This is a genomic window from Bradyrhizobium sp. 138, from assembly GCF_023074075.1.
Classification (GTDB): Bacteria; Pseudomonadota; Alphaproteobacteria; order Rhizobiales; family Xanthobacteraceae; genus Bradyrhizobium.
Genome location: NZ_JADPKT010000029.1, coordinates 1 through 57671, shown reverse-complemented (window position 1 = coordinate 57671; position 57671 = coordinate 1). Strand labels below are relative to the sequence as shown.

At 65.2% G+C, this 57671-nt stretch carries 48 protein-coding genes and 2 pseudogenes (1 of these 50 running past the window's edge); 26 read left to right on the top strand and 24 right to left on the bottom strand.

Going from position 1 to position 57671, the window contains the following annotated elements; all coding sequences use genetic code 11:
• A protein-coding gene (locus IVA79_RS14680) for an adenylate/guanylate cyclase domain-containing protein (RefSeq protein WP_247553859.1) crosses the window boundary here: on the bottom strand, positions 1-1546 show its 5' portion. 551 nt of this gene lie to the left of the window's left edge; 1546 of the gene's 2097 nt are visible here — the first part of the coding sequence; the start codon lies at positions 1544-1546; its stop codon lies beyond the left edge, outside the window.
• Between the two features lie 313 nt (positions 1547-1859).
• Between IVA79_RS14680 and IVA79_RS14675 the strand changes: the two genes are divergently transcribed.
• The 5 genes and pseudogenes from IVA79_RS14675 to IVA79_RS14655 all read left to right on the top strand — a co-directional run.
• Positions 1860-2165, top strand: coding sequence for a DUF2282 domain-containing protein (locus IVA79_RS14675; RefSeq protein ID WP_247553857.1), 306 nt, complete (start codon positions 1860-1862; stop codon positions 2163-2165).
• Between the two features lie 38 nt (positions 2166-2203).
• Complete coding sequence (locus IVA79_RS14670; protein ID WP_247553855.1) at positions 2204-3118, top strand: DUF692 domain-containing protein; 915 nt, start codon at positions 2204-2206, stop codon at positions 3116-3118.
• Positions 3108-3890, top strand: a complete 783-nt coding sequence (locus IVA79_RS14665) for a DNA-binding domain-containing protein (RefSeq protein WP_247553853.1) — start codon at positions 3108-3110, stop codon at positions 3888-3890. Before IVA79_RS14670 ends, IVA79_RS14665 begins: the two co-directional genes overlap by 11 nt.
• The gene (locus IVA79_RS14660; RefSeq protein ID WP_247553852.1) at positions 3887-4396 is read left to right on the top strand and encodes a DoxX family protein; all 510 of its coding nucleotides are present in this window, start codon (positions 3887-3889) and stop codon (positions 4394-4396) included. Before IVA79_RS14665 ends, IVA79_RS14660 begins: the two co-directional genes overlap by 4 nt.
• Before the next feature lie 192 nt (positions 4397-4588).
• Positions 4589-5395, top strand: a pseudogene (locus tag IVA79_RS14655) (class I SAM-dependent methyltransferase); the annotation flags it as partial.
• Positions 5396-5434: 39 nt separating this feature from the next.
• On the opposite strand, the gene IVA79_RS14650 reads toward IVA79_RS14655, so the two are convergent.
• The gene (locus tag IVA79_RS14650) at positions 5435-6994 is read right to left on the bottom strand and encodes a L,D-transpeptidase (protein ID WP_247553851.1); all 1560 of its coding nucleotides are present in this window, start codon (positions 6992-6994) and stop codon (positions 5435-5437) included.
• A gap of 238 nt (positions 6995-7232) precedes the next feature.
• Positions 7233-8669: an oligosaccharide flippase family protein gene (locus IVA79_RS14645; protein WP_247553850.1), complete on the bottom strand. Its 1437-nt coding sequence runs from the start codon at positions 8667-8669 to the stop codon at positions 7233-7235.
• Positions 8670-8970: 301 nt separating this feature from the next.
• Here IVA79_RS14645 and IVA79_RS14640 point away from each other — a divergent pair, with 301 nt between their 5' ends.
• Positions 8971-10038, top strand: a complete 1068-nt coding sequence (locus IVA79_RS14640) for an endo-1,4-beta-xylanase (RefSeq protein WP_247553849.1) — start codon at positions 8971-8973, stop codon at positions 10036-10038.
• A gap of 12 nt (positions 10039-10050) precedes the next feature.
• On the opposite strand, the gene IVA79_RS14635 is transcribed toward IVA79_RS14640, so the two are convergent.
• The 5 genes from IVA79_RS14635 to IVA79_RS14615 all read right to left on the bottom strand — a co-directional run bounded on the left by IVA79_RS14635 (position 10051) and on the right by IVA79_RS14615 (position 16242).
• Positions 10051-11001: a DUF6492 family protein gene (locus IVA79_RS14635; RefSeq protein WP_247553848.1), complete on the bottom strand. Its 951-nt coding sequence runs from the start codon at positions 10999-11001 to the stop codon at positions 10051-10053.
• A 128-nt stretch (positions 11002-11129) separates the two neighbouring features.
• Complete coding sequence (locus IVA79_RS14630; RefSeq protein WP_247553847.1) at positions 11130-11600, bottom strand: hypothetical protein; 471 nt, start codon at positions 11598-11600, stop codon at positions 11130-11132.
• A gap of 8 nt (positions 11601-11608) precedes the next feature.
• Entirely contained in the window at positions 11609-11875 is a 267-nt protein-coding gene (locus IVA79_RS36790; protein ID WP_256465622.1) for a type II toxin-antitoxin system prevent-host-death family antitoxin, read from the bottom strand.
• A gap of 106 nt (positions 11876-11981) precedes the next feature.
• Positions 11982-12776 (bottom strand): methyltransferase domain-containing protein, encoded by a 795-nt coding sequence (locus tag IVA79_RS14620; RefSeq protein WP_247553845.1) that lies wholly within the window; start codon positions 12774-12776, stop codon positions 11982-11984.
• Between the two features lies 1 nt (position 12777).
• Positions 12778-16242, bottom strand: a complete 3465-nt coding sequence (locus tag IVA79_RS14615; protein ID WP_247553844.1) for an AAA family ATPase — start codon at positions 16240-16242, stop codon at positions 12778-12780.
• Between the two features lie 143 nt (positions 16243-16385).
• Between IVA79_RS14615 and IVA79_RS14610 the strand changes: the two genes are divergently transcribed.
• The 4 genes from IVA79_RS14610 to IVA79_RS14595 all read left to right on the top strand — a co-directional run bounded on the left by IVA79_RS14610 (position 16386) and on the right by IVA79_RS14595 (position 25086).
• A complete protein-coding gene (locus IVA79_RS14610) occupies positions 16386-22838 on the top strand; it encodes a non-ribosomal peptide synthetase (RefSeq protein WP_247553843.1) in 6453 nt (2150 codons plus the stop codon).
• Between the two features lie 131 nt (positions 22839-22969).
• Complete coding sequence (locus IVA79_RS14605; RefSeq protein WP_247553842.1) at positions 22970-23143, top strand: hypothetical protein; 174 nt, start codon at positions 22970-22972, stop codon at positions 23141-23143.
• Positions 23144-23377: 234 nt separating this feature from the next.
• Complete coding sequence (locus IVA79_RS14600; protein ID WP_247553839.1) at positions 23378-24109, top strand: 4'-phosphopantetheinyl transferase superfamily protein; 732 nt, start codon at positions 23378-23380, stop codon at positions 24107-24109.
• Entirely contained in the window at positions 24106-25086 is a 981-nt protein-coding gene (locus tag IVA79_RS14595) for an LLM class flavin-dependent oxidoreductase (protein ID WP_247553837.1), read from the top strand. The genes IVA79_RS14600 and IVA79_RS14595 overlap by 4 nt, the downstream gene beginning before the upstream one ends.
• Positions 25087-25167: 81 nt before the next feature.
• Here the strand turns inward: IVA79_RS14595 and IVA79_RS14590 are convergent, their stop codons facing one another.
• The 3 genes from IVA79_RS14590 to IVA79_RS14580 all read right to left on the bottom strand — a co-directional run bounded on the left by IVA79_RS14590 (position 25168) and on the right by IVA79_RS14580 (position 29283).
• Positions 25168-26193, bottom strand: coding sequence for a histone deacetylase family protein (locus IVA79_RS14590; protein WP_247553836.1), 1026 nt, complete (start codon positions 26191-26193; stop codon positions 25168-25170).
• Between the two features lie 119 nt (positions 26194-26312).
• A complete protein-coding gene (locus IVA79_RS14585; RefSeq protein WP_247553835.1) occupies positions 26313-27254 on the bottom strand; it encodes an SMP-30/gluconolactonase/LRE family protein in 942 nt (313 codons plus the stop codon).
• Positions 27211-29283, bottom strand: a complete 2073-nt coding sequence (locus IVA79_RS14580; protein WP_247553834.1) for a PQQ-dependent sugar dehydrogenase — start codon at positions 29281-29283, stop codon at positions 27211-27213. The genes IVA79_RS14585 and IVA79_RS14580 overlap by 44 nt, the downstream gene beginning before the upstream one ends.
• Before the next feature lie 204 nt (positions 29284-29487).
• On the opposite strand from IVA79_RS14580, the gene IVA79_RS14575 reads away from it, so the two are divergent.
• From IVA79_RS14575 to IVA79_RS14560, 4 genes are all read left to right on the top strand, one after another.
• On the top strand, positions 29488-29721 hold the full coding sequence (locus tag IVA79_RS14575; RefSeq protein WP_247553833.1) for a hypothetical protein: 234 nt from the start codon (positions 29488-29490) through the stop codon (positions 29719-29721).
• 9 nt (positions 29722-29730) lie between these two features.
• Positions 29731-29907, top strand: a complete 177-nt coding sequence (locus IVA79_RS14570) for a hypothetical protein (RefSeq protein ID WP_247553832.1) — start codon at positions 29731-29733, stop codon at positions 29905-29907.
• Between the two features lie 260 nt (positions 29908-30167).
• Positions 30168-31793 (top strand): gamma-glutamyltransferase, encoded by a 1626-nt coding sequence (locus IVA79_RS14565; protein WP_247553831.1) that lies wholly within the window; start codon positions 30168-30170, stop codon positions 31791-31793.
• A gap of 60 nt (positions 31794-31853) precedes the next feature.
• The gene (locus IVA79_RS14560; protein WP_247553830.1) at positions 31854-32078 is read left to right on the top strand and encodes a hypothetical protein; all 225 of its coding nucleotides are present in this window, start codon (positions 31854-31856) and stop codon (positions 32076-32078) included.
• 54 nt (positions 32079-32132) lie between these two features.
• On the opposite strand, the gene IVA79_RS14555 is transcribed toward IVA79_RS14560, so the two are convergent.
• The 4 genes from IVA79_RS14555 to IVA79_RS14540 are packed head-to-tail and all read right to left on the bottom strand — an operon-like array spanning position 32133 to position 35595.
• Positions 32133-33419 (bottom strand): FAD-binding oxidoreductase, encoded by a 1287-nt coding sequence (locus IVA79_RS14555; protein WP_247553829.1) that lies wholly within the window; start codon positions 33417-33419, stop codon positions 32133-32135.
• Positions 33420-33431: 12 nt separating this feature from the next.
• Complete coding sequence (locus IVA79_RS14550; protein WP_247553828.1) at positions 33432-34163, bottom strand: amino acid ABC transporter ATP-binding protein; 732 nt, start codon at positions 34161-34163, stop codon at positions 33432-33434.
• On the bottom strand, positions 34160-34813 hold the full coding sequence (locus IVA79_RS14545) for an amino acid ABC transporter permease (protein ID WP_247553826.1): 654 nt from the start codon (positions 34811-34813) through the stop codon (positions 34160-34162). The genes IVA79_RS14550 and IVA79_RS14545 overlap by 4 nt, the downstream gene beginning before the upstream one ends.
• Positions 34814-34836: 23 nt before the next feature.
• Positions 34837-35595: an ABC transporter substrate-binding protein gene (locus tag IVA79_RS14540; protein ID WP_247553824.1), complete on the bottom strand. Its 759-nt coding sequence runs from the start codon at positions 35593-35595 to the stop codon at positions 34837-34839.
• A gap of 179 nt (positions 35596-35774) precedes the next feature.
• Between IVA79_RS14540 and IVA79_RS14535 the strand changes: the two genes are divergently transcribed.
• On the top strand, positions 35775-36416 hold the full coding sequence (locus tag IVA79_RS14535; protein ID WP_247553822.1) for an XRE family transcriptional regulator: 642 nt from the start codon (positions 35775-35777) through the stop codon (positions 36414-36416).
• Between the two features lie 146 nt (positions 36417-36562).
• On the opposite strand, the gene IVA79_RS14530 is transcribed toward IVA79_RS14535, so the two are convergent.
• Positions 36563-37828, bottom strand: coding sequence for a D-amino acid dehydrogenase (locus IVA79_RS14530; RefSeq protein WP_247553820.1), 1266 nt, complete (start codon positions 37826-37828; stop codon positions 36563-36565).
• A 70-nt stretch (positions 37829-37898) separates the two neighbouring features.
• Positions 37899-39227 carry an aspartate aminotransferase family protein gene (locus tag IVA79_RS14525; RefSeq protein ID WP_247553819.1) on the bottom strand — a complete coding sequence of 443 codons (1329 nt, stop codon included), beginning with the start codon at positions 39225-39227 and terminating at the stop codon, positions 37899-37901.
• 149 nt (positions 39228-39376) lie between these two features.
• On the opposite strand from IVA79_RS14525, the gene IVA79_RS14520 reads away from it, so the two are divergent.
• Positions 39377-39925 (top strand): cupin domain-containing protein, encoded by a 549-nt coding sequence (locus tag IVA79_RS14520; protein WP_247553818.1) that lies wholly within the window; start codon positions 39377-39379, stop codon positions 39923-39925.
• A 42-nt stretch (positions 39926-39967) separates the two neighbouring features.
• Here IVA79_RS14520 and IVA79_RS14515 read toward each other — a convergent pair whose 3' ends face one another.
• From IVA79_RS14515 to IVA79_RS14505, 3 genes are read right to left on the bottom strand one after another with little or no spacing between them, the layout of a single operon-like run.
• Positions 39968-42229, bottom strand: a complete 2262-nt coding sequence (locus IVA79_RS14515; RefSeq protein WP_247553817.1) for a xanthine dehydrogenase family protein molybdopterin-binding subunit — start codon at positions 42227-42229, stop codon at positions 39968-39970.
• On the bottom strand, positions 42222-43277 hold the full coding sequence (locus IVA79_RS14510; RefSeq protein WP_247553816.1) for a xanthine dehydrogenase family protein subunit M: 1056 nt from the start codon (positions 43275-43277) through the stop codon (positions 42222-42224). Before IVA79_RS14510 ends, IVA79_RS14515 begins: the two co-directional genes overlap by 8 nt.
• Positions 43274-43771 (bottom strand): 2Fe-2S iron-sulfur cluster-binding protein, encoded by a 498-nt coding sequence (locus IVA79_RS14505; RefSeq protein ID WP_247553815.1) that lies wholly within the window; start codon positions 43769-43771, stop codon positions 43274-43276. The genes IVA79_RS14510 and IVA79_RS14505 overlap by 4 nt, the downstream gene beginning before the upstream one ends.
• A gap of 252 nt (positions 43772-44023) precedes the next feature.
• Between IVA79_RS14505 and IVA79_RS14500 the strand changes: the two genes are divergently transcribed.
• Positions 44024-44677 (top strand): TetR/AcrR family transcriptional regulator, encoded by a 654-nt coding sequence (locus tag IVA79_RS14500; protein ID WP_247553814.1) that lies wholly within the window; start codon positions 44024-44026, stop codon positions 44675-44677.
• Positions 44678-44742: 65 nt separating this feature from the next.
• A complete protein-coding gene (locus IVA79_RS14495; RefSeq protein ID WP_247553813.1) occupies positions 44743-45150 on the top strand; it encodes a DUF4864 domain-containing protein in 408 nt (135 codons plus the stop codon).
• Here the strand turns inward: IVA79_RS14495 and IVA79_RS14490 are convergent.
• Positions 45147-46334, bottom strand: coding sequence for an MFS transporter (locus IVA79_RS14490; RefSeq protein ID WP_247553812.1), 1188 nt, complete (start codon positions 46332-46334; stop codon positions 45147-45149). The genes IVA79_RS14495 and IVA79_RS14490 overlap by 4 nt on opposite strands.
• 249 nt (positions 46335-46583) lie before the next feature.
• Here IVA79_RS14490 and IVA79_RS14485 point away from each other — a divergent pair, with 249 nt between their 5' ends.
• The 8 genes from IVA79_RS14485 (at position 46584) to IVA79_RS14450 (ending at position 53918) form a co-directional block, all read left to right on the top strand.
• Positions 46584-47000 (top strand): hypothetical protein, encoded by a 417-nt coding sequence (locus IVA79_RS14485; RefSeq protein ID WP_247553811.1) that lies wholly within the window; start codon positions 46584-46586, stop codon positions 46998-47000.
• 76 nt (positions 47001-47076) lie between these two features.
• Positions 47077-47361, top strand: a complete 285-nt coding sequence (locus IVA79_RS14480; RefSeq protein WP_247553810.1) for a hypothetical protein — start codon at positions 47077-47079, stop codon at positions 47359-47361.
• A 9-nt stretch (positions 47362-47370) separates the two neighbouring features.
• Positions 47371-48798, top strand: a complete 1428-nt coding sequence (locus IVA79_RS14475; protein ID WP_247553809.1) for a TolC family protein — start codon at positions 47371-47373, stop codon at positions 48796-48798.
• Between the two features lie 13 nt (positions 48799-48811).
• Entirely contained in the window at positions 48812-50146 is a 1335-nt protein-coding gene (locus IVA79_RS14470) for a copper oxidase (protein WP_247553808.1), read from the top strand.
• A gap of 32 nt (positions 50147-50178) precedes the next feature.
• Complete coding sequence (locus IVA79_RS14465; RefSeq protein ID WP_247554032.1) at positions 50179-50634, top strand: cupredoxin family protein; 456 nt, start codon at positions 50179-50181, stop codon at positions 50632-50634.
• 17 nt (positions 50635-50651) lie between these two features.
• The gene (locus IVA79_RS14460) at positions 50652-50951 is read left to right on the top strand and encodes a copper-binding protein (RefSeq protein WP_247553806.1); all 300 of its coding nucleotides are present in this window, start codon (positions 50652-50654) and stop codon (positions 50949-50951) included.
• A 330-nt stretch (positions 50952-51281) separates the two neighbouring features.
• Positions 51282-53423 carry a flagellar biosynthesis protein FlhA gene (gene flhA, locus IVA79_RS14455; RefSeq protein ID WP_247553805.1) on the top strand — a complete coding sequence of 714 codons (2142 nt, stop codon included), beginning with the start codon at positions 51282-51284 and terminating at the stop codon, positions 53421-53423.
• 294 nt (positions 53424-53717) lie between these two features.
• The gene (locus tag IVA79_RS14450) at positions 53718-53918 is read left to right on the top strand and encodes a hypothetical protein (RefSeq protein WP_028142198.1); all 201 of its coding nucleotides are present in this window, start codon (positions 53718-53720) and stop codon (positions 53916-53918) included.
• Between the two features lie 241 nt (positions 53919-54159).
• On the opposite strand, the gene IVA79_RS14445 is transcribed toward IVA79_RS14450, so the two are convergent.
• The 3 genes and pseudogenes from IVA79_RS14445 to IVA79_RS14435 all read right to left on the bottom strand — a co-directional run.
• Positions 54160-54705, bottom strand: coding sequence for a transposase (locus IVA79_RS14445; protein WP_247554027.1), 546 nt, complete (start codon positions 54703-54705; stop codon positions 54160-54162).
• Positions 54706-55647: 942 nt separating this feature from the next.
• A complete protein-coding gene (locus tag IVA79_RS14440) occupies positions 55648-56127 on the bottom strand; it encodes a toxin-activating lysine-acyltransferase (RefSeq protein WP_247553804.1) in 480 nt (159 codons plus the stop codon).
• 1287 nt (positions 56128-57414) lie between these two features.
• A pseudogene (locus IVA79_RS14435) lies at positions 57415-57671 on the bottom strand (hypothetical protein); the annotation flags it as partial.

The window sequence follows — 57671 nt, the reverse complement described above, 5'->3', positions numbered from 1 at the left end:
CGAGCGCCGCGCGGCAGCATCGCGCGGCGTGATCGTCTTGCGGCTGCGGCGCACCCCAGAACGCCATCACGGCATCCCCAATGAACTTGTCGATGGTCCCGCCATTGGCGACGATGATCTCCGAGGTGACGTCGAGATAGCGCGACAGCAGCGGCACCACGCGATCGCCCAGCCGCTCGGACAGCCCGGTGAAGCCGGCAATGTCGATGAACATCACGCTGAGCTCCTGGACATGGCCGCCGGGCTTCGCCTCGACGCCCTGGCGCAGCAAGTCACGAACGAGATCGGCCGGGATGAATTTTCGGAATGCGGACAACCCGGCCGCCATCTCGGCGATCGCGCCCGACAGGCTCGCAATCTCCTTCAGCCGCGACGGATGGCGACGGACCTGCTCCAGCGCAAAGGCCTCGACATGCCGAAGCTCGCCGACGACGCGCGACAGCGGCGCGGCAATGACGGAACGCGCCAGCATCGCCGAGACGAGTGCCGCGAACACGGCACCGATGGCCAGCCCAAGGATCAGGCGCCGCAGCGTCGTCTCGACCGGCCCGAGAAATTCGGCCTCGGGGATCACCGTGGCGAGCGACCAGCCGGGAAACGGCAGCGGCGTCAACGCAACCTCGTAGGCTGCGCCGCCCGCCGTGAGCCGGCTCCGCCAAGCCTCCTTGCGGCCGGCCTCACCCGCCTTGTCGAGCGCCACGCGCGCGAGCGGCAGCAGCTTCATGTCGCCGCGCGCCGGATGGAGCTCGTCAGCCTCCTTGTCAGGCGCCGCGACGAGCTCGCCGTTACCATCGACGATGAAGGCGGTCCCCGTGCGCCCGACCTCGAGTTGCGACAGGAAGCGCGCAAGCCTCGTGTATTCGATGATGACGGCCAGAACGCCTTGCCGCTCCTGATAGACGTCGATCGGCCCCGCGAAGGCGATCGACGGCCGCTCGCCGGTCGCATGGTCCATCACCCTGAACCATTGCGGATCGTCCGCGCTCAGCCCGGCCTTGAACCAGGCCTGATCGGCGACACGGAATGAGGTCGGCTCGAAGCGGCGATTGGCGAATTCGATGTCGCCGGGCACCACATCATATTCATCGACGCGGCGCTGGCCTGGATGGTCGGTCAGCGAGATCTCCATCATTTCGAGGCGGCGATCGCCGAGCTTGTGCGCGGCGAAGAAGGAGCCATCGGGCCAACCGAAAGCAACCCAGGAAATCGTCGCCTGCGACTGCAATTGCGACAGAAACACGAACTCGCGCTTGTCGGCCTCGCGGGTGTCGAGCACGTTCTGCAGGAACAGGGTGCGGATCGCGGTGTGCGCGGCGCGCGCCTCGTCGACGATGGCCGACACCTCCTTGCGCACCGCCGCCACGATCTGCTCGTTGATGGTCGAGGCGAGCTGCCGGCTGGTGGCCTCCGCCGTGCGCCACCAGAGCAGGCTGGAGAGCGCGGCGGTCAGCAGGATCGCAGCCAGGACCAGGGCTGACACCGCGAGGCGGATGCTGACCGTCAACCTTGCGATCGCAGGAATCCGTCGTTCGGGATCAACCGTCATTGCTGTCTTCGCCCTGCCGGTCCACGCCAGCCACTGACATTGCTCTACGTTGCCGCCGCCCGCCCGTTACGTCTGGCAGGAACGGGCGAGCGCCGCCAATGCCCGGAGGCTACCGTCTCGATAGACCCTGGGCATTGGCGTTCAGCGGACGCTTGCCCGCTAATGCCGACCCAAGCGCACCGGCGGGTGCGCCCGATCCATCGGTCTCACGGTTTCGTGAGCAGCCCGCCCAGTAACGCGGGCGGGGCGCGGAACGAAGGAGATCATGCGCCGTCGCCTGCCAGGCGATGCCATTTCGAACAGGAGAATCTCGATGTCTGCCAAACATGCTGTCACCTCGCTCGTCCTCGCCGGCGCCGTATCGACCGCGCTCGCGACCCTGGCTGCCGCCGGCCCGCTGACCAAGGCCGAGGCCGATGCTGCGGTCGCCGCCAAGAAGGAGAAGTGCTTCGGCGTCGCGCTGAAGGGCCAGAACGACTGCGCCGCAGGACCGGGCACGACCTGTCAGGGTACCTCGACCGTCGATTACCAGGGCAACGCCTGGAAGTTCGTGCAGGGCGGCACCTGCACCAGCATCGATCTGCCGGGCGGCAAGAAGGGTTCGCTGAAGCCGGTTTAACGGCCGACGTCGCCAGGAAGCAGCAACGGAGCAGCAGGATGAGCACGGTGATCAAGCCGACCCCAGCAGCCAAGCCGCTCCGCTTCGCAACGCCCATCGGCGGCGTTGCCGGGACCAGCTTCAAGCCCGAGCATCTGCCTGCAATCCTCGAGGCAGGACCTCGGCGTGGCTTCTTCGAAGTCCACGCCGAGAATTACATGGGCGACGGAGGCCCGCCGCATCGCGCGCTGGAGGCGATCCGCCGCGATCATCCCCTGTCCCTGCATGGCGTCTGCATGTCGATCGGCGGACCTCGGCCGCTCGACAAGGCGCATCTGGCGCGCTTCCGCGGACTGCTCGCACGCTATCAGCCGGCGCTGGTGTCCGAGCATCTGGCCTGGTCGACCCATGAGACCAGCTTTTTCAACGATCTGTTGCCGTTGCCCTATACCGAAGCGACGCTGGCTTGTGTCTGCGACCACATCGACCAGGTGCAGGAGGCGATCCGCCGCCCGCTTCTGCTGGAGAATCCGTCGACCTATGTCGCCTTCCGCGAATCGTCGATGCGCGAGACCGAGTTCATCCGCGCTATTGCCGAGCGCACCGGCTGCGGGCTGCTGCTCGACGTCAACAATGTGTTCGTCTCCGCAAACAATCAGGGATACTCCGCGCTCGACTATCTCGCGGACTTCCCACTGTCGCTCGTCCAGGAAATTCATCTTGCGGGCCATGCCGCGCAGGCCGACGACGAAGGCGACCTGCTGTTGATCGACAGCCATGATGGCCCGGTCGCGGACGCCGTCTGGAAGCTCTATGAGATCGTGATCCGGCGCCGTGGCGCGGTGCCGACGCTGATCGAATGGGACAGCAACATTCCGGACTGGCCGGTCTTGCGAGCGGAGGCCGCTGCCGCCCAGGCGATCCTCGACCGTCACCAGTCTGCCGCGCCGAAAGGAGAGCGTCATGCTGCCTGATTCCGGCTCGTCCTTTGCCGCTTCGTTCGCGCAGGCATTGCTGGATCCGGCGCGCAGCACGCCCGCGAGCGTGATCGGCCCGAATGGCAAGGCCGCCGGCCGGCGCTACGACGTCTACCGCAACAACGTCACCGTCAGCCTGATCGACGCGCTCGCCGCGGTCTATCCGGCGGTGCAGCGCATCACCGGGACCGAGTACTTCCGTGCCATGGCGCGCTTCCATGTTCGTAGCAATCCGCCGACATCGCCGCTGCTGTTCGAGTATGGCCGCGGCTTTCCGGAGTTCATCGAAGCTTACGAGCATGCGCAAGATATGCCCTGGCTCGCCGACGTCGCGCGCATCGAGCGGGCCTGGCTCGACTGCTACCATGCGCGCGACGCCGCCCCGCTGTCGCCGGTCCCGCTCGCCTCGATTGCCCCGGATCGGCTGGCTGAAGTCGTGTTCACGCCGCATCCGGCGATGCGGATCGTCCGCTCGCCGTTTGCTGCCGTGACGATCTTCGCGGCCAACCGCGATGGCGCACCCAGCGCCCGCATCGACGCATCCATAGCCGAGGACGCGCTGATCACACGGCCTGATGTCGAGGTCGTGGTGCGGCATCTTCCGCCCGGCGGCGCCGTCTTTGCCCTCAGTCTGGCGTCCGGCCAACCGCTGGGCGAAGCCGCGAGCGCGGCGCTCGAGGCGGCCGCAGACTTCGACATCGCCACGAACATCGCCGGCCTGATCGCGGCCGGCGCATTCACCTCGCATGCTCTCGGAGATGCACGATGATCACGGACCAACGCATGACGACTGGCGGCAGTCTGCCCTCACTCGGGCTGCTCATGGACAAGGCCAATCAGCTCGTGCGGACGATCGCTGCTCCATCGCTCGTCCAGCTCGTGCTGCGCCTGGCGCTGGCGGTGCCGTTCTGGCGCTCGGGCATGCTCAAATGGGGCGGCTTCCTCAAGCTCAACGACACCGCCGTGACGTTGTTCAGCGACGAGTTCATGCTGCATCTGCCCGGTGGGCCCTATCACTTTCCGGCACCAGCCGTGATGGCCTTCCTGTCCGGTTGCGGCGAGATCATGTTTCCGATCCTGCTGGTGGTGGGCCTCGGCACCCGGTTTGCCGCGCTCGGACTTTTGTTCATGACTGTCATCGTCGAGCTCACCGTGCCCGACGGCTGGCCGATCCACCTCACCTGGGCGGCGATGGCACTTGCCCTCATGGCTTACGGACCCGGGCACATCTCGCTCGACCATCTCGTCTGTCGCGCGCGATCGCAGGCGCGATAGGTCCAAGGTTTTGCGTATCCACATACACCGCCGTCATCTTGAGGTGCGCGCCCTTGCGCGCCTCGAAGGATGGGCCGCAAGTGCCCGTTGCCCATCCTTCGAAGCTCACCTTGCGATGCGCGGTGAGGCCGGCATGTGCGCGAAAATGTGTGGTAACATGCATCCTGCATTTGAACCTGCAGCGAGGCAAACATGTCCGACACTGACAAGGTTTTCGCCGGCTCGATTCCGAAAATCTACGACGAGTATCTCGTTCCGATGATCTTCTCCGTCTATGCGGAGGACATCGCACGACGCGTCGCCGCCCGCGCTCCCGCCGTGCTGCTCGAGATCGCCGCGGGCACCGGCGCCGTGACGCGCGCCGTGGCGGCGGCGCTGCCGCGCCGCGTCCGTTATGTCGCGACCGATCTCAACGAGCCGATGCTCGCGGTCGCCGCGCAGCGCCAAGCGGATGACGATCGCATCACCTGGCGCCAGGCCGACGCAATGGCTCTGCCCTTCGGCGACGCCGAGTTCGACGTGGTCTGCTGCCAGTTCGGCGCCATGTTCTTTCCGGATCGCGTCAAGGCTTACGAAGAGGTGAAACGCGTCCTGAAGCGAGACGGCACGTTCGTGTTCAACGTCTGGGATCGGATCGAGGACAATGTGCTGACGCATGAAGCCACGATCGCGCTGGAAAAACTGTTTCCCGACGACCCGCCGCGATTCATGGTCCGCACGCCGCACGGCTACTACGACAAGACCGTCATCAGAACCGACCTCGAACGTGCCGGCTTTCGCGACATCTCGATCGAGACGCGATCTGAGATCAGTCGTGCACCGTCGGCCGATTACGTCGCGCGCGCCCTCTGCCAGGGCACGCCGCTGCGCAGCGAGATCGAGGCAAGGGATGCCAGCAAGCTTCAGGCTGCGACCGACATCGTCGCCGAGACGATCCGGACGCGTCATGGCGGCGGACCGGTGGAAGGCAAGATTCAGGCTGTGGTCATCGAAGCGCGCCGTAGTTGCAGGGCGCCGCGCGAGGCACCGTCCTGCGTGCTACCACCAGCTTCGCTGCATCGGCTGCGTCGACTGATAGTATTGGTACTGACCACGCTGGCGGCGCGGATTGGCCGGCTGCACGTAGGGATCGCGCTGCTGGAAGAAGAAGCCGAAGCCGTTGCCACCATTGTCCCAGCCGTCATCGCTCGCGATCATGGCAGGCGCGGTCGGCTTGCGCGTGATGAAGCCGCCCTGCGGCTGGTTGCTGAGCACCGCGACGAATTCGGTCCGATAATTGGTCTCGCTGCTCAGCGGCTCGTCGGAGATGATGATCGAGGAGCGCGGCAGCGCGGTCGGCCCGATGCGATCCCACACCTCCTGCGGGATGGTGATGCGGTCGAGCGCATTCCTGGCCTCGTCGCTGTTCTCGATCGTGACCGCGCTCCAGCGCAGGCCCGTATCGGTCTTTGCCATCGCGGTGAAGATATGCGTGCCGATCGGCTGGTCGGGATTATGGATGGTAACGGGAACCTCGATGCTGGTGTCGAACACCTCGCCGCCGCCGTCGGGCGCCGGCTTGTGCGTGTTGCGCCGGACGTAGAGCTTCTGTGTCGCGCGGCTGATGTAGACCGAGACCGGCTCGAGCGCGAGCTTGGCGTCGGTCGCGGCCTTCACGGCCTCGGCCTTCCTGGCTGCGGCGGCCTTCGCCGCCTCCTTCGTGGCGGCGACGGCATCGCGCTTCGGCTGCGCGGCGGCCTTGGCGGCATCGAGCTGCGTCGCGGCGTCGGCCGCCTTGGTCGCGGCCTTCTGCTTCAGCTCCTCGGCCTTGGCGCGGGCCTGATCGTTCTTGGCGTTCGCGAGCGTCTTGTCGGCGAAGGCGAGCTCGGCGTCTGCGCGGGCCTTCTGCTGTTCGAGCTTGCGCAGCGATGCGGGGAGCGAGGCAGCTTCCTTCGCGGCCGCTGATGCGGCCTTCTTGGTCTCGTCGGCGACCCGAATCGCCTCGTCGGCCTCGACGGAGAGCTTGTCGATGCGGCCCGGCGCCGCCGCGATGGATTCGCGCTTCGGCGTGAACAGCAGGGGATGAGCGATATCGATCGGGGCCGCGTCCTCGGGCGAGATGATCACCCGCATCCCGATGTTCGTCTTGTCGAACAGGTTCTCGGCAAAGCCGAAGGGCATGCGCACGCAGCCATGCGAAGCGGCATAGCCGGGCAGCGGTCCGCCATGCAGCGCGATGCCGTTCCAGGTGATGCGCTGCATGTTCGGCATCCAGGCATCGTCATACATGGTCGAGCGGTGGTCCTTGTCCTTCTCGATGATGGCGAAGATGCCGGCCGGCGTCTCGCGCCCCGAGGTGCCGGTCGAGACCGGCGCGCGCAGGATCCAACCCTCGGCATCGTAGAAGGTGACCTGCTGGCTCTTGATCGATACGATCGCCATGATCGGCTCGCCGGCCTGGCGCGGGGCCACCGCCTCGACCGGCTGGCGCGCCTGCTTGGCCGCGCTCGCCGGCGCGAGCGCCGCCAGGACCGCCATTGCCGCTAATGTCACCAGTCCGGGAGGCCCCCGACGCCGCATCGCCTTGGTGGGTTGCGCCGTCGTCAGTCGGTTTTTCATGCCATCCTCGGTCGAAATGCCGGCCCGCTCGTGCCGATCATGTATCAGATTGCGATCATTCAATTAAGAAATCGCAGCCGCCTTACGTTCCGTCTGTGGCGAGATTCGGCACGCCCGGGCGACAAATCCTCATATATGACGGCCCGAACCGGCGGAAGGTCGGTTGCCGCCGAGGCTGGTCCGAAGTTGGTGGCATTCACTGCGGCAGAATGTCCACCTCTGCCGACGAGGACGCCCGTTAGACGCCCAGGGCCTTGCGGTTGAAGGACCGCAGGAAACGCAGCGACAGCGTCCGGACATTGGCGACATTGAGGAGCCAGGCGGTCGCGGCATAAGCAAGGCCGCCGGCAAGGCTGACGATGACGACCGCCACGAGGCCGGTGCCGCCCACTTGCGACCGCGTCAACAGGATCGCAGCCGCCATCACGGCTGCGGAGACCCCAACGCCGGCGAGACGGCCGAGGTCGAACGGGACCGGATGGGCGCGATGCATCAGGACGACGGCAACGAGGAAGCCGATCGCCTCGGTCGCCAGCGTCGCCAGCGCCGCGCCGTAGATGTCGTAGCCGGCGACCAGGGCGAACATCAGGATCACGCTGACCACCAGCGTAAGAAAGGATTGCGCCGCCAGCATGAAGGGCCGCTCGGCGAGCTGGAAGCTGATCTGGACGTAGAACTGGTTGGCGATGCCGAAGAAGCGGGCAAGCACCAAAGTCGGCAGCAGCGCCGACACGCCGGCGCGGAAATCGACGCCGACGAGCGTGCCGGCGACCTGATCCGCGGCCAGCGCGAGCCAGACCGCAACGGGCGTGACGACGACGAGCAGGAGTTCGAGGCTCTCGGTCAGCCGCTCCCGCGTCGTCTCCTTGTTGTTCTCGGACAAGGACCTGAACACCAGCGGCACCGTGGCGGCAGCGACGCTGGAGGCAATCATGACCATGAACTGGCGGGGCAGGTCGGCGGCGACGCCGAAGATGCCGGCGGCGTCCTTGCCGAGCAGATAAGCGACGATGAGCCGGTCGCAGGCCGAATAGACCGCAACGGACAGTCCAGCCAGCGTCAGCGGCAGGCCGTAGCGGGCCAGCTGCATGAACTGACTGCGCTGGAAGCGCGCGATCTTGGTGCGATCGCCGACGAGGTTCAGGATGATTCCCGTGAGCGAGCCCAGGCCGAACGCGGCAAGCAAGCCCAATCCACCCCAGCCGAGCCAAATGCCGAGCAGACCGAAGCCGACACTTGAGACGCTGCGCACGATCGAGATCGCGGCAAACCGGTAGGGACGCAATTTGGCGCGCTCGAACTCCTGACCGACATCGACCGCATTGGCCATGATCGCGACGAACATGCTGGCGAGCAGCAGCTCGACACTGACGTCGCTGCGGAACAGGAACACCAGCGGGGTCGTGGCGCAGAGCACCGCGACGGTGAGGGCGAACGCGACCATCGCCGTGCCACGAAAATCCACCTCCGCCGACATCGCCTGATAGCGGGACACCGACAGCTTGATCCAGGCGAAGAAGATCGCGCCCAGAATGCCGGCCAAGCTAATGCCGACGACATAAACGCCGTATTCCGCCGGCGTCAGCAGCCGCGTATAGGCCGTGACAGCAAAGAAGCCCACCGCCGCAGGCAGGATGTAGGCGACGAGATAAATCGAGAAATGGCGGTTCAGCATGCGAGCACGGGACCGGCGGTCTTGCGAGTGTGACGGCCGTTCATCAATGGGACCATGGTGGGGCGGACGAACTGCGCCGCAGCATCGCGCAAGAGTGTCACATAAGTCTGCAGATCGGGCGGCGAATGAAGCATTGAAGTCGCTTTCGCGCGTTAGCGTTAAATTTGCCCTTCCGCGAAGGGCAAGGTGATCGGAAGGAACCGTGATTGGCAAACGGCAGAGGTTAACCGAACAAGGCAAAACCCCGGCTTCGCAAGGCGCCGCTTGGTACGATGGTGCGTTGGTTCGAAGAGGACTTGCCGTGACCAGGCTCGACAGACGCGAATTTCTTCTTGGCGGCGCCGCAGCACTCGCGGCGGGCGCATCCGCATCGGCGGTACCGGCCTCGAAGCTCGCGCAACGCCGTCAGGGTTTTGGCGCGGCCGCCACGCTCTGGGACCTGCAGGCCGATCCCCGGCTCGGCGAGGCCATCAGCACCTATTGCACGCAGGTTGTGCCGGTGCTCGAGCTGAAATGGCCGATGCTGCGGCCGAATGCGCACAGTTTCAATTTCGAGCGCGCGGACGCGATCCTTGATTTTGCGCAGGACAACGATCTGACGATGCGGGGCCACGCGCTGGCCTGGTATCACGACATTCCGGACTGGACCAAACAGATCAAGACGACCCGCGGGGTCGAGCGCGCCTATCTCGACCACATCGGCACCGTCGTCTCCTACTACAAGGACAAGCTGACGTCGTGGGACGTCGTCAACGAGCCGATCCCGGACAATCCCCGCAATCCAAAGGACCGGCGCGACACGTTCTGGACGCAGCATCTGGGTCCAAGCTGGATCCCACTGGCCTTCCGCACCGCGGCCGCGGCCGATCCCTTCGTCAAGCTCGCGATCAACGAATACGACATCGAGTCGGCCAAGGACTCGTTCATTGCCAAGCGCGCGGCCTACCGCAATTTGATCGTGGATCTGCTCGACCAGGGCGTCCCGCTGCACGCCGTCGGGTTGCAATCGCACCTGCATGCCGAGCTCGAGATCGACACGCATGGCCTCGCTGAATTCGTCACCGAGCTGCGCTCCTGGGGGTTAGATGTGCTCGTCACCGAGCTCGACGTCGATGACCAGAAGCTGACCGGCAATCCGGCGCAGCGCGATGCCATCGTCGCCAAGCGCGTGGATGATCTGCTGACGGCGATCTCGACCAGCGGACCGGTACGCTCGATCCTGACCTGGGGCCTCTCGGATCGCTACAGCTGGATCAACGGCACCTTCGCCCGCGCGGACAAGCAGCCCAACCGCCCCCTGCCGCTCGACGGTGAGTTCAAGCCGAAGCCGTTCATGGACGTGATCAGAAAGTTTACGAAAGACGCCTGAAGGCGCTGGATCTCAGCGCGTCTTCGGCACGACGAATTCGGCCGCGTCGTCCATGTGGTCCGGTGCAAGGCTCGGAGCCCGGCGGTCGCGCGAACTGAGACGGAACACGTCACGGATGTCGTCGACCGAGGTCGAGGAATAGGATTGGATGCAGAGCGCGACCTGCTCGGGCGAAGCGACGCGCATCAGCGCCTCGATGGCCGGGCGGTCGAGAGGCGTGTCGTCCCAATGCGAGACTGCGATGCTGTCCTCCGTGACCCGATGGGTCGCCAGATGCTTCGGCGAGTTCGCGACGAAGTTGCCGTAAAGCAGATATTCGGAGAATTTCTTCTTGCGGCACAATGCCAGCGTCCAGCTCAGGCCCGTCGCCGACTTGATCGCGTCGGTCATCGCACGCGCAGTGTCCTTGTCCCAGACCAGCGCGTTGCCGACATAGTCGTCGGCAGGGAACGAGCGGTCCTTGATGCCGAGGAGCTGGTCGACCGTCCGCAGCCACAGGCCATGCAACGGGTGGTCAGCGCCGATGTCCTTCGGAGTGACGAACAGCGGCGTCTGCTCTCCGCCGGCATATTGGCCGACGTCGAACTCGCGGAAGAACAGATTGTCCGAGTCCAGAATACAGACGCGCTGCTCGGGCGCATTGAGGACGCCGGCGATCTTCAGGATCTGCTGGATGTGCCAGCCGTGCACCGGCGACGACAGCAGCGACAGCCAGACGCGCCGCTTGCTGATGAATTGAAGCGCCGGCGGCAGCGCGAAGAGCCATTTCGGCAAATAGCGCGAGGCTGGAACGATGACGCGCTTGTCGGATGCGAAGCGCTCGAACAGCGGCACATCCTCATCGTTAACGAGAACATAATGCCGCGTATACCCCGTCAGCCAGGTGTCGATGCTTTCGCTGAGCAGCGAAAAGCGTTCGATATCCTTGGCATAGCTGGCAGTCAGCAGGGCAACGGAATGCATGATGCGTGCTCAAATGGCGATCAGGCTGCACTCATAGCCGCACTGCGAGATACAGGAAACTCACAAAACGGAATCAAGGTAAAATGGAACGAATTGTTAGCCGTCGGAGGTAGCTCCTGCGCCGGCAGCTACGACCTCATACGTGGCGGCAGATAACGCACATTCTCCATCTTCAAGCGCTGGTTCTTCAGCTCTTCGACGAGCCGGTCGCGAACACTGCGGAAGAAGCCTGGCGGCAGAAATCCGTACAGCCACTTTCTGGATCCCGGCACGCGTGACAAATCGTTCGGCCAGAACTGAACATTGCACTCCGAGATGACGATCCACGACTCGCCGGAGAGATCGAGGTGCCGACAAACCTGATCCGGAATCTTTACAGCAGTTTGGTCCGCACGGGGCGGCTTGGTGCTGACCGGTAGATAGATGACTTCCTCGAGAAGGGCCGATTCATCCGCTTCCCGTTGCGACCGGGGATCCGGCCGGACCTTGACGAGAACGACGCAGACCGGACGGTCCTTCCGAGGCTGCTTGCGATCAGCCCACTGATAATCGAAGCGAACAACCATGCCCGGTTCCGGCGCCGGAAGTTGCTCGCTCAAGCAGCCACCTAATCCAGCAGCTTGTCGAGATGGTCATGCCGTGAATCCATCTCGACGTTGGATAGATCCTCAGCCAGATCGGCCGGTAAATCACCGATCCTGTAAGCCCTCGCGCTGGCAGCTCGTTCGAGGCGCTTGAACTCGTCGATCGACATCATAACGTGCCGCCGCCGCCCCCGATGCGTGATTGCAATCGGAGCAACGAGAGCCGCGTCTTGAACCTCCCCTAGCCGTCTTTGGAGGTCCTGCGCGCTGAACTCCTTTATATCCCGCATAAGTCACCGAATACATCAATGCCGTGAATTATGTAATTCACGTCGCATACGTATTCAACTGTGAAACACGAGAGAGTAAAACGTATTAAATATCAATAACTTATATCTATGGATCCGACGGCAGCCCCTGCGCGATCCCACGAAACCGCAGCGGCTCCAGCGCCGAGGCGCGTTGCCACCAGTCGGCGACGCGGTCATCGAGCGCGGTGATGCCGCGTCCCTGGCCGGGATAGATCCTGATCTGCTGCACCGCCTCGGCTTCGAACCCCTTGCCCTTGCGCGTGATCTTGATGACCGCGCCTTCGCGGTCCCGCTGCGTCAGCGGCACCAGCAGGCGGCCGCGCGGGCGCAGCGCCTCGAGCCAGAGCGGATGCGGATACGAGAAGCCGGCGTGTATGATGATCACGTCGGCGGGTTCGCGGATTTCCTCACATCCATCGCCATGAAACACGACGACGTTGCGATAGGGGCGAAGATAGCCCGCAGCGCGGAACGCCAGACGCTCGTCGCAATCGACCGCCATCACGCGCCCTTTCGGGCCGACCATCTTCGCCAGGATCGCAGTGAAATAGCCGAGCCCGCAGCCGATCTGGACCACACGATCCTTCTCCTTGACGTCGAGCACGTCGATCAGATGCGCCCACAGGCTCGGCAGCCCCGTGTCGAGCTTGCGGCGGGCGTCGATCGCGACCAGCACGTTGTCATAGAGATGGACGGGATCGGCATCTGGCGTCAGCCGGTAGCCGCGGTCCGTCTCGCTCTTGATACGCCAACGCCCTCTGGGCAGAAAATCCTCGCGCGGAACGGCAGCAAGCGCTTCGAGCAGGCGTGGCGAGGCAATGCCCTCGCGCCTCGCAATCAACGCGACGTAACGCGCGCGCGCGGCGGCAAGATCGCTCATGTCACGGATCGGCCCGTTCGCGGACCAGCGCGTCCGCGCCGAGCTCGTTGACGAGCTGCATCGCCTGCTTCAGGTCCGGCGTGTAAAAACCCTCGCTGAACTTGGCGACAATAGGCGCGAGCAGGAGACGCGCGTGCTCACGCTTGCCGGCGTCGAGCGACAGCCGCGCCAGGCTGACGGTGGTGCGAAGCTCCCAGGACAGCGCGCCCTGCTTGCGCGCGAGCTCCAGCGACAGGGCGAACAGATCCGCAGCCTCCTGCACTGAGGCCGGATCATCGTCCGACATCGTGATCTCGCCCTGCAGGCGATAGACTTCGGCAAGATAGGAGTGATCGCCGGTGCGTCTGGCAGTCGCGAGCGCACCGTCAAGCGCGCGCAAGGCCGCCTCGCGCATCCCGACCTTGGCATAGGCTTCCGCGAGCAGACAGCGGAACCAGCAGCCGGCGAGCCAGGAATCCATCGCCTCGTACTCGTCGAGGCCGAAGCGCATCTGGCTGAGGCCTTCATCCGCCTCGCCGAGTTGAGTCAGCGCCCAGCCGCGCAGGATCGCAGCCTGCTGCTTCCAATGCAGGAAATTGTGTTCGGTGGCGATGATCATGGCGCGGTTGGCGTGGTCGCGCGTGCCTTCGACATCGCGCAAATGCTGGCAGAGATAGGCGCCGAACACGAGCGCGAAGGCGAGCGTGAAGGGATGGCGGATCTTCTCGGCATTCGCGATCGCCTGCTCGCTGTGCTGGCGCGCCGCGTCGGGCTGGCCGAGGAACCACAGGAGGTAGCCGAGATAGGACAGCGAGACGACGCCGGGATCGGTGCCGTGCCGCTCCATCAGATCGGAGTGCAGATCGGGGCTGTAGAGATTGATGCAGCGGTGCAAATGATGTTGGGAAGCGGCAAAGCGCCCGCGATAGAGCATGGTCATCGCGATCGAGCGGTGCGCCTCCATCAGATAGCCGGTCTGCTGCGCCGGCTGCGCCCGCTCGTTCAGCCGCTCGCGCTTGGCGAATTTCAACAGCTCGACGCTGAGATCGTGCGCGCGGCTGAGATCGGCGCGGATGAAATGGCAGACCCACAGGCCGCGGGTGGCGGCAAAGGCCTTTTCGTCGTCGTCGAGCTGCTGACCGAGCTCGAGCGCGCGGATGTAGTTCTCCTCGACCTCCTGCACCGCATAGCCCTTGGCGGAGATCAGCGCATTGCCGAGCGCGATGCGCAGCTCGAGCTCCATCTCGTCCGCGCCCTGCATGCGCGCATTGGCTTGCACGACGCTCAAGCCCCGGCGCAGGTGGCCGATCGCCTCCAGATTGGCGCCGCTCCTGGCCGCCTGCTTGCCGGCCTTGAGCCAGAAGCTGGCGGCGCCCTCGCTCTGGCCGGACTCGGTCAGGTGATGAGCGAGCAGCTCCGGTTCGCGCTCGGTCTTCTCCGGATACATCTCGGCGAGCACCTGGGCGATCCGCGAATGCAGCTTGCGCCGCTCGCTGTGCAAGAGGCTGTCATGCGCGGCGTTCTGGATCATCACGTGCTTGAAGGAATAGAGCGCGTCCGGCGGATGGCCGCGGCGCATGATCAGCCCTGCCTGCTCCAGATGATTGAGCGCGGCCTCGATCTGCTCGGCCGGTGTGTTGGCGACGGCATGCAGCGTCTCGTAGGAGAACTCACGGCCGATGGTGGCACCGATTTGGGCAATGCGCTTGAACGGGCCCATGCGGTCCAGCCGCGCCATCAGCGAGTCGGTCAGGGTTGCCGGGATCGCAAGCTGCCGCCACGGGCCCGACAGGACGTAGCGCCCGTTCCGCTCGGTCAAGAGGTTGGATTCGAGGACGGTTTTCGTGAGCTCTTCCAGGAACAGCGGCACACCGTCGGTCTTGACGATGATCTCCTCGACGACCTCCTTGGGAAGCTCGCGTCCCGCGACGCGCTCCACCAGCGTGGTACGCAACTGCCGGCTCAGGCGGTTGAGCACCAGCGTCGTGATGTGCGAATGCGCGTTCCAGCTCGGCTGGAATTCGGAACGCGCGGTGATGATGGCCAGGATCGGCCGGTTCTGCACCCGATCGACCAGGAGGTCGATCACCTCGCGCGAGGTCGGATCGATCCAATGCAGATCCTCGAACGCGATCACGAGCGGCATCTCGCGCGCAAGGCCCAGGAAGTGATTGACCAGCGCCGCGACGGTCGCATCCTTCTGCTGCTGCGGCGACAGCTCGAGCGGCGGGTAGCGGTCTGCCGTCGGTATCGACAGCAGCGCGGCAAACAGCGGCGTTACCTGCTCGATGTCGCCATGGGCGGCGGCAATCGCGGTCTCCAGGCTCGCCAGCGACAGCGCGGACGCATCCTCGCGGTCGAGGCCGAGGGAAAATTTGAGCTGCTCGGCGAACGGATAGAACGCCGTCGACGTGTGATAGGGCGAGCACTGGAACGAGACCTGGCCGTGGCGGTCGCCCGAGATCCGCTCGAAGATCTCCTGGATGATGCGCGACTTGCCGATGCCGGGCTCGCCGAACTTGACGACGACCTGGCCGTCGCCGTCCTTGGCTTGCTGCCAGCGGCCCAGCAGCAGCGCGATCTCTTCCTCGCGGTTGACGAGCGGCGTCAGCCGCGTGCCCATGGCGGCGGCGAAGCGGGTCTCCACCCGCGAAGCGCGCATCACGTGCCAGGCCTGCGCCTTCTCGGAGATGCCCTTCAGATCATGGACGCCGAGATTGCGAAACTCGAACTTCCCCTTCAGCAGCGACTGGGTCGAAGCGGAGATCACGACGCCATTCGGCGGCGCCAGCCCTTGCAGGCGCGCGGCGAGATTGACGGTCTCGCCGACGGCGGAGTCGCGCTCTTCGGTGCCCTGCCCGACGAGATCGCCGACCACGACGAGGCCGGTCGCGATCCCGATACGGACGGCGGGCGAGTGGCTGAGCGCGCCACGCGGCTCGACGGCGCGCGCGGTCGACAGCACCCGCACGATCTCGAGCCCGGCGCGCACCGCGCGCTCGGCATCGTCCTCATGTGCGGTCGGATAGCCGAAATAGACCAAAATGCCGTCGCCGACGAAACGGGCGGCAAAACCCTCGTAATGCTTGACCACGCGGACGCAGGTTTCGCGGAAGCTCGCGATCATGTCGCGGACGTCTTCCGGATCGAACTGCACGGAGAGCGAGGTGGAATCGACCATGTCGCAGAACATGGTGGTGAGCTGACGCCGTTCGGCACCGACCTCGGTGCGGGCTTGCGGTCGCTCTGTCGTCGCGGGCGCCTGCGCCGTTTCCGCCTCGAACAGCGCCGCCATCGCCCGTTGCAGCCGCTTGCGATCGCCGAGCGGCAATCCGAGCTCGACCAGATCCGATTCGGTCAGGTCGCCCATGACGTCGAGATCGAGGCGGTGCTGTGCGAAGAGATCGGAGTAATGGCCGAGGCCAATGCCCTCGAGCCAGCGCTTCAGCCCGCCTTCCGTTCCCGTGTCCGGCTCATTCTCCAGCATGGTGATTTCTGCCCGACCCTAATTCCGTCGAAGGGCTGCGGGGCCCCTCAACCACAGATTTTGGGCCCAAAACTTCACCTCAGACTGGACGCGTTCCCCAACTTCTTGGAAGAATAGCTCAATCGCATCAAAAGGGAACGGAATTGTCGGACGTCATACTCCCGGCCCCGGAGGAATCAGGCGGCACGGCGGCCGAAACGAAGATATTCGCCGATATCGGCGGCCTTCTCGATTTCTACGCCCGCAAGACGCCGATGGCGCCCGCCCTGCTCGCCCCGGGTCGGCCGATCCTCAACTACGGCGCGCTTGGCGAGGTGACGCAGGATCTTGTCCGTACGCTGCGCCGGCTCGGCATGACCCCTGCCGACCGGATCGCCGTTGCGCTGCCGCGCGGCGCCGACAGCGCGCTGGCGCTGATCGCGGTCGCATCGAGCTGCGCCTGCGTTCCCGTCAATCCCGATCTGACGACTGACGAGCTGCATCGCTATTTCAGCGAATTGAAGCTGACGGCGCTCGTGACGCGGGCCGATATGAACTCGTCGAGCCGCGAGGCCGCCAAGGCACTCGATCTCGCGGTGATCGATTTCGTTCCGGGGCCGCAAGACAATCTCGGCGGCTGCAAATTCATCGGTCCGACGATCGGGCCGGCAGCTACCGGCAGCACCTCGCGCGGCGACGACGATGCGTTCATCCTGTTGACGTCGGGCACGGCGGCGCGGCCGAAAATGGTGCCGCTGACGCATCGCAATGTGTGCCTGTCCGCCACCAACGCCGGCCGCGTGCTGTCGCTCACATCGCATGATCGTCTGCTCAACGTGCTGCCGCTGTTTCACGCCCATGGCTTGATCTCCGGCCTGCTGACGGCGCTGGCCGCCGGCTCCAGCGTGATCTGCACCGACGGCTTCGATGCAGCGTCTTTCTTCGGCTGGATGCGGGAGCTGCAGCCGACCTGGTACACGGCCGTACCGACCATTCATCGCGCGCTGCTGACGGCGGCGGAATCCGACCCGGACCGCGCCCGGTCGTCGTCGCTGCGCGTGATTCGCTCGGCCTCGGCCTCGCTCGCGCCGACGATCCTCCACGGGCTGGAGGCGATTTTCGGCGTTCCCGTGCTCGAAACCTATGGCATGACCGAAGCGGCCTCGCAGATCGCGGCCAATCCGTTCGAGCTGCGCAAGATCGGATCGGTCGGCCGCGCCGCCGGCCCGGAGATCGCGATCATGGACGAGACCGGCCGCGCGCTTGCGAGCGGCGCGCATGGTGAGATCATGCTGCGCGGACCGAACATGACCCGCGGCTATTGTAATGACGAGGCGGCGACAGAGGCCGCGTTCCGCGACGGCTGGTTCCGGACCGGCGACCTCGGCTATCTCGATAGCGACGGCTATCTTTTCATCGTCGGGCGCATCAAGGACGTCATCAACCGCGGCGGGCAGAAGATCTCACCTATCGAAGTGGAAGAGGTCCTGCTCAGCCATCCGGCGGTGCTGGAGGCCGGCGTGTTCGCCGTCCCGCACGAGAAGCTCGGCGAGAACGTTGCTGCCGTCGTGGTGCTGCGGCCGGATGCCGAGGCGAGTTCGGACCAGTTGCGCCAGTTCGCGCGAAAGCGGCTGGCAGCCTACAAGGTGCCGAGCCTGATCCGCAGCGTGGCAGCCCTGCCGAAGGGCGGCAGCGGCAAGGTCAAGCGCAACGCGCTGGCCGAGCTGATCGTCAAGGCCGAGGATAGCGACGAAGCGCGGCTGCCGCGCAACGCGCTGGAGACGCAGCTCGCCGCGATCTGGGCCGGTCTCTTGGAGCTGCCGCAGGTCGGCGTCGATCAAGACGTCTTCGCGCTCGGCGCGGATTCGCTCGCGGTGACGCAGATGCGCTCGCGCCTGCGCGAACGCTTCAACGTCGACTTCTCGTTCGAGGACATTTTCGATTGCGCCACCGTTGCCGCGCTTGCGGCGCGGCTCGAGAGCGCTGCGAGCCGCCGGGAGGCGACACTGCCGGCCTGGCGGCGAGCGGCGGAGGCAGAGGCGCCGCTCTCGTTCCAGCAGCAGCGGATGTACGTGCTCTCGCGGCTCGATCCGACCCGCTACAATTACAATGTCGTCGAAGTCGCAGTGCTCAAAGGCCTGATCGACGTCGCCGCGCTTCAGGCCGGTCTTGCCGCGATCTGCGCGCGCCACGAGGCGCTGCGCTCGGTCATCGTCGAGCGTCAGGGCGAGCCGGTGCAACTCGTGCTGCAATCGCCGCCGCTGTTCGAGCGGGTCAAGCTGAAGCCCTGTGCTGCGGACGAGCGGGCCGCAATGATCAGGCGCGAGGCGCTCAAGCTCGCGCAATATCCGTTCGACCTGGCGCGTGAGCCGCTGCTGAAGGTCACGCTGCTGTCATTCGACGAGACCAGCCATGCGCTGGTGGTCAACGTCCATCACCTCGTCACCGACGGCTGGTCGCAACGCCTGTTCTGGGAGGAGCTCGCCGCCCATTACGCCGCCGCACATGGGAAAAACGTGGGGGCACAGCCTTCGCCCACTTTCCAATATCGCGACTTTGCGCTCTGGCAGCAGGGCTGGGCGCAGACGCCGGCGGCCAAGGACCAGCTCGATTACTGGAAGACCCAGCTCAACGGCGTCACCACGCTGCCGCTGCGGACCGACCGGCCGAGGCCGGAGGTCTGGAGCGGTCACGGCGCCCGCCATTATCTCGAATTCTCCAGGACACAGTCGGCCGATCTGCGCGCACTGAGCCAGAACCAGGGCGTCACCCCCTTCATGACGCTGCTCGCCGCCTTCCAATGCCTATTGTTCCGCCACACCGCGCATGAGGACGTCGCGACGGGCTCGCTGATCGCCAACCGCAATCAGATCGAGAGCGAGCGCCTGATCGGACTGTTCGCCAACACGCTGATCCTGCGCAACGATTTTGGTGGCGACCCGAGCTTCGGCGAGATGTTGCGGCGGGTCCGGCAAGTCACGCTCGATGCCTACCGCAACCAGGACCTTGCGATCGAGGAGGTGCTGCGCGCGCTGCAGATCGCGCGGCGGAGCGACGGCAATCCGCTGTTCCGGATCATGTTCATCCTCCAGAACGCGTCGATCGAGGCGGCCCGCTTCCCGGGCCTGTCGACGCGGCGGCTGGAAGTCGATCCCAAGGTGGCGCGCTTCGACATCACGCTCGAGCTGGTCGAGGCCGACGGCCGCTTCACCGGCTTCTTCGAATACGCCACCGATCTGTTCGACGCCGCGACGATCGAGGCCATGGCGGGGCAATTCAAGTCCCTGCTGAAGGCCGTCATCGCCAATCCGGAGCAGCGCATCTCGCGCCTGCCGCTGCTCAACCAGGCCGAACGCCGACAATTGCTGGCGGCAGGCCGCGGCGTGCCGGTTAGTTTCTCCACCCGCGGCAATTTGAGCGAGCGCTTTGATCGCCAAGCCAGGAAGACGCCAAACGCGATTGCGGTGTCGGACGGGCGCACATCCCTGAGCTATCGCGAACTGGCCCGCCGCAGCCAGGCCATCGCGCGCTGGTTGGCGCGCGATGGCATCGGTGCCGAGAGCGTGGTGGCCTTGCTTGCGGATCGCGGGCCCGACCTGCTCGCCGCGATGATCGGCGTGCAGCGCGCAGGCGCGGCCTTCCTCAATCTCGATCCCGATCAGCCACCGGCGCGGCTCACGACCATTCTCGGATCGAGCTGCGCCCGCATGCTGCTGACCGGACGGGCCCAGTCCGCCATGGTCGAGGCGCTGCTCGATCCGCTGGTCGAGCGCATTCCGGTGGCTGAACTCGAAGACGCGATCGCGTCGGGATCGACCAAGCCAGCCCGCAGCCCGCGGCGCGCGGCTTCCAGCCTTGCCTATCTCATCTATACGTCCGGCTCCTCCGGCGCGCCGAAGGGTGTCATGATCGAGCAGCGCGGCCTGTCGAACCATCTGGCCTCGCTCATCTCCGAGCTCGGCCTCTCAGCCAGGGACGTGATCGCGCAGGCCGCGCCGCAGAGCTTTGTCATCTCGGTCTGGCAGTTTCTGGCGGGGCCGATGGTCGGCGCGCGCGTGCATGTCTGTGACAACGCGATCGTGCAGGACCCGATGCTGCTGGCACGGGAGATCGAGCGCGAAGGCATCACGGTGCTCGAGATCGTCCCGTCGCTTTTGCGCGTCATCGTCGAACGGATGAATGAGGCACAGGTCCGGCGCGCCTTCGCCGGATTGCGGCTGCTGATCTCGACCGGCGAGCCGTTGCCGGTCGACCTCTGCCGGGCCTGGTTCGCCCATTGCCCGAAAGTGCCGCTGATCAACGCCTATGGCGCCTCGGAATGTTCCGACGATGTCTCCTTGCATCGCCTCACCAAGGCGCCGGCGATCACGACCGGCAACGTTTCAGTCGGCGCGCCGCTGCCGAACACCCAGCTCTACGTGCTCGATGCTAGTCTGCAGCCGCAGCCGCTCGGCGTGGCCGGCGAGCTCTGCATCGGCGGCGCCGGTGTCGGCCGCGGCTATATCAACGATCCCGCGCAGAGCCGTCAGCGCTTCCTGCCCGATCCGTTCTCGCGCCGGGCAGGCAGCCGGCTTTACCGCACCGGCGACCTCGCCCGCCGCCGCGCCGACGGCTCGATCGAATGCCTCGGCCGCGCCGACCATCAGGTCAAGGTCCGCGGCTACCGTATCGAGCTCAAGGAGATCGAGAACGCGCTAGCCGATCATCCGGGCGTGCGGGCCGGCATCGTCGAGCCGCGCCGCGAGGCGAGCGGCGACGTCAGGCTGATCGCCCATATCGTCGCAAGGCCCGACAGCCGAAGCAGCGCCAGCGAGCTGCGCGAATTCCTGAAGAGCCGGCTGCCTGGTCACGCCATCCCGTCCGCATTCCTGTTCCTGGATCACGTTCCGCTCAATGCCCATGGCAAGGTCGACCGGTCCGCGCTGCTGGCGCCAATGCAGCAGGAGGCGCCCGGACCGGATGCAGCCGTGCCGGCGCGGCGCTTCACCGAAAAGGTGCTGTCCGACATCTGGATCGACCTGCTTAGGGTGGACAGCCTCGGCGTCACCGACAATTTCTTCGACCTCGGCGGCCATTCGCTGCTGGCAGGCCAGACGATGGCGCGTGTCGCCCGGGCGCTCGGCGTGTCGCTGCCGATCAAGACCATCTTCGAGGCGCCGACGATCGAAAGTCTTGCCCGGCGGGTCGACCAGGCCATCGCGGAGACGCCGCGCAAGCCTGCCGCAAGCGTGCCGGGCCTGGCCGATGCGGGGCCGGCCGACAGCGGCGGGCCGACGCTCTCGATTGCGCAGGACCAGATGCTGCGGATCGAGCAGAACCTTCCGGGTTTGCCATTGTTCAACCTGCCCTTCGCCTTCCGTCTCCAGGGCCCGCTCGATGCGACCGCCCTGGCGCGGGCGATCGATGATGTCGTGGGCCGCCACGAGTCGCTGCGGACCGCGTTCGGCTGGAACGGCGAGGAGCCCGTCCGTCACCTCGCCGCACCCGGCACGCTCGGCGGGGTCCTGACCATCGAGACGATTGGCGACGGCCGCCCGCACAACAACAAGCGGCGCAGAGCCCTGGAGCAGAGAAAGATCAATCTCCTGATCGAGCAGGAAACCTATGTCCCGATCGCCCCCACGCGCGCGCCGCTGCTGCGCGCGCGGCTGTTGCGGCTCCACGACGACGACCATGTCCTGCTGCTGACGCTGCATCACGCCGTTGTCGACGGCTGGTCGATCGGCCTGCTGTTCGAGGAGGTGTCGCGCCGCTATGCGGCGCTGGCCGGACATCCGTCGGAGCCGCCACCAAAGCCGCCCCCGGCCTTCTCGGACGTCGCACGCTGGCAGCGCTGGTGGTGCGGCACCGACGCCGCCCGCCGCCAGGCGGCCGACTGGACCGAGAATTTGCGCGGCGCGGTCCCCGTCTTCGACGGCACATCAGCCCCGGGCGCGTCCAGCGGGCACCATCCGGTCAGCCTCGAGCGTGAGCTGATCGGGCGGCTCAAGATTTTCGCCGGCCAGCACAACAGCACGCTGTTCATGTGCCTGCTCACCGGTCTGAAGGCGCTGCTGCTGGCGCGAACGGGCCGCACCGACATCGCGGTCGCCACCGCCATGGCCAATCGCGCCCAGCCGGACACCGACCGAATCATCGGCCCGTTCGAGAATACGGTGATCGTGCGCACCAAAATCACGCCCGAGCTGTCGTTCGCGCAAGCCTTGGCGCGGGTGCGCCAGAGCGTGCTCGACGCCCATACGCGGCAAGAGCTGCCGTTCAACCTCCTGGCCGACCACCTGGAGCGGGAAGGCATCGATCCTGCCTCGCTGCTCCAGGTCTATTTCACGCTGCAAAATCCGCTGCGCCAGCCGCTCGATCTGCCGGATCTTTCGACCGAATCGATCGGCAACATCGCACGCGAAGGCCAGCCGGTGCTGCCGATCGACCAGACGTGGCTGTCGCTGATGCTCAAGGAACGCCCGACAGGCATCACCGGCTCGTGCAATTACAAGCGCGAATTGCTGGACGGCCGTATGGTCGGCGCGTGGATGAAGGATCTCGTCGCGCTCTTGGTGGCTGCCGTCGCCCAACCCAACTTGCCGCTCGGCCGATTGCTCGCTCGCAAGGCGGCATGAGCGGCCGCGCCACTACGAGTTCACTCGCCAAAGCTGTGAATGAGTAAGTTGCAGCTTGATTATTTGGCGCCACCGCGCAAGATTGTTCCTGAGTTTTGATTTGGACGAATATTTTCAACCGGGGGAGTGTTATGGGTTTCATCAAATTTACCAAGGGTACCTCGTTGAGCGACAAGGACCGCAAGGCCCTCCAGAAACTGCTGGGTGCCGAGAAGAAAAAGCTCCAGTCCGCCCTGAAGGACGTCGATGCCAGCCTTTCGGTGCTGGGCGGCGCGAAGAAAGCCAAGAAGAAGAAGAAGACGTAAGATTCGTCGGCCGGGACGCCGTACGAATCTTCAGGCTTCACTTTTCGGACATGGGCCGCTCGCGTGTCGAGCTGGGGTCTCGCACAAGCTTGCGCCTGTAAAACCGGCCTGCAAATCGACAAGAATTCGCCCGGGTGGACCGCTAGAAGCGGTCTGCTTGGATGATTCTTGCTCAGTTGTTTCTTCCGTCGGGACCGGAGAATTTCCCTCTGCCTGACGCAAAAGGCCCAATTGATGGCTAACGACAGAATTGAACTCTTTGTCGGACTGATCGAGTCCATTGACGCGCCGGGCGCGATCGAGACGTGCCGGCGGTTGCTCTCGGTCGACGAACGGGTCCGGGCCGATCGCTTCATGTTCGAGCGGCATCGACGGCAGTATATTTTCGCGCACGCCATGCTGCGCCTGGCGCTGTCGCAGGTCGCCTCCAACGTCGCGCCGTCCGACTGGTCCTTTGGAGCCGGCCGCTACGGGCGGCCGTTTGTCGCAGCGCCCACGACCTCGACCGCGCTGCATTTCAGCCTGTCTCACGCCGACGGTTGCGTCGCCTGCGTGGTGTCGCGGCATGAGACCATCGGCATCGACGTCGAAACCGTGTCGCGGCGGGTGGCGCCGCTGTCCACCGCGCTTCGCTTCTTTGCGCCGGAGGAGGTCGAAACGCTGCGCGGACTGCCGGAGCCGGCCGCGATCGAACGCTTCTTCGACTACTGGACGCTCAAGGAGGCCTATCTGAAGGCCAGGGGTTTTGGGCTCAATCTGCCGCTCGACGCTTTTGCCATGCAGGTGTCACGCGAAGCGATCGAGATCAGCTTCAAGCCCGATATCGCCGACGATCCCGACGGTTGGCGCTTCTCGCTGTGCTCACCGTCGCCATCGCATCGGCTCGCGATCGCCGACGGCTCTCGCGCGAACGGTGGCCTCCCCATCAGCCGCAATGCCTGGCCACTCCAGGAAGCGGCTGAATGACGCCGCGGCGGCTGCGCGTCTTTCCAGCGATTTCGCGCAACCGTGACCCCGGGACATATGTCGGCGAGCTGATGCGGGTGGCGCAGTTCGCCGACGGCAACGCCTTCGAAGGCATCCTGCTGTTCGAAGGCAACGATGTGTTCGTCGAGCCCTGGGCGATGGCCCAGCACATCATGGCTGCGACGACGCGATCGTCGCCGCTGATTGCCGTCAATCCGGTCTACATGCACCCGTTCACGGCGGCGAAATTCGTCTCGTCCCTTGCGCAGCTCCACGGCCGCAAGATTTATCTCAACATGATCACGGGGACGGCGGTCAGCGACTTGCAGGGCCTCGGCGACGACCAGTCGCATGCCGACCGCTATATCAGGCTCGGCGAATTCGTGGAGCTGATGCGCCAGCTGCTCTCGAGCCCGCGACCGGTGAATTTCGAGGGGCGTTTCTACCGCGCGCACCATCTGCAACTTCGCCCGCGCCTGCCGCCGGAGCTGATGCCGGAATTCCTGATCGCAGGCCAGTCCGAGGCGGCCCAGCGCGTGGCCAAGGAGACCGGCTGCATCAAGATGCAAATGCTGCCGCCCGATCTCGATCGCGGGCTCGACTCGCCCGGCATGAATTTCGGCATCTTTGCCCGCGAGGGACGCGAGGAGGCACGGCGGGCCGCGAAGCTACGTTTCCGCGACAATTCTGATGATCGCGAGCTGCTCGTGTTCACCATGGAGAACACCGATTCGGTGTGGAAGCGGCACCTCTATGCCGGACAGAACGCCGAGCTTCGGGACAATGGCTACTGGCTGCTGCCGTTCCTGACCTTCCAGGCCGATTGCCCCTATCTCGTCGGCAGCTACGAGGAGATCGGCGCGAAGCTGAAGGCGTTCGCGGCGAAGGGCCTGACCACTGTTATGCTCGACATGGTCGCCGACGAGGCCGAGATGCAGCACGTCTGCAAAGCGCTGGCAGCGAGCGGGATGTTTTGAAGGGGGCGTACTTCTCCCTCTTCCCGCACCCGCCTTCGCCAAGGCTTCGGCGGGACAAGCGCGGGGAGAAGCGAAGGAGACTCACCTTGCCTCTTCGAATCCGGCCAGCACCGAGGTCAGGTTCGCACCCAGAATATCCGAGAGATAACCGCCCTCCTGCACGAACACGGTCGGAAGGCCCATTTTGGCGATGGCCTGGCCGATACGGCGGAAGCCCGGCGTGGTGACGGCCAGGCCCTTCAGCGGATCGTGCTCGGAGGCGTCGAGGCCGAGCGCGATGACGAGCGCGCCCGGCGCAAACGATTCGATCACCTTGCGCGCGACGTCCATCGCCCCGATGTAGCCGTCATCACCGGTGCCGATGGCCAGCGGGATGTTGAGATTGGTGCCGAGACCCGGTCCCTCCCCGCGCTCATGGGCATAGCCCCACACGAACGGATAATAGGCGGTCGGATCGGCATGGATCGAGATCGTGTAGACGTCGGGCCGGGCGTAGAAGATGCCTTGCGTGCCGTTGCCGTGATGGACGTCGACGTCGAGGATCACGACGCGCTCGTGCTTTTGCCGCAGATGCGCCGCGGCAATCGCGCTGTTGTTGAGGAAGCAGAAGCCGCCGGCCATATCGCGATAGGCGTGGTGACCGGGCGGACGGCAGAGCGCATAGGTCGCGTCCTCGCCGTCCATCACCATCTGCGCGGCGGTGACCGCAACGTCGGTCGCGGCACAAGCGGCCGCCCAAGTGCCCGGACCGATCGGCGCCGCGGTGTCGGCGGTGTGCCAGCCGAGCTTGCCGACGATGTGGGTCGGATAGGTCGCCGCATGCCGCACCGGGTGGATGTTGCCGATCATCTCCGGGCCGGAATCGCCGAGCGCGGTCCAGGCCTCCCAGGCTTCGCTCAGGAACGACAGATATTCCGGGCTGTGAATGCGCGCGCGAGGCCCCTGCCCGAACTTGGTCGGCTCGACCAGCTGGTGCTTGCCGTCCTTCAACCCCTTGAGCAGGCGGTCGGCGCGCTCCGGCTGCTCGGTGGTGCGCTTGACGACGCCGCGAACCAGGAAGAATTGCGGATCATGGCTGCGATGCAGTTCGGTATGGACGGCCTTCACTCAAACACTCCGTGGTCGCGTGCTCACAGCTGTCTTGATCGCTGCGGCGGACAGATGCAAGCAAGAAGAATGCCGTCTCGACTGCCCTGCGCCGGAAGCAGACTGTCTCCGGCGGCGGCTCAGCAGCGCCCGCGCTGGAGGCAGTGCTCGCGGCCCTGCTGATCGGTGCGGAAGGACTCGATGAAGCCACCCTGGCGCTGGGTGACGAAGACGGTCTTGCCGTCGCTGCCGCCGAAGGCGAGGTTGGTCGGCTCCTTGGCCTTGAGTGCGATCTCCCGCTCGACCGCGCCATTGGGCTTCATCAGCGCAACCGTCCCCTTGAGGATACGCGCGACATAGAGGCGGCCGGCAACATCGGTGCGCAAGCCATCGACGGTGTCGGGCTGAAATGCCTTGACCAGCTTTGCCGCCGTCAGCTCGGTGCCGTTGATCGCGTAGGACCAGATCTGGCCGCTGCTGGATTCCCCGACATAGAGCGTCTTTCCGTCGGGGCTGAGATCAATACCGTTGGTGGTGCCCATCGCGCGCGGCGCCGACATCACTTGTCCCTGCACGCTCCCGTCGGCGGCTTTCGCAATGCGCCAGATGTGGCCTTCCCTGCCCTTCCAGTTCGGATCGCTGGCATAAATCGTGCCGTCGCGGGCGATCGTGATGTCGTTGGGCTGGTTCATCTCGTCGGAGTGAAACCAGACGCCCGGCTCGGTCGCCCCCTTCGCAATCGCAAAGATGTTGTGCTTCTTGTAGTCGGCGATGAACATGGTGCCGCTCCCATCGAAGCGGATGGCGTTGCCGACACTGCCCTCAGGCAGCGCCGTGAAGGGCTCCGACGCCGCAGCGCCCGCAGGTAGCCTGCCGATGGTGCCGGGCTTGCCGAGATTGACCACGAACAGATTGCCGTCGAGGTCGGCTGCGGGCCCTTCGATGCCGAAGGTGTATTCGCCGGCGGGCGTCACCTGCGCGCTTTCGTACAGCTTCGTCTCCGCTCGCGCGGACGCCGTCGCAACGACCAGGAGGACGCTACTGCACAGGCACCAGAAATTCCTGCCGGATGTAATAGCCATCGCCGTCGCTGCACTCGCCATTCAGATAGGGGTCGGCCGGCCGGAAGAATCGGCTGAAACCGGGTTTGTCTACAGCGCTCCTTTGTGTCACGACCACGACCTTCCCAGCCGGTATTTCGCCGCATTCCTTGTTCGTCTTTCCAAAGAACTTGCGCTGCGGCGGGCCGGGCTTGATCCGCATCCGCGTCCCCGGAACCATTTTCGCGACGAGCAGGTCCATTGCGTCGAGCAGGCGCGTGTAGCCAGCCTCGGTCTTCGGCAGGCTCTCGCCGCCCGGCGGCATCAGCTTCTCCGCACCGATGCCGCGCAGGCGCGTGCGCAGCTTGCCGGCAGAGGGATCGCCCGGATAGATCCAGCCGTCCTGCGCAAGCATGAAGCGGAGCACGGCTCCGTCCTTCTCTGCGTCCGACTGACCCGGCTTCAGATCGAAATCGGAGTGACAGCCGAAACAATGCTTCTCGACCAGCCCTTTGCGCAGCGTGGTCAGCCGGGCGCTGTTCTGCGCATCCCTGGCGACAAAGGCCGCGAGCTGGTCGATCATCGCCTGGCTGCGCATGTCGCAGGGCAGCGGCGCCGGCGGATTACCCGCGGCGCGATCGATGCGGATCACGGTCTGGTTCTTGTCCTCGACCAGCCAGATCGCGCCGTCCTCCGCGACCGTCATGCCGACCGGCGCGCCTTGCGGCCGCGCGCCGTTGACGCGGTGCCAGCCGGCGATCAGCTCGTCGAACGGTGCGGCAGCCACCTCGCCGGCATCGGTCTGAAAGCTGCGCGTCGGCTCGGCCGCGCAACTGACGTGATAGCGCACCGGCGCCGGTGCAGGCTTGGGGAAGCCGTGGTCATCGACATCGTAGACCAGCAGGCGGCTGCCGGTCGGACGATAGCCATGCAGGCCGACCAGCAGCTTGCCCTCCAGCTCCGGGAATTTCGTGCCGTGATAATACAGCATCGCGAGCGGCGCACCGTGCGGCGGCAGCAGCGAGAGCGGCGGCTTGTAGAGCGCGCTGGCCGTGCAGAACGACTTGTAGACCCCGCCTTGCAGCACATTCCTGAATTCGGGGCTCGGCGTCGACACATCGTAGCAATAGGGCCAGCCATAATGTTTGCCCTGCTCGATCGCGTTGATCTCCTCGTTCGGCTTGAAAGTATCAGGCAAGTCGCGGGCGTTCTCGGCCTGCAGGAAGGCGTAGCCGGCATCGGGAAAATTCGGATGCAGCACCAGCGCCATCGAGTTGCGCAAGCCGCGCGCATAGACGGTGTGCGGCGGATCGGTATCGCCAGGCTTCAGCGCCGGGAACACGCCGCCCGCAGGCGGGGTGAACAGCCAGATCGAGGCCATGGCGGATGCGCCCTCGGCCGCCGCGCAGGGCCTTGTGATCGGCGCCGGCGTGATGCAATCGTCGCTGTGCGAGCCGACATTGACGAATAGCCGCCCGTTCCTGTCGAAGACAAACTGCTTGAGCGGATGCGCGCTCTCCTCGATCCGGGTGCCGTCGGGCAGCGTGATCCGGCGCCCGGGCATGTGACGGATGATGGTCTCGACCGTGCCGCGCGGATTTTCGGCGAGCGGATCGAACCGGAAGATCGTCTCGGCGGTCGAGGCGTAGAGCCTCTTGTCCGGACCGACCACAAGGCCGAACGGATATTCCAGTCCTGCCAGAATCTCCCTGAACCGTCCGCCCTCGGGCGCGCGCGGATCGAGCAGCAGCAGCCGTCCGTCGGTGTGGCCCCAGCCGCCCATATCGGCCACCACGAACAGGTCGCGGCCCGGCACCTGGACGATCGCGCGTGGAAATTTGAGGCGATCCGCTTCGCTGGCGACGAGCCCGGCGCAAAATCCAGCCTTCATGTCGATCCGGATCCTGGGAAAAGCGAGATCATTGTTGCCGCAGGTGTCCGCGCCGATCGCATAGTCGCTGCGGCGGAGCGGCTCCGATGACGCCACCGGGCTGAGCCCAAGCAGGGCCGCCAAAACCCCCGCACATGCGCGCAGCCTTCGCCGTTCGCGCTTCGATGTGAAATGGCTCACGGCAGCCTCCCAGACGTCCCGTGAAAGGTGTTTCACGCCGGGAAAACGCCGTCCAGCTGAACATCACCCGCCTGTGATTAAACCTGTAACGACCTTGGGGCCGACCAATACCCGTAAATTCCCTTACCGGGTTCGACCCGAATGTTTCGCGAAGGCTTCGGGTGGTATCGGTTTGCCATCAGTTGCTCCCACCAGGAGGCGCATATGGTCCAGGTCTATTTTCACTGCTCCAACACCGAGGGCACGCTGATCGACCGCTACGGCGCCGCCGTGTCCAATCTCACCGAGGCGCGCGACCGTGCCTCGCAGATCATGCGGTCGATGATCCAGACGCCGAGCAACGAGGACTGGCGCGACTGGGTGATCCATGTCAGCGACGATGCCGGCGAAGAGATTTTCGATCTGCCCTTCACCGCCATGCTCGGCAAGCCGCATTGAGGTGATGCCATGCTGATCGCTTCACTGAGCCTGTTCCGCCAGCCCCTGAACTTCGTCGCCACCAAATGGCAGACGCTGGTCAGGGTCGCGGGCGACCCTTACCGTCCCGAGCTCCATTATATGCGCGGGCCTGGCCCAAAATGGCGCGCCAAATATCAGGCCAGCCGGCTGAACCGCTCGCTCTGAGCGCGGCCTCGGCGCATTCCCACTGATCTCCGTCGTCATGGCCGGGCTTTGTCCCGGCCATCTGCGTTTTTGGGCTGGGCGACAATACGTGGATGCCTGGACAAGCCCCGGGCGAGTTTGGCAGGCGGTCGACCTCGCCCCATCCCGCGTCTGTCTCACACCAGCCATGTCGCTCCTTGCTTTCGATGTTCTCGTTGGCGGCAGTGTGCCATGGTCCACGCGCTTAGCCAGCAAGACAACCGAGCACACAAGACGACATCATGCCTCATCAGTTCAGCCTCAACCAAACCGTCCGCAAACCCGCCGTCACGTCCAAGGGCGGCATCGTCGCTTCGCAATCGCGGCGCGCGGCCGAGATCGGGGCGCAGGTGCTGGCGGCGGGCGGTGACTGCGTCGACGCGATCGTGGCAACGACGATGGCGCTGAACGTGCTGGAGCCCTGGAACAGCGGCATCGGTGGCGGCGGCGCGATGGTGCTCTACCGCGCCAAGGAAAATCGCTACGAGGTGATCGATTACGGCATGTGCGCGCCCCAAAGCCTGCGCGTCGCCGACTATCCACTCAGCGGCGAACGCGCCGCCGCTTCCGATCTCTTTCCCTGGCCGCGCGTGAAGGACGATCGCAACGTCCATGGCCCCGGTTCGATCGCCGTGCCCGGTGTCGTCGCAGGGATGGAAGAGGCGCATCGCCGTTACGCCAAAATGCCGTGGAAAGATCTGGTCGCGCCAGCAGCTCAGCTCGCCGGCGAAGGCCTGCTGGTCGATTGGTGGGCCACGGTGACGATCTCGGGCTCGGCCGCCGATCTCAGGCGCTATCCCGCCAGCGCGGCGGCGTTCCTGAAGGACGGGCTGCCACCGAGCGCGCCATGGGGCATCAAGGCCGAGACGCGGCTGCCGCAGGACACGCTGAAAGCGACGCTGTCGCATCTCGCCGAGGCTGGCCCGCGCGATTTCTACCAGGGCGATCTCGCCAGGAGCATCGCCTCCGACATCAAAGCGGACGGCGGCTCGCTGTCGGTCGAGGACCTCGCGGCCTTCCGCGCGCATTTGCGCGAGCCGCTGGCGATCCCGTATCGCGACGGCAAGGTGTATGCGACGCCCGAGCTCACGGCAGGGCCAACCATGGCGCACGCGCTGCGCCTGCTGCAGCAGAGTCTCAAGCCGGGAAGTACGCCGGACGCGGCCGCCTATGTCGAATATGCACTCGCTCTGCAGGCCGCCTTCCGCGAGCGGCTCAAGGACATGGGCGATGCCGACGGCAAACGCTCGCTCGGTGCCGAATATCTGGCGCCGGCCTGCACCACGCATTTCTCCGTGGTCGACCGGCACGGCAACATGGCGGCGGTGACGCAGACGCTGCTCTCGTCCTTTGGCTCGCGGTATGTGACGCCGCACACCGGGATCGCCATGAACAACGGCATCATGTGGTTCGACCCGACGCCCGGCACGACCAACTCGCTCGCACCCGGCAAGCGCTGTCTTTGCAACTACACGCCCGTCATCGCCGAGACCAAGGACGGCAAGCGCCTCGCCGTCGGCGCCTCCGGCGGCCGCCGCATTCTGCCGTCGGTGATGCAGCTGGTGTCATTCGCGATGGACTACGGCATGGACCTCGATGCCGCCATTCACCAGCCGCGCATCGACGCCAGCGAAGGCGCGGTGGTGATCGGCGATGCCCGTTTGCCGGAGGATGTGCGCAAGACGCTGGGCTCGCGCTTCGACTATGAAGAGACCCGCGTGCAGGCCGTGCCGCAAAAATTCGCCTGCCCGAGCGTGGTGATGCGCGATGTCGATACGAATTCGGGTGCAGTCGAGATCTTTCAACCCTGGGCCGAAGCGGTGGCCGAAGAGAGCGTCACGACTCCTCCACATTCGCAGGGAACTTAGCTTGGCAATGTCCGTTTCATCGTGCGGACAAATGCGTTCGCTCACGAGGAGGGACATCCCATGAAGAAACTCGCGCTCGCCGTGTCGCTGATCGTAGCGGCCGGATTTGCCAATGTGGCCTATGCCAAAGGCGGACATGGTCATGGCCACGGTCGCGGCCATCACTCATTCGCAATGTCGCATGGACACCATTACGCCTCACCGCCCGGATGGTCGCATGGGCGCAAGGTCGGCTGGCGCGGTCGTGGGTGCCCGCCCGGCCTGTGGAAGCAAGGCCGCTGCTGAAGCCCGATATCTGCCGATGAGCAAGGCGTCGCCTGAAACCGGGCGGCGCCTTTCTCAAATGCCGAGCCGATCGCGCACGCGGCCCGCGATCACGGCGGTCGTCACCCCGACCGGCCAGAACGGGTGCATCGGGATCGGCTTGATGCCGGTGATGGGCATGTCGATCTCGGCTGTGGCGCCGCCGATCAGCCGTCGGGCGAGCTGCGCGCCCATCGTGGTCGAGAGCGCAACACCGCGGCCGTTGCAGCCGAGCGAGATCAGGACACCCTCGGCCGGCTCATGCACATGGGGATAGTGGTCTTTGGTGATGGCGAGCCGGCTGTTCCAGCCATGGGTCCAAGCCACGCCTTTCAGCTGCGGCCATAGCCGCTCGGCATAGCGCATGAGATAGGCGACGTCATGCGGCGAGCTGATCCAGCGCATCGGGCCGCGGCCGCCCATCAACAGACGATTGTGCTGGTCGATGCGATAATAGACCGTGATGTGGCCGCTCTCGTAGAGCACGGGCCGCGTCGGCATGATCGAGCGCGCCACCGCATCCGAGAGCGGCGCGGTGGCGGCGATCGAGGAAAACACCGGCACGATGGTGCGGCGGAGCGCCGGCCAGAGATCGTCGGTGAAGCCGTTGGTGGCGAGCAGGACCTTGTCGGCATGAACCACCGCGCGCGGCGTCTCGATGCGCCAGCGCGCGCCGTCGCGGCGCAGGGACAATGCCGGCGTCTCGCCAAACACCTTCGCACCCGCCGAGATCGCGGCACGCGCGAGGCCACGGGCGTAGCTGAGGGGATGCAGATCGCCGCCGCGCGTGTCCAACATGGCGCCGATGTAGCGGTCGGTGCCGGTCATCTCGCGCAGCTGCTCGCGGTTCAGATATGTCACCGGCATGCCGCGGCGGATGCATTGCTGCGCGGTCTTTTCGATCGCGGCGGCGCTGGCTTCGTGATAGGCCGCGCGCAACGTGCCGTTCTGCCGTGCCTCGCAGGGAATCTGGTAGCGGCGGATCAGATCATGCGTGAAGTCAGTGGTGCCGTAGGAGAACGCGATCATGCGGCGGCCGAGCTCCGCGCCGAAGTCCGCCTCGATCTGATCAGGGTCGTGCTTCAGCCCGGGATTGGTGTGGCCGCCATTGTTGCCTGATGCGCCCCAGCCGGGCTCCTGCGCCTCCAGCACCAAAGCCTCGACACCCTGCTCCGCCAGATGCAATGCCGTGGAGAGGCCGGTGTAGCCGCCGCCGACGATCGCGACGGAGACATTCTTGTCGACATCGAGCGGCGGCGTCGCGACCGGCGCGACGGCGGTGTCGGCATAGACCGAGGGCGGCAAAGGCAGGCGCGTCGTCATGGCGAAGACCGTTCAGAGCGGATGCAGCACGCGGCGCAAGAAGTCCTGCGTGCGCGGATGCTGCGGCTGGTTGAGCAGCGCCTTGGCCGGTCCCTGCTCGACGATGACACCGCCGTCGATGAACAGCACACGGTCGGCGACGTCGCGGGCAAAGCCCATCTCGTGGGTGACGACGACCATGGTCATGCCATCGTCGGCGAGCTTGCGCATGACGCCGAGCACGTCGCCGACCAGTTCAGGATCGAGTGCCGAGGTCGGCTCGTCGAACAGGATGGCCTTGGGCTGCATCGCGAGCGCCCGCGCGATCGCAACGCGCTGCTGTTGGCCACCGGAAAGCTGCGGCGGATGCGCATCGGCCTTCTCGGCGAGGCCGACCTGGGCAAGCAGCGCGCGGCCGCGCTCCAGCGCAGCGGCTCGCGACTCCTTCTTCACATAGAGCGGCCCCTCGATCACGTTCTCCAGTGCGTTGCGATGCGGGAACAGGTTGAAGCGCTGGAACACCATCGAGACCTGGGTGCGGATGTTCACGATCGACGTCGCGTCGCGATCGACCTTCAATCCCTCCACGCTGATCTCGCCGCGATCGTAGCTTTCGAGGCCGTTGATGCAGCGCAGGATGGTGGACTTGCCGGAGCCGGAGGGACCGACGATGCAGACCACCTCGCCCTTTGCGACTGAAGCCGTGATGCCCTTGAGCACCTCGACCTTGCCAAAGCTCTTGTGGACGTCGTTCAGCTCGATCATCGCTTGCCGGCCCGCTTCTCGAAGTGACGGACCAGCAGGATCAATGGAATGCTCATGGTGAGATACATCAGCGCCACAAGCGTGAACACGCTGGTGTTCTTGAAGGTCGATGACGCGATCAGCTTGCCCTGCAGCGCGAGCTCGGCGACCGTGATGGTGGAGGCTTGCGAAGAGTCCTTCAGCATCATGATCATGACGTTGCCGTAGGGCGGCAGCACGATGCGCACGGCCTGCGGCAGCACCACGCGGCGCATGGTGAGCCACCAGCCCATGCCGATGGACTGTGCCGCCTCGATCTGCCCCTTGTCGATCGCCTCGATGCCGGCGCGGAAATTTTCCGCCTGGTAGGCCGAGTAGGCGATGCCGAGCCCGAGGATCGCGGCCTGCAAGGCCGACAGCGTGACGCCGAGATCGGGCATCACGAAATAGAGATAGAACAACAGCACGATGATCGGGATGCCGCGGATCACGTTGATCAGGCTGGCGCTGAGCATCGACAGCGCCTTGATGCCGGAGACCCGCATCATCGCCCAGAGGAGGCCCAGCACCGTCGAGAGCAGCAGCGAGCCGACCGTGACGATGATCGTCAGCGCGACACCGTTCAGCAGAATCGGGAAGAACTCGACGGCGTCGCGCCAGAAGCCTTTCATCGGGCAGCCTTCAGTCGTTTCGATCAGCCCTGTGCCTTCAGGCCCCATTTGTCGAGGATCTTGTCGATGGTGCCGTTGGCCTTCAGCTTGGCGAGCGAGGCGTTGATCTTGCCGAGCAGCGCGGTCTCGCCCTTGCGCACGCCGATGCCGACCGAGCCAACGGTGACGGGCTTGTAGCCGTCGACGAGGCGTACCTCGGGGAAGCCTCCCTGCTTCAGATTGTAGGCGAGGATCGGATAATCGGCGTAGCCGGCCTTGAGGCGACCGGTGTTCACGTCGCGCAGGATGTCCGGGATGGTGTCGTAAGCCTTCACGTCGGCGAACAGGCCGGTTTTCTTCAGCGCATCGACGAAGGCGGTGCCGACTTGCGCGCCGACGGTCTCGCCCTTCAGGTCCTCCTGCGTCGCGTAAGCCTTGGTGTCGCTCTTCGGCACCACCAGGCCTTCACCATAGCTGTAGATCGGGTCTGAGAAGTCGATGACCTCCTTGCGCGGCGCCGTGATGAACATCGCAGCAGCAATGATGTCGATCTTGCTCGAGGTCAGCGACGGGATCAGCGCCGAGAACGCCATCGGCTCGATCTGCACGTTGAAGCCGGCATCCTTGCCGATCTCGGTGATGAGATCGACCATGATGCCCTGGATGGTGTTGGTCTTGGTGTCGAGGAACGTGAAGGGAATGCCTGTCGGCGTCGAGCCGACCTTCAGCACCTGTTGCGCCGAAGCCGGCACGGCTGTGGCAATGGCGAGCGCCGCGATTGCGGCCTGAACAAAACGCTTCATCGCATCCCCCTTTGGGCCTGGCCGGCGGCGGCGTTCGCGCGTGTCGCGATCAGACGTTGCGGGCCAGGCCGTTTCGGCTTATTTTCACCAATATGAAAATTTGGTCACACTTTCGCGGACGATGCAAGCGGTTTTCATGCACATGAAGGAAGCGGTTTGACGTGAGCGGTGGCAAAAGAATGCGCAAACCGGCCGCCGCAAAGCCGGCGAAGCGGGCGAAGACCAAAGCCGTTGCCAAGCCGGCCGAGCCTGCGATGGACGTCGCGGTCGGCCGCCGCATCCGGGATCTCCGGCGCGTCAGGCAATTCTCGCTGGAGACGGTCGCGGCACGCACGGAGCTATCGATCGGCTTCCTCAGCCAGATCGAGCGCGGCCTGTCCTCGCCCTCGCTGCGCGTGCTGGCAACGCTCGCCGACGTGTTCGGCGTCGGCATCGCCGCGCTGTTCGGCGCGAGCCCGAACGCCGACGGCGGATCCGATCAGGTGGTGACGCGCGGGCTGCAAAGGCCCGAGCTGAAGCTCTGGCGAACCGGCGTGTCCAAGCAGCTGCTCAGCCCCGCGAGCAGCGACAACAAGCTCAATCTGTTCCTGGTGCATCTGGAGCCCGGCGGCTCCACCGGCGACGAGCTCTACACCCATGACGGCGAAGAGGCCGGCCTCGTGCTCGAAGGCGAGATGCTGCTGACGGTGGACAGCGACACCTGGTCGCTGAAGACGGGCGACAGCTTTCGGTTCGCCAGCCGCAGGCCGCACCGGTTTTCGAATCCGGCGCAGGATGCGAAGGCCGTGGTGCTGTGGGTGAATTGTGTGACGGGGACGTGAGCTTGCCTCCGTCACATCGATAGACGAAGGGCGCACTGACTCCGCAACGTCATTGCGAGGAGCCCTTGCGACGAAGCAATCCAGACTGCCTCCGCGGAAAGACTCTGGATTGCTTCGCTGCGCTCGCAATGACGGGCTGAGAGAGTCTACCCAAACCGGTGCTTGTACCGCTCCACCGTCAGCGCACTCACATCGATGTCCGGCTTCTTGCCGGACAGCATGTCGGCGAGCACGCGGCCCGAGCCGCAGGACATGGTCCAGCCCAGCGTGCCGTGGCCGGTGTTGAGGTGGAGATTGGCGTAGTGGGTCGGGCCGATCACGGGCGGGCCGTCCGGCGTCATCGGGCGCAGGCCGCTCCAGAACGTCGCCTTGGACAGATCGCCGCCGCGCGGGAACAGGTCGGTCAGCGAGTGATCCAGCGTGGCGCGGCGCGCATCGTAGAGCTTGTCCGAATAGCCGGAGATTTCGGCGGTGCCGCCGACGCGGATGCGATTGCCGAGCCGCGTGATCGCGACCTTGTAGCTCTCGTCCATCACGGTCGATTCCGGCGCGCCCGATGCGTCCTTGATCGGCACCGTGATCGAATAGCCCTTCACCGGATAGACCGGCAGCGAGATGCCGAGGGGCCCGACGAGGCGCGACGACCAGCTGCCGAGCGCGAGCACGTAAGCGTCTGCCTGCAACGTGCCGGCACCCGTCACGACGCCGCTGACGCGCGCCCCGTCGGTGACGATGCGATCGATCGAGGTGTTGAACATGAAGCGCACGCCGAGCGCTTGGGCATGCTTGGCCAGCGCCTGCGTGAACATGTGGCAGTCGCCGGTCTCGTCCTGCGGCAGGCGAAGCCCGCCGACGAATTTTTCCTTCACGCCTGATAGCGCCGGCTCCACCGCGATGCAGCCCTCGCGGCTCAGCACCTCGAAGGGCACGCCATACTGCTTGAGCACGGCGATGTCCTCGGCGGTGCCATCGAGCTGGGCCTGGTAGCGGAACAGCTGCAGCGTACCTTGCGACCGCTCGTCATACTGAATGCCGATGTCGCGGCGCAGATCGCGCAGGGAATCGCGGCTGTATTCCGCGATCGGGATCATCCGGCTCTTGTTGACCGCGTAGCGCGCGCTGGTGCAGTTGCGCAGCATCTTGAGCAACCAGACCCACATCACGGGATCGAGCTTCGGCCGGATCACCAGCGGACCGTGCTTCATCAACAGCCACTTGACCGCCTTCACCGGCACGCCGGGGCCGGCCCAGGGCGAGGAATAGCCGGGCGAGACCTCGCCGGCATTGGCGAAGGAGGTCTCAAGTGCCGGCTCCGGCTGACGGTCGACGACCGTCACCTCGTGACCTGCACGTGCGAGGTAGTAGGCAGAGGTGACACCGATGACACCGCTGCCGAGGATCAGAACTTTCACGCTTGGTCAAACTCCCGCGGCATCACGCTCGCCGCTGCAAGGACACAACTCGCAACGGCGAGAGCAATTATCAGGCCACCCGCTTGATGGCGTCGCCAAGAATCGAGACGATATCGTCGATGTGGCTCTTCTCGACGATCAGCGGCGGCGACAGCGCGAAGCTATCGCCGCTCATGCGGAAATACAGCCCGCGATTGAAGCAGTCGACCATGACGTCGTAGCCGCGCGCACCGACCGCACCGTCACGCGGCGACAGCTCGACCGCGCCCATCAGGCCGCAATTGCGGATGTCGACGACGTTCGGCAGGCCCTGCAGCGAATGCAGCGCATCGCGCCAGTACTCGGCGATCGAGGCACCGCGCGTCAGCAGGCCCTCGTCCTTGTAGATGTCGAGCGTCGCGATGCCGGCCGCGCAAGCGGTCGGATGCGCGGAATAAGTGTAGCCATGGAACAGCTCCATGACGTTTTCCGGGCCGATCATCATGGCGTCGTGCACCTTGCGGTGCGCGAACACCGCGCCGCAGGGAATGGTGCCGTTGGTGATGCCCTTGGCCGTCGTCATCATATCCGGCGTGACGCCGAAGAAATCGGCGGCGAACGGCGTGCCGAGGCGGCCAAAGCCGGTGATGACCTCGTCGAAGATCAGCAGGATGCCGTGCTTGTCGCAGATCTCGCGCAGGCGCTGCAGATAGCCCTTCGGCGGCGGCAGCACCGCGGTCGAACCCGGCACCGGCTCGACGATGACGGCGGCGATGGTCTCGGCACCGTGCAAGGCGACCAGCCGCTCGAGATCGTCGGCGAGCTCGGCGCCATGCTCGGGCTGATCCTTGGCGAAGGCGTTGCGGCTGAGATCATGGGTGTGGCGGATGTGGTCGACGCCCGGCAGCAGGGTCGCGAAGGCGCGGCGGTTGGCGACCATGCCGCCGACCGAGGTGCCGCCGAAGCCGACACCGTGATAACCGCGCTCGCGGCCGATCAGGCGGGTGCGGCTCGCCTGGCCGTTGGCCCGGTGATAGGCGAGCGCGATCTTCAGCGCGGTGTCGACCGACTCGGAGCCCGAGTTGGTGAAGAAGATGCGGTCGAGGCCCTTCGGCGCGATCTCGGCGAGACGCTCGGCGAAGTCGAACGCCAGCGGATGGCCCATCTGGAACGACGGCGCGAAGTCCAGCGTCATGAGCTGACGCTCGACCGCAGCCGCAATCTGCTTGCGGCCATGGCCGGCATTGACGCACCAGAGACCGGCGGAGCCGTCGATCACCTTGCGGCCGTCGACGGTGGTGTAGTGCATGCCCTCGGCCGAGGAGAACAGGCGCGGCGCCTTCTTGAACTGCCGGTTGGCCGTGAACGGCATCCAGAACGAGTCGGTCTTGATAGTGTTCGGAATCTGATGAAGGGTCACGGCCGCGCTCCTTTGCTGACCTGCTAGCAGAGCCACGGCTTGCAAAGCGCAACAAGTCCTTTTCTGCTCTGCCGCAACCCATTGATTTGCTTGGGGCAGCCGGTCCATATTTGCGCGATCCGCAACACTTGCAACACGGGACCTGGGCTATGAGCGTCGACATCGGTGGACGGCTGCGATTCATCCGGGCGCGCCACAAGCTGTCGCAGCGCGAGCTGGCCAAGCGCGCCGGGGTCACCAATTCGACGATCTCGCTGATCGAATCCAACCAGATGAACCCGTCGGTCGGCGCGCTCAAGCGCATCCTCGACGGCATCCCGATGGGGCTTGCCGAGTTCTTCGCGCTGGAGCCGGAGTCCAGGCGCAAGATCTTCTACCGCTCCGACGAGCTGACGGAAGTCGGCAAGAAGCCGATCTCGTACCGCCAGGTCGGCGACAATCTGTTCGGCCGCAGCCTGCAGATATTGAAAGAGCGCTACGAGCCCGGCAGCGACACCGGCCGCGTGCATCTCGTCCATGAGGGCGAGGAAGGCGGCATCGTGATCTCGGGCAAGCTCGAGGTCACTGTCGAGGACGAGCGCCGCATCCTCAATCCGGGCGACGCCTATTATTTCGAGAGCCGCCGTCCGCACCGCTTCCGCTGCGTCGGCGGCAAGGCGTGCGAAGTGATCTCGGCCTGCACGCCGCCGACGTTCTAGACTAACGCAGCGGAGCGAGAATATCTCGCCCCGCCCGCCGTCTCAACGCTGCGTCAACAATTCCTCGATCCGGATCGGAAACTTGCGAACACGCACGCCGGTCGCATGCCACACCGCGTTGGCGACAGCGCCGGCGCTGCCGGTGATACCGATCTCGCCGACGCCCTTGATGCCGAGCGCATTCACATGCGGATCGTGCTCCTCGACCGTGATCACGTCGAGCGGCGGCACGTCGGCATTCACGGGGACGTGGTACTCGCCGAGATTGGCGTTCATGATCCGGCCGGTACGGCGGTCGGTGATGGCCTCCTCATGCAGCGCAAAGGACAGCCCCCAGATCATGCCGCCGAACAGCTGGCTCTGCACCATAAGCGGATTGACGATGCGTCCCGCCGCGAAGGCGCCGACCATGCGGCTGACGCGGACCTGGCCGAGCTCGGGATCGACCTTCACCTCCGCGAACACCGCGCCATGAGCATGCATGGCATATTCCTCCATCGCCGCGGGATTCGGCGCACCGGTGCCGCGGGCCTCGATCTCGGCGAGACCGGCCCGCGCGAGGATCTCGGCGTAGCTCTCGCTGCGGCTCTCGTCGTCACGCCGGATCAGCCTTCCCTCGCGCGCGATCACGCCGGCATTGCCGGCGCCGAACAGCGGCGAGCGCTCGTCGTTGGTGGCGAGATCGGCGAGCTTTGCGATCACGGCCGCGCCGGCGCTGTGGATCGCAGCCCCCGCGGTTGCCGTGTGCGCGGAGCCGCCCGCGATGCCGGCATCGGGCAAATCGGACGTACCGGCCTTGAACGCGACACGGTCGATATCGAGACCGACGGCATCGGCCGCGATCTGCGCCAGCGCCGTCCAAGCGCCCTGCCCCATGTCGTGCGCACCGATCTCCATCACGCCGGAACCGTCGCGCCGGATCGCTGCGCGTGCGTCCGCCTGGAACATCAGCGCCGGAAAGGTCGCCGTGCCCAGGCCCCAGCCGACCAGAAGGCCGTCATCGTCGCGCATCCGCCGCGGTTGCAGCGAACGCTTGGCCCAGCCGAAGCGCGCCGCGCCCTGCTCATAACAGGCCCGCAGCGCTTTTGAAGAGAACGGCTTGCCGCTGATCGGCTCGCGCTCGGCATAGTTCTTGAGGCGGAAGGCCAGCGGATCCATGCCGCAGGCCCAGGCCATCTCGTCGATCGCGCTCTCCAGCGCGATCGAGCCGGTCGCCTCGCCGGGAGCCCGCATGAACAGTGGCGTTCCCGTGTTGACGCGCACAGCGTCGTGCGAGGTGCGGATCGCAGGCGCTGCATACAGCGTGTGCGAGGCATCGGCCGCAGGCTCGTAAAAATCGTCGAACGTGCTCGACACGGTCCGCGCATGGTGATCGAGCGCGGTCAGACGTCCCGCGCCGTCGGCGCCGATGCGCAGGCGCTGCCGCGTCGGCGCGCGATGGCCGACCGGCCCATACATCTGCTCACGGCGCAGCACCAGCTTGACCGGCCTGCCGACCAGCTTCGCCGCCATGATGCCGAGGACCGGCGGACCGCCCATGAGACCCTTCGAGCCGAAGCCGCCGCCGAGGAAAGGACTGCGGATGTGGATCTTGTCGTGCGCGATGCCGAACAGCTCGGCGATGCGCGCGAGCGACAGCTTCAGGCCCTGGGTCGGCATGTCCACCGAGAGGCTGTCGCCATCCCATTGCACCACGATCGCATGCGGCTCCATCGCGTTGTGATATTGCGGCGGCGTCTCGTAAGTCGCGTCGATCCGCTTCTCGGCCGAGGCGAGGCCCGCCTCGACATCGCCGCGGTGATGCTCGGAGGGATTGCCGACGCCGACAACGGGCGGCACGAAGCTCTCGCCGGCGTCGAGCCCGACAAGCGGAGGCAGCGTCTCGTAGCGCGGCGCCAGCAGCACCGCGCCTTCCGTCGCCGCCTCCAGCGTTTCCGCGATCACGACCGCGATGGGCTGGTTGGCGTAGCGGACCTCGTTGCTCTGCAACGCTTCCATCCGGAACACGAAGGGATTGGTCTTGATCTCCGGATCGATCGCGAGCTGCGGCTTGTGGTCCGGCGTCATGACGTCGACGACGCCGGGATGGCGCTTGGCGGCGGCGACATCGAGCGAGGTCACGCGGCCATGCGCGATTCTGGACACGGCGATCACCGCAAACAGCATGCCGGGTGGATGATTGTCGGCGGCATAGGTCGCGTGCCCCGTGACCTTGAGGATTCCGTCACGGCGGGTCAGCGGCTGGCCGATATTCGAGCCGTGGCGCAGATGGGCGGGTGCGCTGGTGAGATTGAGCTCAGGCATGGATGGCTCCGGACGTCGAGGCAAAGAGAGAGGCCGGCAGCGCCGGCAGCCGCGCCGGCGTGCCGGCGGCGGCGAGGCTCAGTGCGCGCGCGACAATGCGGCGCGCCAGCTCGATCTTGAAGGCGTTGTCGCCGGATGGTTTTGCGTCGGTGAGCGCACGCCAGGCGGCTTCCTGGAAGGCGTCGGCGGTGGGCGCAACGCCCCTCAGCACGTCTTCCGCGGCGCGGGCGCGCCAGGGTTTTGCGGCGACACCGCCCAGCGCGAGTCGCGCTTCCGCGATCCTGCCGCCCTCGATCCGCAACGCAGCGGCGGCGGACACTATTGCGAAGGCATAGGAGGTACGCTCACGAACCTTGAGGTAGCGCGCATGCGCGGCGAAGCCGCTCGCCGCCGGCGGCAGGCGCACCGCAACGATGAGATCGCCGGGTTCGAGCGCGGACTCGCGCTCGGGCGCATCGCCCGGCAAGCGATGCAATGCCTCCAGCGCGATCTCGCGCCGGCCGTTCCTGCCCTCGATCTCGACGACGGCATCGAGCGCGACCAGCGGCACGCAGAAATCCGAGGGATGCGTCGCGATGCAGTTTTCGCTCCAGCCGAGCACAGCATGGCCACGGTTCTCGTCGTCGCGGGCGTCGCAGCCGCTGCCGGCCTCACGCTTGTTGCAGCGGCTGGCGGTGTCGTAGAAATACGCACAGCGCGTCCGTTGCAGGAGATTGCCGCCGACGGTCGCGGCGTTGCGCAATTGCGCGGATGCACCGGAGAGCAGCGCTTCGGCGACCGCCGGATAGGACCGCGCGAAATCCGCGTCGTGCGCGAGATCGGCGTTGCTGACGAGCGCGCCGATGCGCAAGCCGCCGTCTGCGAGGCGCTCGATGCCGTCGAGCCCTTCGAGATGGGTGACATCGACGAGACGATCCGGACGGCTGATATTGCCCTTCATCAGATCGAGCAGATTGGTACCGGCGGCAAGATAGACAGCGCCCGGCTGGGCCGCGGCAGCAACGGCTTCGGTGACCGTGGCGGGCCTGACATAATCGAACTGTTTCATGCGGAGCGCCTCTGGTTGGTCTCGTCCATCTTTCCTTGCGCGTCGAGCACGGCATCGACGATGCCGGCATAGGCGCCGCAGCGGCAGAGATTGCCGCTCATGCATTCGCGGATGCGCTCGGGATCGTTGCCGGCCTGCGCCTCGCTCATCATGCCGATCGCGCTCATGATCTGGCCGGGGGTGCAGAAGCCGCACTGGAAGCCGTCATGGGCAATGAAGGCGGCCTGCATCGGGTGCAGCTGGTCGCCGCGCGCCACGCCCTCGATGGTGAGGATGTCGGCGCCGTCATGGCTGATGGCGAGCGCGAGGCAGGAGTTGATGCGCTTGCCGTCGACCAGAATGGTGCAGGCGCCGCACTGGCCGCGGTCGCATCCCTTCTTGGTTCCGGTGAGATGGAGGCGCTCACGCAGGAGATCAAGCAGCGTGACGCGTGGATCGTCGAGGACGAAGTCGCGCCGCGCACCGTTCACGGTGAGGCTGATGGAGTGGTTCATACAAGGCTCCGATCAGATAGGGACATGAGTCATCGCGCAGCGCGCCACCGCCGTGGCCGCTGTCGATATCGCGTCGGCCGGACGGAAGCCGGCCAACGTCAAGGCGAAGATACGGAGGCACCCTCCGCTTAACAAGGGCCACCGGAAAATATTTGGAATTGGTCAAAAGCCCATGCGCGTACAACGCGATGCAGCCAGCCAAGGACTCAACGAGGGTTCAATCTAACCAATTCGTGATCTACATTGCCTGACATGGACGATCACACCGACCCAATTCGAAAGCCCCGCGCCGACGCCGTGCGCAATCGCGAGCGCGTGCTCGAAGCGGCAAAGGCCGTGTTCAACGCGGGCGGCCCGGAGGCGAGCCTGGAGGCCGTGGCCAAGCGCGCCGGCGTCGGCATCGGCACGCTGTACCGGCATTTTCCGACGCGCGAGGCATTGTTCGAGGCGGTGTATCGGCGCGAGGTCGAGCAGCTCAGCGAGCTCGCCGAGCATCTGCGAACTGCCAAGGATCCGGTCGACGCGCTGCGCCGCTGGCTGCGCTCCGCGGTCGAATTCGTCGCCACGAAAAAAGGCATGTCGGCCGCGCTGGCGCTGACCTATCAGAGTTCGTCCGAGCTCGCCGCCTTCTCGATGGATCGGCTGACCAAGGCGATCGGCTCACTGCTCGCCCGCGCGGTGGAAGCCGGCCAGATGCGGGGCGATATCAGCCCGGAGGACCTGCTCAGGGCCCTGATCGGCATGTGCTACATGCACGATCAGCCCGGCTGGCAAGCCTCGGTGCTGCGCATGCTCGACGTGTTCGTGGATGGCCTGCGCGTGCAGCCGTCCGGCAAGGCCAAGCCAGGCGCCACCAAGGCGCCCGCCACAAGGCGCTCGAACCCCGCGGTGAAACGGAAGCGATAGCGCCCCGTATTTCGCTCTGGTCATGCTAGGATCGGCATCGCCGGGATTTCAACGCGGAGCCTGTCATGCGCATTGCCGCCTTGCTCGTCGCTATCAGCCTTGTCTTCAGCTCCGCCGCGGCTCTCGCCAACGATGTCGCCGCGGCGCAAGGCGTCATCCGCGCCCAGGAGCAGGCCTTCGTCCGGGATGATGCGAGCGCCGCCTATTCCCATGCCGCGCCGGCGATCAAGGAGATTTTCCCCGCGCCCGACATCTTCATGTCGATGGTACGAAACGGTTACGCGCCGGTCTATCGGCACAAGAGCTTCGAGTTCGGCGAGAGCAAGAGCGAGGGTGGCTGGATCGCGCAGCGCGTCCACATCATCGACGCTAATGGCGAGGCGTGGGAAGCCCTCTACACGCTCGAGCAGCAGCCGGACGGCAGCTACAAGATCACCGGCTGTTCGCTGCTGAAGGCAGGACAGTCGGTTTAGGTCGCAAAGCCCGGCCCGGTCTTGACCGAGCCCATCCGCGAGCGGATCAACAGCAACACGACGATGCCGATATTGAGCGCGTTCCAGGCGACGCCGTTGGCGAACGCCGCGGCATACGAGCCGGTGGCATCGAAGATGAGGCCCGACACCCAGCCGCCGAAGGACATGCCGAACACCGAGGCGAAGATCACGATGCCGACGCGGGTCGCGGCCTCGCTCGCCGGCATCGCCTCGCGCACGATGATGGCGTAGCTCGGCACGATGCCGCCCTGGAACAGGCCGAACATCGCGGAGATCAGATAGAGCGAGGCGAGGCTGTCGAAGAACAGATAGAACACCAGCGCAAAGCCCTGCGCCAGCGATCCCACCAGCAGCGTCCAGATGCCGCCGATCTTGTCGGCGAGATAGCCGGAGCCGATCCGGCTGACGATGCCGCAGCCCATCATCAGGGAGAGCATCTCGGCGCCGCGTGCCACGCCATAACCGAGATCGCCGCAATAGGCGACGATATGCACCTGCGGCATCGCCATGGCGACGCAGCAGGAGATGCTGGCGATCGACAGCAGCACGGTCAGCGCGTTGGTCGAGAGCTTGAGATCGACCCGCGGCGGCGCCGCATTGGCGTGATTGCGGATATTGTCGTCGCCCATCTGCGCGCGCAGGACGAGGACCAGAAGCGCCATCGTGCTGGCGCAGACGAGGCCGATGCCGATATGGGTGTAGCGCCAGCCGATCTCCTGCGTGCCCCAGCTCACGATCGGCGGCCACATCGTGCCGGCGACATAATTGCCGCTCGCGACGATGGTCACGGCCAATCCGCGATAGCGCTCGAACCAGTGTGAGGCCTCCGCCATCAGCGGCGCGAAGGTCGCGGACGTGCCGAGCCCGATCAGGAAATAGGCCGCCACGAACTGCCAGAGCTGGGTCGACAGCCCCGCGAGCACATTGGCGACACCGAGGAAGGCGATGCTGATCGCCATCGCCGGCACGATACCGAACCGGTCGGTGATCTTGCCGGCGATCACGCCGCCGAGCCCGAAGCCGAACATCATCAGCGTGAAGGCCAGCGACACCGCCCCGCGCGTGGCACCGAATTCCGTCTGCACCACGGGAATCACGACCACGACCGCCCACATGCCGACGGCGCCGATCGAGCCGATCACAAGCGCAATGAGCAGCCGCATCCAGGCCCGACGGGAATCAGGGCTAAATGAATCAGGGCTTTGTCCTGGATGAGTGGGGGCGTGCACGCGCGGAACATGTTCGCGGATCGCCTTGCGGTCAAGCATCGTGGCGCGATATTGGGCATGCGCGGTGCACAGCGGTAAGAAGCAGCTTGGCGAATGCGCGATTTGCCATTAGTTTGCAATCCGCGTGAGCAAATTGCCGCGCGGAACACATGTCGGCGGATGTTGCTGCGATTGACACGATCGATGCGGATCAAGGTGGGGCGGATCATCGCCCTCGCCTATCTGTTCTGCGTGCTCGCGCCGGCCGCAAGCCTGGCGTGGGGCAGCGGTCCGGCGCCGTGCCTCGATGAAGCCCTGCTGGCAGATGCCGCACCGGCCCATCATCAGATGGCGGCGGGTCATGCGCACCACGGCGCCTCACATGACCACGCGGCGCCACACGCGCATCACCAAGCCACGCAGGACGCGCCCACGTCGCATGATTATGGCGGCAAGGGAACTGTCGGCCCCTGCTGTGCAATGATGTGCGTCAGCGCGTTGCCGGCCGATCTGCCGGTCGTGGTGACGCCGGTCCAGCCGATGTCCATCTGCGCGATCGAGCTCGTGGCCAGCCTGCACAGCGCGGCACCGCCCCAGCACTACCGTCCCCCCATCACCTGATCTGACGCGACGATTTCGGGCCGAGCGCGCTTTTCCGCGCGCGCGAACCTGTGGTCTTTCAGATCAGGGATGATTCATGCTTACGCTTTCCGGAGCGAAATCCGCCGCCGCATCTGCGGTGGGTGGACCACACTTTCGATTCAATTGGCCGCTGTTCGCCCTTACTGCGCTGGCGCTGTCCGGCTGCATGCCGGCGACGACAGAGATCGCCAGCGCCGATCCTGCCGATCCCGCGGCGAAGGTGGCGCCCGTCAGCTATCGCTCGACCATCGCGCCCTATACCAGCCTGCGGCCTGCGGCGCCGGCACCATGGCGCGACCGCAACGACGCAGTCGCGCCGCGGCCGAAGCAAGACCGGTAGGAGCGCGCCATGACACGCCATTTTGCGCGGGGCCTGCTCGTCCTCGCTGCGCTCAGCGTCTCCGGCTGTGCCGCATTCTCGCCCGACGCCGGCATGAGCGCGGTCTCCGAGCTGACAAGCCAGACCATCAACAAGGACGTCGCCTTCGTGCGAACAGCCGACGGCGCCGCCGCGGTCGACGCCCGCGTTCACCAATTGCTGGCGCGCGCCCTGAGCGCCGAGAGCGCCGTGCAGATCGCGCTGCTCAACAACAAGGGACTGCAAGCCGCCTATAACGAGCTGGCGCTGGCCGAGACCGATCTGGTCGAGCAGAGCCTGCCGTCCAATCCGGTGTTCTCGATCTCGCGAATCACGGGGAACGGCGCCAGCGAGATCGAGCGCCAGGTGGTCGGCGACATCCTTGCACTCGCCACCCTGCCGTTCCGCTCCGACATCGCCCGCGACCGTTTTCGCGGAGCGCAGTTGCGCGCCGCACTGGCGACGTTGCGGCTCGCCGCCGAGGTGCGCCGCGCCTATGTCGGTGCCGTCGCCGGCAACGAGATGGTAGCGCTGCTGACGAATGCGAAGGCGACGGCGGAATCGACCGCGCAGCTCGCGGTCAAGCTCGGCGAGACCGGCTCGATCAACAAGCTCGATCAGGCCCGCGAGCAGGTGTTTTACGCCGAAACCACCGCCGACCTCGCCACCGCACGGCAGATCGCCGCGAGCGCCCGCGAAAGGCTCGCGCGCCTGATGGGATTGTGGGATGGCGGCCTCGACTTCCGTCTGCCCAACCAGTTGCCGCCGCTGCCGCGGCGACCGCAGGCACTGCCATCGATCGAAGCCGATGCCGTGGCCCATCGCATCGATTTGCAGATTGCGCGGCTGGAGCTGAATGCGCTGGCCAAGGCCTTGAACCTCACCGAGGCGACACGTTTCGTGACCCTGCTCGATCTCGCCGGCATCTCCCGCCGCACCCGGGATCCGGAAGGCCCACCGTTCCGCGAGCGCGGCTTCGACGTCCAGTTCCAGATCCCGATCTTCGACGGCGGCGAGGTTCGCGTGCGGCAGGCGGTGGAGACTTACAATTTCGCCTTCAACCGCCTCACCGAGCGCGCCGTCAACGTGCGCTCGGAGGCACGTGATGCTTATCGCGTCTACCGCTCGAGCTACGACATCGCCAGCCACTACCAGCGCGAGATCCTGCCCTTGCGCAAGATCATCACCGAGGAGATGCAGCTGCGCTTCTCCAGCATGCAGGTCGACATCTTTGCGCTGCTCACCGAAGCGCGGCAGCGCCTCGCATCGCTGCGCGGCGCGATCGATGCCAGGCAGAGATTCTTCCTCGCCCAGGCCGACTTGCAGACCGCCGTCAATGGCGGAGGCGCGCCTTCCGCCGGCGGCGACACGTCAACCACCATCGCCGCGGCAGCTCCTGCCGATAGCGGCGGCCACTGACATGGAGGCCGAGATGTTTTCCCGCCGAGGATTTTTAGGGACCGCCGCGCTCGTCGGCGCATCCGCGGTTCAAGGCCGCGTGCAGGCCGCGTCGATTCCGGAAGCTGCGCATATGGACAAGGTGGTGATGCAGCCGCCGCTGCATCCGATCAGCGGGCCTGATTATCACCCCGTGGTCACGCTGAACGGCTGGTCGCTGCCGTTCCGCATGAACGGCGACTGGAAGGAATTCCATCTCGTCGCCGAGCCCGTGGTGCGCGAATTCGCCGAAGGGATGAAGGTGAATCTGTGGGGCTATAACGGCCAGTCGCCGGGCCCGACCATCGAAGCGGTCGAGGGCGACAAGGTCCGCATCTTCGTCACCAACCGCCTGCCCGAATACACCACCGTGCACTGGCACGGCATGATCATCCCGAGTGGCATGGACGGCGTCGGCGGGCTGACCCAGCCGCACATCCAGCCGGGCAAGACCTTCGTCTACGAGTTCGAGATGAGGAAGAGCGGGACCTTCATGTACCACCCGCATTCCGATGAGATGGTGCAGATGGCGATGGGCATGATGGGCATGGTCGTCGTGCATCCGCGCGATCAAAGCTTCCGGCCGGTCGACCGCGACTTCGTGTTCGTGATGAGCACTTATCGCGTCGATCCCGGCACCTATCTGCCGCACGTCAACGAGATGACCGATTTCAACATGTGGACCTGGAATGCGCGGGTGTTTCCCGGCATCGATTCCCTCCCGGTCCGGCTCGGCGACAAGGTGCGCGTGCGCATCGGCAATCTCAGCATGACCAACCATCCGATCCATCTGCACGGCCACGCCTTTGCGGTGACCTGCACCGACGGCGGCTGGGTTCCGGAGAGCGCGCAATATCCGGAGACGACGACCGACGTGCCGGTCGGCGCTGTCAGGGTGTTCGACGTGCTCGCCGACAATCCCGGCGACTGGGCGTTCCATTGCCACAAGTCGCACCACACCATGAACGCGATGGGCCACGACGTGCGCAACCTGATCGGCGTGTCGCGCAAGGATCTCGCCAAGGCCGTCGGCAAGCTCGCGCCTGACGGCATGGCCATGGGCTCGACCGGCATGGCGATGGGCAACATGGAGATGCCGACGCCGGACAACACGCTGCCGATGATGACCGGCACCGGCCAGTTCGGGCCGATCGAGATGGGCGGCATGTTCACGGTGATGAAGATCCGCGAGGACCTCGCGCGCGACGATTACCGTGATCCCGGACCGTACAAATTCCCGCAAGGCACCGTCGCCTACGAGGTCGCGGCGCCGGCCGCAGAGCCGGCCCGGCAAACGCCCGGCAGCCCGCCGATGAAGCACAAGATGTGAGCGTTTCGATGAACCAGCAACTGGAGATGACGATGAAGACTACGATCAAGCTCGGCCTCGCGCTGGCCGCACTTTTGGCCGCGCCGGCCTTTGCGCACGACAAGCATGGGCACGGCAAGTTTTCGGCCGGCGAGCCCGGCGATCCCAACAAGCCGGCACGCACGATCGAGATCCTGCTGAACGAGATGGACTACACACCCGCCCGGATCGAGGTCAAGCGCGGCGAGCAGATCCGCTTCGTGCTGCGCAATGTCGGCAAGGAGGACCACGAATTCCTGCTCGCCACCACCAAAGAGAATCTCGCGCATGCGGTGGAGATGAAAAAGCATCCGCACATGGAGCATGACGAGCCCAACGGTGTGCGCCTCGCACCACACAAGACGGCCGAGGTCCTCTGGAAATTCAGCAAGCCCGGCACGTTCGAATATTCGTGCCTCATCCCCGACCATCGCGACAACGGCATGGTCGGCCACGTCACCGTCAAGTAACGCGAAGGGAGTCTCCCATGAACCACATCATCCGTATCACCGCTGCGCTGGCGCTGACGTTGGGCGTTGCCACTGCAGCGCTGGCCGCCGGGGCCTCGATCAGCGGCGAGGTCAAGAAGATCGACGAGGGCGCCGGCAAGATCACGCTCAAGCACGGACCGGCGAAGAGCCTCGGCATGGAGGACCCCATGACCATGGTCTATCGCGTCAAGGATCCCGCCATGCTCAAGCAGGTGAAGGTCGGCGACAAGGTGACCTTCGAGGCCGAGGAGGCGGCGTCGGGGTACACTGTGACCAAGATGGACAAGGCGAAGTAGGGAGGGCGCGCGCAGCGCGAGCCCGGAATCCATTCATCCACCAACTCTGCCGCCCGATGGATTCCGGGTTCGATGCTTCGCATCGCCCCGGAATGACACCTTTCGGGACCGAAACACTCCGGCCCGCCTCCTTCCTACCCCTCCGTTAACCCTTTGCTAACCATACACCCGGCAAGAATTGCCGGGTGAAGTCGAGTGTCGTCGGCCGCGTAGAACGGGAGGAACCCCGTGGACGCCAGTGCGGTGCCTCACTTTCGGAACGGCGGCCCATCGGCCGCCGCGCAGACGTTTGGGGCGCGCGGACGGCAGTCGCGCGGGGAGGCAGCTACCATGGTCGACGTCACGGCGGGACAGGGCGTAGGCACCGCAAGACCCGGGATCCCCTCCGTCAACGAGATCGTCACCATCCTCAAGCGCGGCGACATCGCGCTGGCGCTCGGCATCCTCACCATCCTGGTGGTGCTGATCCTGCCCTTGCCTGCGATCGTGCTGGACCTGTTCCTGGCGATCTCGATCACGCTGTCGATCCTGATCCTGATGACCTCGCTGTTCATCCAGACGCCGCTGGAATTCTCGGCGTTTCCGACCGTCCTCCTGATCTCGACCATGCTGCGCCTGTCGCTCAACATGGCCTCGACCCGCCTGATCCTGTCGCACGGACACGAGGGCACGGCGGCCGCCGGTCACGTCATCGAAGCCTTCGGCAGCTTCGTGATGGGCGGCAATTTCGTCATCGGCATCATCGTCTTCGCGATCCTGATCATCGTCAATTTCGTCGTCATCACCAAGGGTTCGGGCCGCATCGCCGAAGTCGCCGCCCGCTTCCACCTCGACGCCATGCCCGGCAAGCAGATGGCGATCGACGCCGATCTCTCCGCCGGCCTGATCGACGAAAAGGTCGCCAAGGAGCGGCGCAAGGAGTTGGAGGACGAGAGCGGCTTCTTCGGCGCCATGGACGGTGCCTCCAAATTCGTCCGCGGCGACGCCATCGCCGGCCTCCTGATCGTCTTCATCAACGTCGTCGGCGGCATGATCATCGGCGTAGCGCAGCAGGGCATGTCCTTTGCCGATGCGGGGCGCAGCTACACGCTGCTGACGGTCGGTGACGGCCTCGTCACCCAGGTGCCGGCGCTGATCGTCTCGACCGCGGCCGGCCTGCTCGTCTCCAAGGCCGGCGTCTCCGGCGCTGCCGACAAGGCGCTGATGAAGCAGTTCTCCGGCTATCCGCAGGCGCTCGCGATGTCCGCGGCCGTGATGCTGGTGCTGGCGGCGCTGCCGGGCATTCCGACCATCCCGTTCCTGGCGCTCGGCGCCGGCGCCGGCGCGCTGGCCTGGAACGCCCGCAACCGCAACCGCGTCACCGCCAGGGCCGAGGAGGCCGCCAAGGCCGCGCCCGCTGCCGGCCAGCCCGGCGCACCGGGCGCCGCCGCGGCCGAGGAGCCGATCTCGGCCGCGCTCAAGATCGACGATCTCAAGATCGAGCTCGGCTATGCGCTGCTGCCGCTGGTCAACGGCCCCGACGGCACTGACCGCCTCACCGAGCAGATCAAGGCGCTGCGCCGCTCGCTCGCGATCGAGATGGGCTTCGTCATGCCGGCGGTGCGCATCCTCGACAACGTCCAGCTCGAGGCCAACACCTACATCATCAAGATCAAGGAGGTTGACGCCGGCACCGGCAAGATCTGGCCGAACCAGTTCATGGTCATGGACCCCGGCGGCAGCCAGGTGCAGGTGCCCGGCATCCACACCACCGAGCCGACCTTCGGCCTGCCCGCGACCTGGGTCGATGCCAGCTTCAAGGAGGAGGCCTCGCTCAAGGGCTACACCGTGGTCGATGCGGCGACCGTGCTCTCGACCCACCTCACCGAGCTGCTCAAGGCCAACATGTCGGACCTGCTCTCCTATGGCGAGGTGCAGAAGCTGCTCAAGGAGCTGCCGAAGGAGCAGAGCGAGCTGGTCAAGGACATCGTGCCCGGTCAGGTCACGGTCTCCGGCATCCAGCGCGTGCTGCAGCTGCTGCTCGCCGAACGCATCTCGATCCGCGACCTCTCCACCATCCTCGAAGGTATCGCGGACTCGCTCGCCTTCTCGCGCAATCCCGCCACCATGGTCGAGCACGTCCGCGCACGCCTCGCGCGGCAGATCTGCGCCCAAAACACCTCCTATGCCGGCTATCTGCCGCTGATCGCGTTGTCGGCGAAATGGGAGCAGGCCTTTGCCGAATCCATCATCGGCCAGGGCGAGGAGCGGAGCCTCGCCATGCAGCCCTCGAAACTGTCGGAGTTCATGACCGCGGTGCGCGAGGCGTTCGAGCGCGCCGCGCGCGAAGGCGAGGCGCCGGTGCTGGTCACCTCCGCGGCCATCCGCCCCTTCGTGCGTTCCCTGGTGGAACGGTTCCGGGCCCAGACCACCGTGCTGTCGCAGGCCGAAATCCACCCCAGGGCGAGGCTGAAAACGGTCGGAAGCATCTGATTTGCCTTAAGAAGCCGTGTGTTTTTCAGCCACAGGCAAATGGTTTTTGAGTTCCTGGCGCCTTGTAGACCAACTGTCGAAAAGGCGCTTGGCAAGCACATTACAGCTTTGAAATAATTGCCAAAATGCACGATGAGGGGTCGCTTTTGATCGCGATCTTTCACGTCCTGTCACGCTCTTGTGATGGCCTCTTGGGAACGAATCCCGCCAATACTAGGTTGTTGGGCACCGGAAGCATGAACCTGCCTGAAACGGCGGGCGACTACTTCGGGTAGATGGCGGCAGGAGGCTTCCATGAACCACTCGATCTACAGCGCTGATCGCGCGACCCATTTGAAAGTCGTGGTCGTCGCCCTCGTCGCAGGGATCGCGGTGGCGGGCCTCGGCATCACGGCACGCACGGGTTCGGATGAAGGTCTGACCCAGACAGCCCGCGTTATCAAGGCCGACAAGCCGGTCGTTATCACCAGCGCGAATGCGTCCCTCGTTCGCTAAGGAGATCTGACGAGTTTTGTGAATTCACGCGGCTCTTTACCAGCCCCCCAAAGTCGCCACGTGGATATGTAGACGACCCCAACCCCAAGTCGACTACAGAAAGCGCCCGCCCCCCACGGGCGCTTTCTCATGTGTGGGGGTAGCGATCCCTTCGAGTTGCACATTCCCGGCCGGATCAACCTCGTCGTTGCGAGTTGTCGTAGCGAGTTGTCGTAGGATGGGTGGAGCGTAGCGATACCCATCATCTGCCGTATCGTCTTTCTCCGTAGTCGTGGCCCTCCCCCGAAAGATCGCCCGCCCAATCGGCCGGATAGTTTCCAAGCCTCACATGGCGGTGAAACGAGGACAATGCCCAGTCACGCACCCGCGGGACGAGCCCATGCTTGACCGGGTTGATGTGGACGTAGTCGACATGCCGAACGAAATCCTCTTCGTCGCGGATCGTGTGCTCCCAATAACGACGCTGCCAGATGCCACGCTCGCCCTTTGCGGCGCGGCTCGAGGATATCCGCTCGACGCGCGCGAGGCCGCGTGAAAACGCCGATTTGATCAACCGCCAGCGCGTTGCGAAATCGGCGTCGCTCTCCGGCAGCGTCCATACCGCGTGGATATGGTCGGGCAGAACAACGACAGCTTCGATCGTGAATGGATGACGCCGATGCGTCTCGCGAAAGGAGGTGCCCAATATCTCGACATGATCCGTCAGCAAGGAAAGCCTGCGCTCCGCCAAATTGACGGTGAAGAAGAAGCTGCCCCCTGGGACGAAATTGCGACGATATCCCGTCATGACGGATCCTGATTGGAGAGCGAAATGATGGGTTTCGCAAGAGCTCAACCCATCCTACGGGCTATCTTTAGGATGGGGACTTCCACGAATAATAGAGATCGCGTGCCGCCGTTATGATTTCACGCCAGCGCTGTATTTCCTCTTTTGGGAACACGACGAAGAAGGCCAAATTCTCGGAAACGAAATAAACGCGCCCGGAGCAAGAGAGGAAAATTCTTGAGCGACCTGGAACAAGACAGTCCAGCAGAACTTGCGGGTCGGCGCCTTCCTTATTCCGGTAGCTGATTGAATAGTCTGTGTTCAGTTCATCCGCAGGCCAAAACCTGACTAATCCGAACTCCTCTTCGCGCGAGAAGAATGAGGAGTTAGGTGGAAACCTGTTGCGGGTCTCATTCCTAAACGTTTGCTCAGGCGAAACATATCCGGGCTCGCTCCGCACGCTCGGCAGCACGTCCCAAACCCGGACAATGAACTCGTCCCGAGCAGGCTCCGCTCTCCCAGGCTCTTTTGGTCGAAAACTTGCGTTCGAAATTGGATTGACTTCAAGGTAACGCCGATCGGGCATCCAAAATTCGAACCGAAGGCTCCGTATATTGTTGACGCGATTTCTTGCCTCCGCGCGCGGCCACGGCGATAGGTACGCCGCAGGTACTTGCAGCCTTGTGGAGCCCAGCTTTACGGTAATGGGTTCACCTAACGGGAGTACGCCATCTGTTGCACTTCGCCGTTGGGTTGCAGATGGCAAAGGCGTCTCGCGCAGTTCCCCGGCAAGACTACCCTTTTCGGCCGCGCGACGGTCGGCACCATGAGCGAACCCAACTTCGCTGAACAGAACCAGCGAAGCTAGGCATAGACTCCAAGACCATGAAGCACGGCAATAAGCTCTCACGAGAACGGGCTCCACGCGACTCGCGCCAACTGGAAAGCGGTGCTATCCGACATTTATCTGCCCCCGCATCTCCGCCCCCCCCCGAACGGCGCAATCACATCAATGATCCGCCTGTTCACTCCGCTCTTCCACTCCGCCGGCGTCAGCCGCACATCCCCCGCATCGATCCGCTTCGCCACGATCTCGTCCGTCAACGCCCAAAACGCAACGCCGACCGGCTGCTCGCCCTTGTAGAAGATCCGGAACTGCTGCAGCAGGATCGCCGGCATCACCAGCCATTCGAGATCGCCGAGCGGGACCGCCTTGTGGCGCGGGCTCTGGGTCATCAGCCAGGTGATTTCGCCGAGCACCTGCGACACGGTCTTGGGCGGCGGGGCTGCTTGCGCGCCGGCGGCGGAGGCATCGGACTTGCTGGCGGCTTGCGCGCCGTTGGCGTGCGGAGCGCTGCCTGAACCGCCGGGCGCGGCATTCGCTTGTGCCGCGGCATCGGGCATCGGCTCTTCGATCCGCTTTGCGGCTCCGGTCTTCGTCATCCGCTTCACTCCACGTGTCTTCTTCCCGGTGCCCGGCATCGGCTTCTCCTCTTGCGAGAAAGGCCGAAGCTCGTAGGATGGGTAGAGCGAAGCGAAACCCATCGCGTTGCGTCAACGCAAGGGCATGATGGGTTTCGCAAGTGCTCTACCCATCCTACAGGCTGTCGTTGTGGAATGAATGGGAGCGGCGGCGGCGAAGCTCCGCCGCGATGATGCTCCCGGTCTATCGAAAGTCCGCCATTCCCAACCCCTGCGCGAGCAATTAATCGAAACAACCTGGACACTGCAAGCTAAAAATTAACGCCGGAGTTTGAGGCAGAGAGCGTGTGGATGGTCACGCCGGTGTCATTGGCGATGTTGCTGCTCGCCGCATCATGTCACATCACCGTCGTTGCGAGCGGCTTGTCCGCCATAGCTCGAGGAGCGACGGTGGACGCGAAGTAATCCAGACTTTCCCTGCGGGGCAGTCTGGATTGCTTCGTCGCAAGGGCTCCTCGCAATGACGGAGTGTGTGGGAGCGGCGCTCATCTCTCTCGTGTCCCGGACGCGCTGCAGCGTTCTTACGTTGCTGCGCAGAGCCGAGACCCAGGAGGCCGTGTATTTGCTGATGCATGGGCCCCGGCTCTGCAGCGCATCGTTCGCTGGACAATGCTTCGCATCGCCAGCGAGGCGCTGCGCTGCGTCCGGGGCACGAGAGCGGTGGTTGGGCCCCGCAACTGTTTCCACATCGTCATTGCGAGCGGAGCGAAGCAATCCAGAAATGCATCCGGGGAAAGATTCTGGATTGCTTCGTCGCAAGGGCTCCTCGCAATGACGGAGTGTGTGGGGCGGCGTCGTTCTTTCAATTCGCATGGTCATTGCAGACACACTTTCGCATCCTCGCGGCTTGTTTCACCCGAGCTTTGCTTGATCGCTTCGCCCACAATTGAAAGAGGGCGCAGGGAAGACCGGGTGCCGGCCGGGCACCCACGGTCCACTGTGCGAAAGGTGGCAACAAGAAGCTGCACAGCGGCATACAGGTGAAGCCCAACAACCGGCCTTCCCTGCGCAGTGGTTTGACGGCTTATGTCGTGCTCTCCCCGGGGAGCGTTGCACTATTGCCCCCGTCGCCTTGCGGATGAATGATGCGTGGGCCCGGTTGAGCCACACTCATCGCCGCAAGCCTTGACGCACAGACCCCGGGCGTCAGGACCACACGATTTTGCCGTACGCTGATCACACCGGTCGTATGCGCGATGCGTTTTGCTCACGGTTGCCCGCCCTGCAAAACCCTTCGCGCCGATGCCATCAGCGTCCACCGCCCCCCGGCCCGCGTTCGTGACGATCGCGATACGCCCCTCTTCCTTGGGCCGGGTTGCCGCGACGCATACGCGCTTTCCGAATTTCGGTAAAGTGGAATATTTTCGCGGCCACGCGTTGACCGACCCATAGCGTGTTTTGCCCGTCGAGGCTGAGCAAGAACTCGGCATTTTGGGGAGTTGATGTACGATTCTGTTCATGACGAATCGCACATTCAAGACGGGCGAGAGCCGAGAGCAACTCAG

Excerpts from the sequence above, each read along its gene's own strand:
- IVA79_RS14675 (WP_247553857.1), top strand. The coding sequence starts at position 1,860 with ATGTCTGCCAAACATGCTGTCACCTCGCTCGTCCTCGCCGGCGCCGTA.
- IVA79_RS14670 (WP_247553855.1), top strand. The coding sequence starts at position 2,204 with ATGAGCACGGTGATCAAGCCGACCCCAGCAGCCAAGCCGCTCCGCTTC.
- IVA79_RS14665 (WP_247553853.1), top strand. The coding sequence starts at position 3,108 with ATGCTGCCTGATTCCGGCTCGTCCTTTGCCGCTTCGTTCGCGCAGGCA.
- IVA79_RS14660 (WP_247553852.1), top strand. The coding sequence starts at position 3,887 with ATGATCACGGACCAACGCATGACGACTGGCGGCAGTCTGCCCTCACTC.
- IVA79_RS14650 (WP_247553851.1), bottom strand. The coding sequence starts at position 6,994 with ATGAAAAACCGACTGACGACGGCGCAACCCACCAAGGCGATGCGGCGT.
- IVA79_RS14645 (WP_247553850.1), bottom strand. The coding sequence starts at position 8,669 with ATGCTGAACCGCCATTTCTCGATTTATCTCGTCGCCTACATCCTGCCT.
- IVA79_RS14635 (WP_247553848.1), bottom strand. The coding sequence starts at position 11,001 with ATGCATTCCGTTGCCCTGCTGACTGCCAGCTATGCCAAGGATATCGAA.
- IVA79_RS36790 (WP_256465622.1), bottom strand. The coding sequence starts at position 11,875 with ATGCGGGATATAAAGGAGTTCAGCGCGCAGGACCTCCAAAGACGGCTA.
- IVA79_RS14620 (WP_247553845.1), bottom strand. The coding sequence starts at position 12,776 with ATGAGCGATCTTGCCGCCGCGCGCGCGCGTTACGTCGCGTTGATTGCG.
- IVA79_RS14615 (WP_247553844.1), bottom strand. The coding sequence starts at position 16,242 with ATGCTGGAGAATGAGCCGGACACGGGAACGGAAGGCGGGCTGAAGCGC.
- IVA79_RS14605 (WP_247553842.1), top strand. The coding sequence starts at position 22,970 with ATGGGTTTCATCAAATTTACCAAGGGTACCTCGTTGAGCGACAAGGAC.
- IVA79_RS14600 (WP_247553839.1), top strand. The coding sequence starts at position 23,378 with ATGGCTAACGACAGAATTGAACTCTTTGTCGGACTGATCGAGTCCATT.
- IVA79_RS14595 (WP_247553837.1), top strand. The coding sequence starts at position 24,106 with ATGACGCCGCGGCGGCTGCGCGTCTTTCCAGCGATTTCGCGCAACCGT.
- IVA79_RS14585 (WP_247553835.1), bottom strand. The coding sequence starts at position 27,254 with ATGGCTATTACATCCGGCAGGAATTTCTGGTGCCTGTGCAGTAGCGTC.
- IVA79_RS14575 (WP_247553833.1), top strand. The coding sequence starts at position 29,488 with ATGGTCCAGGTCTATTTTCACTGCTCCAACACCGAGGGCACGCTGATC.
- IVA79_RS14570 (WP_247553832.1), top strand. The coding sequence starts at position 29,731 with ATGCTGATCGCTTCACTGAGCCTGTTCCGCCAGCCCCTGAACTTCGTC.
- IVA79_RS14565 (WP_247553831.1), top strand. The coding sequence starts at position 30,168 with ATGCCTCATCAGTTCAGCCTCAACCAAACCGTCCGCAAACCCGCCGTC.
- IVA79_RS14560 (WP_247553830.1), top strand. The coding sequence starts at position 31,854 with ATGAAGAAACTCGCGCTCGCCGTGTCGCTGATCGTAGCGGCCGGATTT.
- IVA79_RS14555 (WP_247553829.1), bottom strand. The coding sequence starts at position 33,419 with ATGACGACGCGCCTGCCTTTGCCGCCCTCGGTCTATGCCGACACCGCC.
- IVA79_RS14550 (WP_247553828.1), bottom strand. The coding sequence starts at position 34,163 with ATGATCGAGCTGAACGACGTCCACAAGAGCTTTGGCAAGGTCGAGGTG.
- IVA79_RS14545 (WP_247553826.1), bottom strand. The coding sequence starts at position 34,813 with ATGAAAGGCTTCTGGCGCGACGCCGTCGAGTTCTTCCCGATTCTGCTG.
- IVA79_RS14540 (WP_247553824.1), bottom strand. The coding sequence starts at position 35,595 with ATGAAGCGTTTTGTTCAGGCCGCAATCGCGGCGCTCGCCATTGCCACA.
- IVA79_RS14535 (WP_247553822.1), top strand. The coding sequence starts at position 35,775 with ATGCGCAAACCGGCCGCCGCAAAGCCGGCGAAGCGGGCGAAGACCAAA.
- IVA79_RS14520 (WP_247553818.1), top strand. The coding sequence starts at position 39,377 with ATGAGCGTCGACATCGGTGGACGGCTGCGATTCATCCGGGCGCGCCAC.
- IVA79_RS14515 (WP_247553817.1), bottom strand. The coding sequence starts at position 42,229 with ATGCCTGAGCTCAATCTCACCAGCGCACCCGCCCATCTGCGCCACGGC.
- IVA79_RS14510 (WP_247553816.1), bottom strand. The coding sequence starts at position 43,277 with ATGAAACAGTTCGATTATGTCAGGCCCGCCACGGTCACCGAAGCCGTT.
- IVA79_RS14505 (WP_247553815.1), bottom strand. The coding sequence starts at position 43,771 with ATGAACCACTCCATCAGCCTCACCGTGAACGGTGCGCGGCGCGACTTC.
- IVA79_RS14500 (WP_247553814.1), top strand. The coding sequence starts at position 44,024 with ATGGACGATCACACCGACCCAATTCGAAAGCCCCGCGCCGACGCCGTG.
- IVA79_RS14495 (WP_247553813.1), top strand. The coding sequence starts at position 44,743 with ATGCGCATTGCCGCCTTGCTCGTCGCTATCAGCCTTGTCTTCAGCTCC.
- IVA79_RS14490 (WP_247553812.1), bottom strand. The coding sequence starts at position 46,334 with ATGCGGCTGCTCATTGCGCTTGTGATCGGCTCGATCGGCGCCGTCGGC.
- IVA79_RS14485 (WP_247553811.1), top strand. The coding sequence starts at position 46,584 with ATGCGGATCAAGGTGGGGCGGATCATCGCCCTCGCCTATCTGTTCTGC.
- IVA79_RS14480 (WP_247553810.1), top strand. The coding sequence starts at position 47,077 with ATGCTTACGCTTTCCGGAGCGAAATCCGCCGCCGCATCTGCGGTGGGT.
- IVA79_RS14475 (WP_247553809.1), top strand. The coding sequence starts at position 47,371 with ATGACACGCCATTTTGCGCGGGGCCTGCTCGTCCTCGCTGCGCTCAGC.
- IVA79_RS14470 (WP_247553808.1), top strand. The coding sequence starts at position 48,812 with ATGTTTTCCCGCCGAGGATTTTTAGGGACCGCCGCGCTCGTCGGCGCA.
- IVA79_RS14465 (WP_247554032.1), top strand. The coding sequence starts at position 50,179 with ATGAAGACTACGATCAAGCTCGGCCTCGCGCTGGCCGCACTTTTGGCC.
- IVA79_RS14460 (WP_247553806.1), top strand. The coding sequence starts at position 50,652 with ATGAACCACATCATCCGTATCACCGCTGCGCTGGCGCTGACGTTGGGC.
- flhA (WP_247553805.1), top strand. The coding sequence starts at position 51,282 with ATGGTCGACGTCACGGCGGGACAGGGCGTAGGCACCGCAAGACCCGGG.
- IVA79_RS14450 (WP_028142198.1), top strand. The coding sequence starts at position 53,718 with ATGAACCACTCGATCTACAGCGCTGATCGCGCGACCCATTTGAAAGTC.
- IVA79_RS14445 (WP_247554027.1), bottom strand. The coding sequence starts at position 54,705 with ATGACGGGATATCGTCGCAATTTCGTCCCAGGGGGCAGCTTCTTCTTC.
- IVA79_RS14440 (WP_247553804.1), bottom strand. The coding sequence starts at position 56,127 with ATGACGAAGACCGGAGCCGCAAAGCGGATCGAAGAGCCGATGCCCGAT.